This window comes from Peribacillus sp. NPDC097284, assembly GCF_044761765.1.
Taxonomy (GTDB): domain Bacteria; phylum Bacillota; class Bacilli; order Bacillales; family DSM-1321; genus Peribacillus.
In genome coordinates this window covers 1-57,671 of the sequence record NZ_JBIWCZ010000015.1, presented here as the reverse complement: position 1 = coordinate 57,671, position 57,671 = coordinate 1, and the positions used below count along the sequence as shown (strand labels likewise).

At 41.2% G+C, this 57,671-nt stretch carries 43 protein-coding genes, 2 tRNA genes, 2 rRNA genes, 1 pseudogene and 2 riboswitches; of the genes and pseudogenes, 17 read left to right on the top strand and 31 right to left on the bottom strand.

Features of this window, described 5'->3' with window-relative positions:
• Window positions 1–64: 64 nt before the first annotated feature.
• From guaA to ACIQXU_RS18665, 4 genes are all read right to left on the bottom strand, one after another.
• The gene (gene guaA, locus ACIQXU_RS18680; protein ID WP_402875551.1) at window positions 65–1,621 is read right to left on the bottom strand and encodes a glutamine-hydrolyzing GMP synthase; all 1,557 of its coding nucleotides are present in this window, start codon (window positions 1,619–1,621) and stop codon (window positions 65–67) included.
• A 140-nt stretch (window positions 1,622–1,761) separates the two neighbouring features.
• A riboswitch (purine riboswitch) is annotated at window positions 1,762–1,863 on the bottom strand.
• 27 nt (window positions 1,864–1,890) lie between these two features.
• Window positions 1,891–4,098, bottom strand: coding sequence for a transglutaminaseTgpA domain-containing protein (locus tag ACIQXU_RS18675; RefSeq protein WP_402991643.1), 2,208 nt, complete (start codon window positions 4,096–4,098; stop codon window positions 1,891–1,893).
• A complete protein-coding gene (locus ACIQXU_RS18670; RefSeq protein WP_402991639.1) occupies window positions 4,088–5,275 on the bottom strand; it encodes a DUF58 domain-containing protein in 1,188 nt (395 codons plus the stop codon). Before ACIQXU_RS18670 ends, ACIQXU_RS18675 begins: the two co-directional genes overlap by 11 nt.
• Window positions 5,275–6,231 carry an AAA family ATPase gene (locus ACIQXU_RS18665; RefSeq protein WP_402991636.1) on the bottom strand — a complete coding sequence of 319 codons (957 nt, stop codon included), beginning with the start codon at window positions 6,229–6,231 and terminating at the stop codon, window positions 5,275–5,277. Before ACIQXU_RS18665 ends, ACIQXU_RS18670 begins: the two co-directional genes overlap by 1 nt.
• Window positions 6,232–6,419: 188 nt before the next feature.
• Window positions 6,420–6,639: riboswitch (cobalamin riboswitch) on the top strand.
• Window positions 6,640–6,801: 162 nt separating this feature from the next.
• Here ACIQXU_RS18665 and ACIQXU_RS18660 point away from each other — a divergent pair.
• Together ACIQXU_RS18660 and ACIQXU_RS18655 are read left to right on the top strand one after the other, a co-directional pair.
• Window positions 6,802–7,347: a hypothetical protein gene (locus tag ACIQXU_RS18660; RefSeq protein ID WP_402991633.1), complete on the top strand. Its 546-nt coding sequence runs from the start codon at window positions 6,802–6,804 to the stop codon at window positions 7,345–7,347.
• Between the two features lie 3 nt (window positions 7,348–7,350).
• Entirely contained in the window at window positions 7,351–8,301 is a 951-nt protein-coding gene (locus ACIQXU_RS18655) for an ABC transporter substrate-binding protein (protein ID WP_402991630.1), read from the top strand.
• Window positions 8,302–8,587: 286 nt separating this feature from the next.
• Here the strand turns inward: ACIQXU_RS18655 and essA are convergent, their stop codons facing one another.
• The 6 genes from essA to ACIQXU_RS18625 form a co-directional block, all read right to left on the bottom strand.
• Window positions 8,588–9,070 carry a type VII secretion protein EssA gene (essA, locus tag ACIQXU_RS18650; protein WP_402875530.1) on the bottom strand — a complete coding sequence of 161 codons (483 nt, stop codon included), beginning with the start codon at window positions 9,068–9,070 and terminating at the stop codon, window positions 8,588–8,590.
• Window positions 9,057–11,987 (bottom strand): type VII secretion protein EsaA, encoded by a 2,931-nt coding sequence (gene esaA, locus ACIQXU_RS18645; protein ID WP_402991627.1) that lies wholly within the window; start codon window positions 11,985–11,987, stop codon window positions 9,057–9,059. Before esaA ends, essA begins: the two co-directional genes overlap by 14 nt.
• Window positions 11,988–12,005: 18 nt before the next feature.
• On the bottom strand, window positions 12,006–16,454 hold the full coding sequence (gene essC, locus ACIQXU_RS18640; protein WP_402991624.1) for a type VII secretion protein EssC: 4,449 nt from the start codon (window positions 16,452–16,454) through the stop codon (window positions 12,006–12,008).
• 33 nt (window positions 16,455–16,487) lie between these two features.
• Window positions 16,488–17,858: a type VII secretion protein EssB gene (gene essB / locus ACIQXU_RS18635; RefSeq protein WP_402991621.1), complete on the bottom strand. Its 1,371-nt coding sequence runs from the start codon at window positions 17,856–17,858 to the stop codon at window positions 16,488–16,490.
• A gap of 70 nt (window positions 17,859–17,928) precedes the next feature.
• Window positions 17,929–18,168 (bottom strand): ESX secretion system protein YukD, encoded by a 240-nt coding sequence (yukD, locus tag ACIQXU_RS18630; protein ID WP_402875549.1) that lies wholly within the window; start codon window positions 18,166–18,168, stop codon window positions 17,929–17,931.
• Window positions 18,169–18,259: 91 nt separating this feature from the next.
• Window positions 18,260–18,550: a WXG100 family type VII secretion target gene (locus ACIQXU_RS18625; RefSeq protein ID WP_402875524.1), complete on the bottom strand. Its 291-nt coding sequence runs from the start codon at window positions 18,548–18,550 to the stop codon at window positions 18,260–18,262.
• 644 nt (window positions 18,551–19,194) lie between these two features.
• Here ACIQXU_RS18625 and ACIQXU_RS18620 point away from each other — a divergent pair.
• The 3 genes from ACIQXU_RS18620 to ACIQXU_RS18610 all read left to right on the top strand — a co-directional run bounded on the left by ACIQXU_RS18620 (window position 19,195) and on the right by ACIQXU_RS18610 (window position 22,630).
• Window positions 19,195–20,139 (top strand): DUF1672 family protein, encoded by a 945-nt coding sequence (locus ACIQXU_RS18620; RefSeq protein ID WP_402991618.1) that lies wholly within the window; start codon window positions 19,195–19,197, stop codon window positions 20,137–20,139.
• Between the two features lie 12 nt (window positions 20,140–20,151).
• Window positions 20,152–22,236, top strand: a complete 2,085-nt coding sequence (locus tag ACIQXU_RS18615; RefSeq protein ID WP_402991616.1) for an SA1320 family protein — start codon at window positions 20,152–20,154, stop codon at window positions 22,234–22,236.
• Window positions 22,237–22,435: 199 nt separating this feature from the next.
• Window positions 22,436–22,630, top strand: a complete 195-nt coding sequence (locus ACIQXU_RS18610) for a hypothetical protein (RefSeq protein WP_402875518.1) — start codon at window positions 22,436–22,438, stop codon at window positions 22,628–22,630.
• 52 nt (window positions 22,631–22,682) lie between these two features.
• On the opposite strand, the gene ACIQXU_RS18605 is transcribed toward ACIQXU_RS18610, so the two are convergent.
• On the bottom strand, window positions 22,683–24,410 hold the full coding sequence (locus ACIQXU_RS18605; RefSeq protein WP_402991613.1) for a glycine betaine ABC transporter substrate-binding protein: 1,728 nt from the start codon (window positions 24,408–24,410) through the stop codon (window positions 22,683–22,685).
• Complete coding sequence (locus ACIQXU_RS18600) at window positions 24,407–25,627, bottom strand: quaternary amine ABC transporter ATP-binding protein (RefSeq protein WP_402875515.1); 1,221 nt, start codon at window positions 25,625–25,627, stop codon at window positions 24,407–24,409. The genes ACIQXU_RS18605 and ACIQXU_RS18600 overlap by 4 nt, the downstream gene beginning before the upstream one ends.
• 1,041 nt (window positions 25,628–26,668) lie before the next feature.
• On the opposite strand from ACIQXU_RS18600, the gene ACIQXU_RS18595 reads away from it, so the two are divergent.
• The 7 genes from ACIQXU_RS18595 (at window position 26,669) to ACIQXU_RS18565 (ending at window position 36,009) form a co-directional block, all read left to right on the top strand.
• Window positions 26,669–27,430 (top strand): 2-keto-4-pentenoate hydratase, encoded by a 762-nt coding sequence (locus tag ACIQXU_RS18595; RefSeq protein WP_402959466.1) that lies wholly within the window; start codon window positions 26,669–26,671, stop codon window positions 27,428–27,430.
• A 303-nt stretch (window positions 27,431–27,733) separates the two neighbouring features.
• Entirely contained in the window at window positions 27,734–28,783 is a 1,050-nt protein-coding gene (locus ACIQXU_RS18590; protein WP_402991610.1) for a 2,3-butanediol dehydrogenase, read from the top strand.
• Between the two features lie 336 nt (window positions 28,784–29,119).
• A complete protein-coding gene (locus tag ACIQXU_RS18585) occupies window positions 29,120–31,087 on the top strand; it encodes a sigma-54-dependent Fis family transcriptional regulator (protein WP_402991607.1) in 1,968 nt (655 codons plus the stop codon).
• 271 nt (window positions 31,088–31,358) lie between these two features.
• Window positions 31,359–32,711, top strand: a complete 1,353-nt coding sequence (gene lpdA, locus ACIQXU_RS18580; RefSeq protein WP_402991604.1) for a dihydrolipoyl dehydrogenase — start codon at window positions 31,359–31,361, stop codon at window positions 32,709–32,711.
• 24 nt (window positions 32,712–32,735) lie between these two features.
• Window positions 32,736–33,683 (top strand): thiamine pyrophosphate-dependent dehydrogenase E1 component subunit alpha, encoded by a 948-nt coding sequence (locus tag ACIQXU_RS18575; protein ID WP_402875505.1) that lies wholly within the window; start codon window positions 32,736–32,738, stop codon window positions 33,681–33,683.
• A gap of 17 nt (window positions 33,684–33,700) precedes the next feature.
• Window positions 33,701–34,756 carry an alpha-ketoacid dehydrogenase subunit beta gene (locus tag ACIQXU_RS18570; protein WP_402875503.1) on the top strand — a complete coding sequence of 352 codons (1,056 nt, stop codon included), beginning with the start codon at window positions 33,701–33,703 and terminating at the stop codon, window positions 34,754–34,756.
• Window positions 34,757–34,770: 14 nt separating this feature from the next.
• A complete protein-coding gene (locus tag ACIQXU_RS18565) occupies window positions 34,771–36,009 on the top strand; it encodes a dihydrolipoamide acetyltransferase family protein (protein WP_402875501.1) in 1,239 nt (412 codons plus the stop codon).
• 118 nt (window positions 36,010–36,127) lie between these two features.
• On the opposite strand, the gene ACIQXU_RS18560 is transcribed toward ACIQXU_RS18565, so the two are convergent.
• From ACIQXU_RS18560 to ACIQXU_RS18550, 3 genes are all read right to left on the bottom strand, one after another.
• Window positions 36,128–36,760: a DUF305 domain-containing protein gene (locus tag ACIQXU_RS18560; RefSeq protein ID WP_402991601.1), complete on the bottom strand. Its 633-nt coding sequence runs from the start codon at window positions 36,758–36,760 to the stop codon at window positions 36,128–36,130.
• Between the two features lie 209 nt (window positions 36,761–36,969).
• The gene (locus ACIQXU_RS18555) at window positions 36,970–37,494 is read right to left on the bottom strand and encodes a hypothetical protein (protein WP_402991598.1); all 525 of its coding nucleotides are present in this window, start codon (window positions 37,492–37,494) and stop codon (window positions 36,970–36,972) included.
• Window positions 37,495–37,922: 428 nt separating this feature from the next.
• Window positions 37,923–38,327, bottom strand: coding sequence for a winged helix-turn-helix transcriptional regulator (locus tag ACIQXU_RS18550; protein ID WP_402991596.1), 405 nt, complete (start codon window positions 38,325–38,327; stop codon window positions 37,923–37,925).
• A 143-nt stretch (window positions 38,328–38,470) separates the two neighbouring features.
• Between ACIQXU_RS18550 and ACIQXU_RS18545 the strand changes: the two genes are divergently transcribed.
• Window positions 38,471–38,854: a DoxX family protein gene (locus ACIQXU_RS18545; protein WP_402991593.1), complete on the top strand. Its 384-nt coding sequence runs from the start codon at window positions 38,471–38,473 to the stop codon at window positions 38,852–38,854.
• A 244-nt stretch (window positions 38,855–39,098) separates the two neighbouring features.
• Here ACIQXU_RS18545 and ACIQXU_RS18540 read toward each other — a convergent pair whose 3' ends face one another.
• The 4 genes from ACIQXU_RS18540 to ACIQXU_RS18525 all read right to left on the bottom strand — a co-directional run bounded on the left by ACIQXU_RS18540 (window position 39,099) and on the right by ACIQXU_RS18525 (window position 46,662).
• Complete coding sequence (locus tag ACIQXU_RS18540; RefSeq protein WP_402991590.1) at window positions 39,099–40,295, bottom strand: M14 family zinc carboxypeptidase; 1,197 nt, start codon at window positions 40,293–40,295, stop codon at window positions 39,099–39,101.
• Window positions 40,296–40,649: 354 nt separating this feature from the next.
• Window positions 40,650–41,486, bottom strand: a complete 837-nt coding sequence (locus ACIQXU_RS18535) for an aminoglycoside 6-adenylyltransferase (RefSeq protein ID WP_402991587.1) — start codon at window positions 41,484–41,486, stop codon at window positions 40,650–40,652.
• A 365-nt stretch (window positions 41,487–41,851) separates the two neighbouring features.
• Window positions 41,852–44,794, bottom strand: a complete 2,943-nt coding sequence (locus ACIQXU_RS18530; protein WP_402991585.1) for an endo-1,4-beta-xylanase — start codon at window positions 44,792–44,794, stop codon at window positions 41,852–41,854.
• Between the two features lie 311 nt (window positions 44,795–45,105).
• Window positions 45,106–46,662: an ABC-F family ATP-binding cassette domain-containing protein gene (locus ACIQXU_RS18525; RefSeq protein WP_402991582.1), complete on the bottom strand. Its 1,557-nt coding sequence runs from the start codon at window positions 46,660–46,662 to the stop codon at window positions 45,106–45,108.
• 251 nt (window positions 46,663–46,913) lie between these two features.
• On the opposite strand from ACIQXU_RS18525, the pseudogene ACIQXU_RS18520 reads away from it, so the two are divergent.
• Window positions 46,914–47,220, top strand: a pseudogene (locus ACIQXU_RS18520) (hypothetical protein).
• Window positions 47,221–47,424: 204 nt separating this feature from the next.
• On the opposite strand, the gene groL reads toward ACIQXU_RS18520, so the two are convergent.
• Together groL and groES are read right to left on the bottom strand one after the other, a co-directional pair.
• Window positions 47,425–49,056, bottom strand: coding sequence for a chaperonin GroEL (gene groL / locus ACIQXU_RS18515; RefSeq protein WP_402875453.1), 1,632 nt, complete (start codon window positions 49,054–49,056; stop codon window positions 47,425–47,427).
• Between the two features lie 61 nt (window positions 49,057–49,117).
• A complete protein-coding gene (gene groES / locus ACIQXU_RS18510; protein WP_402875451.1) occupies window positions 49,118–49,402 on the bottom strand; it encodes a co-chaperone GroES in 285 nt (94 codons plus the stop codon).
• A 329-nt stretch (window positions 49,403–49,731) separates the two neighbouring features.
• Here groES and ACIQXU_RS18505 point away from each other — a divergent pair, with 329 nt between their 5' ends.
• Complete coding sequence (locus ACIQXU_RS18505) at window positions 49,732–50,454, top strand: CPBP family intramembrane glutamic endopeptidase (RefSeq protein ID WP_402991579.1); 723 nt, start codon at window positions 49,732–49,734, stop codon at window positions 50,452–50,454.
• Window positions 50,451–50,663 (top strand): YdiK family protein, encoded by a 213-nt coding sequence (locus ACIQXU_RS18500; protein WP_402875447.1) that lies wholly within the window; start codon window positions 50,451–50,453, stop codon window positions 50,661–50,663. Before ACIQXU_RS18505 ends, ACIQXU_RS18500 begins: the two co-directional genes overlap by 4 nt.
• 29 nt (window positions 50,664–50,692) lie before the next feature.
• Here the strand turns inward: ACIQXU_RS18500 and ACIQXU_RS18495 are convergent, their stop codons facing one another.
• On the bottom strand, window positions 50,693–51,352 hold the full coding sequence (locus tag ACIQXU_RS18495; protein ID WP_402875445.1) for a redox-sensing transcriptional repressor Rex: 660 nt from the start codon (window positions 51,350–51,352) through the stop codon (window positions 50,693–50,695).
• 36 nt (window positions 51,353–51,388) lie between these two features.
• Window positions 51,389–51,886, bottom strand: coding sequence for a cyclic pyranopterin monophosphate synthase MoaC (gene moaC / locus ACIQXU_RS18490; RefSeq protein WP_402875444.1), 498 nt, complete (start codon window positions 51,884–51,886; stop codon window positions 51,389–51,391).
• Window positions 51,887–52,020: 134 nt separating this feature from the next.
• On the opposite strand from moaC, the gene ACIQXU_RS18485 reads away from it, so the two are divergent.
• On the top strand, window positions 52,021–53,940 hold the full coding sequence (locus ACIQXU_RS18485) for an ABC-F family ATP-binding cassette domain-containing protein (protein ID WP_402991576.1): 1,920 nt from the start codon (window positions 52,021–52,023) through the stop codon (window positions 53,938–53,940).
• A 257-nt stretch (window positions 53,941–54,197) separates the two neighbouring features.
• On the opposite strand, the gene tsaD is transcribed toward ACIQXU_RS18485, so the two are convergent.
• The 8 genes from tsaD to rrf (ACIQXU_RS18445) form a co-directional block, all read right to left on the bottom strand.
• Complete coding sequence (tsaD, locus tag ACIQXU_RS18480) at window positions 54,198–55,214, bottom strand: tRNA (adenosine(37)-N6)-threonylcarbamoyltransferase complex transferase subunit TsaD (protein ID WP_402875442.1); 1,017 nt, start codon at window positions 55,212–55,214, stop codon at window positions 54,198–54,200.
• Window positions 55,211–55,663 (bottom strand): ribosomal protein S18-alanine N-acetyltransferase, encoded by a 453-nt coding sequence (gene rimI / locus ACIQXU_RS18475; protein ID WP_402959490.1) that lies wholly within the window; start codon window positions 55,661–55,663, stop codon window positions 55,211–55,213. Before rimI ends, tsaD begins: the two co-directional genes overlap by 4 nt.
• A 25-nt stretch (window positions 55,664–55,688) precedes the next feature.
• Entirely contained in the window at window positions 55,689–56,381 is a 693-nt protein-coding gene (gene tsaB, locus ACIQXU_RS18470) for a tRNA (adenosine(37)-N6)-threonylcarbamoyltransferase complex dimerization subunit type 1 TsaB (protein WP_402959443.1), read from the bottom strand.
• Window positions 56,378–56,833 carry a tRNA (adenosine(37)-N6)-threonylcarbamoyltransferase complex ATPase subunit type 1 TsaE gene (tsaE, locus tag ACIQXU_RS18465; RefSeq protein ID WP_402875439.1) on the bottom strand — a complete coding sequence of 152 codons (456 nt, stop codon included), beginning with the start codon at window positions 56,831–56,833 and terminating at the stop codon, window positions 56,378–56,380. The genes tsaB and tsaE overlap by 4 nt, the downstream gene beginning before the upstream one ends.
• 219 nt (window positions 56,834–57,052) lie before the next feature.
• A tRNA-Met gene (locus ACIQXU_RS18460) sits at window positions 57,053–57,126 on the bottom strand.
• A 34-nt stretch (window positions 57,127–57,160) separates the two neighbouring features.
• A 5S ribosomal RNA gene (gene rrf / locus ACIQXU_RS18455) occupies window positions 57,161–57,276 on the bottom strand.
• A 193-nt stretch (window positions 57,277–57,469) separates the two neighbouring features.
• Window positions 57,470–57,543: transfer RNA gene (locus tag ACIQXU_RS18450), tRNA-Met, on the bottom strand.
• 33 nt (window positions 57,544–57,576) lie between these two features.
• Window positions 57,577–57,671 (bottom strand): 5S ribosomal RNA (gene rrf, locus ACIQXU_RS18445); the annotation flags it as partial.

Sequence of the window (57,671 nt, the reverse complement as noted above, 5' to 3'; positions counted from 1 at the left end):
CCCAAAAAGATAAATACCAAAAAAAACCAGCGAAGGTAAAACCCTCACTGGTTCGATGTATATACTATTCCCACTCAATCGTTGCAGGTGGCTTGGACGTTATGTCATACACAACCCGGTTAACATGGTCCACTTCATTGACGATTCTTGTGGAGATGATTTCAAGTACTTCCCAAGGAATTCGAGCCCAGTCGGAAGTCATTCCATCAATTGATGTGACAGCACGGATACCGATTGTGTAATCATACGTACGGGCATCTCCCATTACCCCTACACTACGAATGTTAGGAAGGACTGTGAAGTATTGCCAAATTTCACGTTCTAAACCATTCTTCCTGATTTCCTCGCGTAAGATATAATCAGACTCACGGACGATTTCAAGCTTTTCATCTGAAATTTCTCCTAATACACGAATTCCCAAACCAGGACCTGGGAACGGCTGACGCCAAACGATTTCATCAGGAATGCCCATTTCGCTTCCTAATGCCCGTACTTCGTCCTTGAACAAAGTATTCAATGGTTCAATCAATTTGAATTGCATATCTTCCGGTAGACCGCCGACATTATGATGTGATTTAATCGTTTGTGCCGTTGCTGTACCGCTTTCAATGATATCTGTGTAAAGCGTACCTTGTGCAAGGAAATCGATGCCTTCTAGTTTCGTTGCTTCATCATCGAACACGTAGATGAACTCGTTACCGATGATTTTACGTTTCTGTTCAGGATCGGAAACGCCAGCAAGTTTCGATAAGAAACGTTCTTTTGCATCCACTTTAATGACGTTCATATTAAAGCCATCACTGAAAGTTTTCATAACACTTTCCGCTTCACCTTTACGAAGTAAGCCATGATCAACGAAGATACATGTCAGCTGATCGCCAATCGCTTTATGGATCAACACAGCCACTACGGATGAATCCACTCCACCGCTCAATGCGCAAAGTACTTTTTTATCCCCGACTGTTTGACGGATTTTTTCCATTTCAATTTCAACGAAATTTTCCATGGACCAGTCACCTTTACATCCACAAACTCCGAATACGAAGTTCTTCAAGATTTCATTGCCGTGTACGGAGTGACGTACTTCTGGATGGAATTGAACGGCATATAATTTACGTGACTCATCACTCATTGCCGAAATCGGACAAGACGGATTCGTTCCATCGACCGTGAAACCTTCAGGTGTTTCGACGACCAAGTCACCGTGGCTCATCCAGACGATTTGTTCTTTTGGAAGATCACTGAATAATTTAGATTCATTTTGAATCGTAAGAGTCGCTTTTCCATATTCACGGTTTTTGGCGCGTTCCACTTTTCCGCCAAAATGTTTCGTCATCAGCTGCATGCCATAACAAATTCCGAAAATTGGAAGACCTAAATCGAAAATACGTTCATCGCAGCCAAATGCACTTGCATCATATACACTGTTAGGGCCACCTGAAAAAATGATCCCTGTAGGATTCATTTCCTGTAGTTCCTCCACTGTAATGGTATGAGGATGAAGCTCACTGTACACACCGAATTCACGAATACGTCGCGTAATCAATTGATTATATTGGCTTCCGAAATCAAGTACTACAATCATTTCTTGGTTTTTCTGCAATTCTGTTTTCCCCGGCACAAACGTCACCTCTATCAATGTAATTCACCCAAAAACGAGTGATTTTTCATATAAAAAAATAGTATCATAAAAAAAGGAAAACTAAAAATCCACCCACAACGATATACGGAAAAAGTATATACGAAGGCAGATTTTCAGCTTTCCTGTAAATCTGCCTTCATAGTCAAATCATTTACGGTGATTCGGTAGAAACTTTCGATCCATATTATCGAGGATATATGAAGGACAGTATTAGTTTAAGTTATTGTATCAATATAATAAAAACATGGTCAAGAGCTAGTTTTTTTCATAAGCGTTTCCCAGTCACTGCGAAAACGCTCCCACTCCTCTTCTTCTGGATCACCACGGTAGGTCATTACTTCGTATCGAGCTGTCATTTCCTGCATTAAATTCGTCTCATAAACCGCATCTACATAGGCTGCATATTCCCGCAAGGTTTGTCCTTCAGGCCGCTCTAACCCTGCCCGGACCAACTGTTTCAATAATAATTGGTACGCCTGTACAAAGTATGGACCGGTTTTCTTTTTTAACCGCAGGATTTGTACAAAAGGGAGCCATTTCCTTCTATACAAATACCCTACGACAAGAAGTAAAGCTATGCATAAAATAATACCGGCACTCCACATTAATAAAGTATTTTGGCTTAAAAGGACACTTTTCTTAGTTGATCCAGGTTCATTTTCGGGTGTATCCGGGCGCTCTCTAGTCTGTGTCTCATCTTGCTCCACTAGTTTTTTGTCTTCCTGCTCGGTTTCCTCCGTATTTTCCGAATTCAAATCCGAATTGTAAAAATCCATTTGCCCATTGAATCCCTTCGTAGGCTCAAATGGTACCCATCCCAATCCTGAAAAATAAACCTCCACCCATGAATGGGCATTATTATTCGTCACTTTATAGGCGGATTCACCTTTATAAATTGATTTCTCCCCTTCCGTATATCCCTTTACCCATCTTGCCGGAATGTTGGCGGCACGTAATAAAATGACCATCGCCGTTGAATAATTATCGCAATACCCAATTTGGGTCTCGAACAAGAATTGATCCACATAATCCTGATTATCGCCTGGATACGGAATGTCTTCTTTAGAATAGCTGAATTCAGGACCGTCGAAGTGATTTTCTATCGCCTTTGCCTTATCGTACCAATTATCCTCATTCGCCGTAAGTTCGTTGGCCAGTTCATAGATACGGGTTGGCAATCCCTCCGGAAGCTGTGTATTGCTTTCCATGAGGACATCCATCGTTTCATCCTGTTCCGTAACTTTCCGTAAGTCAGCCAGATCATAGCTAGGCATTTCATAAACCAGTTCATATTCTTTCGTGGTAAGGGGCTTACTGCCTTCGTCTACCGAAATGTACTTGTCCATATTTGTATAATATTTAAACCAATCTCCGTTCTCAGCCTCTACCTTCTTCAGGTACCCTGATTGGGGATGAAGAAGGTGAGAGTAACTTTCCATCATGGTTACCCTTGTATTCATGTCTTCCGTTTTCAACACTTCAGGAATCTCAAATTCTTTTATATCCTTCAAATCCTGACCATTAGAGAAACTGATATAGTCTTCCATTCCCTCAACGGAAACCCATCCTTTTCCGGTATAGATATCTTTGTTCTCGACTTTCCAATAGTGTCCGGTATTGGCCGTATTATAAAAAATGACCGTATTGTCCGGCTCTATCGACCCACCAAGTGATGAATCATCTTCGTCATACCCCACCCGTTTTTCAACGGAGCTTTCATCACTTCCTGTCACCTTATCGGAATAAGAAACAATGAACGGTACAGGGTCCGGCCATTGTGACGCGAACTTCGGAGCAGTGAAACCAACGAGGACGCTTACTAACAGCATCCCCGCTAGCATGATGGCCCATTTACTGAATGGACGTCCTGAAAACACCAATCTCTCTTGTATGGACAAGCGTATCATGGCCAACACACCAAGCATCGAAAACCCGATGATGATGATCCTGATCATGGCCATATCCCCATCATAAGGTGTGAATGTATCGAGAATCGATAGGAAAATGATCGTTAATATATAAAGTAAAAATATGTTTCGTCTCACCGTCACCCAGTAATGAATCAAGTATGTCACAAGCCAAAGAAGCACGAAAAACAACAGCGTTCTAAAGGGGTTGGAAAGCAGCTCCCACTTCCCCTCATACATATTCGAAGCGTTAGCCGTTATATCCAGCAAATCACCAGTAAGCCATTTGAAGGTCAGGAAAGGATCTGATGAATACAAGAAATGGACCGCAATTAATATAAAGGCACTTACGAGGATGAAACGCACAAACCAGTGGATACCAAAATAGTGTAGGAGCAAGGAAAATAACACAAAGATAATGAAAATCAAGATATTTCCTGTATCCGTAAGCTTCTCTACGGGTCGTAACCATTCGGTAATCAATAGAAGACCAAATATATATAAGAGAACATGCATCCACCTTTCCGATTTGGTAGAATCAGCGTTCATTTGCCTTCACCTCGGTTCGTTCATTTTGAAGGTGACCCTGTTCAAAGAAGACCAACTTTATTCCACGAGCCAACGCCACCGACTTCGCACGTATTTCCTCACCCGTGAAGTCTCCCTGACTTTTCACGCAAAATACCGTCATCGCTTTATTTCCGGTAAATGCACTCCAACCTTCTATCTTTTCCATCGTTAATTCGGACACAATGAATATTACAGAAGCGTTTGATGGTACAACTCCCTTGTTCTTCTTTCCATTCCAGACGCTTGTATGTGTGGCCCTTGATTTTGCAAGACGGTAAAAGAGTCTTCTCCTCTGTTTACTGCCTCCTTTAGCCGGTACGACCTCCATTGATCCCGTACTGGTTAACCCAACATCCATACCCTTCTTTATCAAGGCATGCACCAAAGAGGCCGCAAGTACGATAGCTTCTTCGAAGAAGGGAGAGGCGTACTCATCAAGCATAATAAATACATCGCGGTTTTTCTGCACTTCAAATTCCTTCGTCATGATTTCACTTGTTCGGGCCGTTGCCTTCCAATTTATCCAGGATAATTGATCACCCGGCTGATACTCCCTGATTCCGGACACGACCGAATGTTCCCGCTGTATTTTTTTCGTCGTACCAACTTGTCCTTGATCGAAGACATGCTCCAACTGTTTATAATTCAACTCCTGATAAGCCGGGAAAACGGTGAGTTTCAAAGGGGCATGCACTGTCGCTTCTTTTTCATAGAGTCCAAAGAAGTCCCCTATTTTGAAGCGAACCGATTGGATGACATGTTCTCCTCTTGGCAGATTCTCCAGGGTATATGTCAATTGGAAGGATTGTTTAAATCCTGGAAAAACCAATGTTTTCTTTTCCAGTTCCATCGGCAAATCCTCTTCTACCACCATATATAAAAGAGGCAGTCTGTTTTTCCGGGAGAATACCAATGTCATATCTACCGACTCTCCGGCCTGGCATTCGTGTTTACTAATTCTTCTCTCCACTTCAAAAGCCTGAAGTGGATAAAACAGCAGAATCATAGAGTACGCACCGAACGGCAAAAAGGTATAGAAAATGAACCAACTGATAAACCCGCCTTGAAACATCGCAAAACAAAAGGAAATGAGCATAAGCACTATGATCCCACAGACATTCCTGTTTTTCTTCAGTATGGTAAGCACATTCCGCATTAGGTCACGGCCCTCTTCACGGGTACCTGCGTCGTAGCCACTATCTCATGTATCACCATGTCAGCATTCACCCCCGAGTAATTCGCTTCCGGATTAAGGATTAGCCGATGGGTAAAAACGAACGGAACCAAATGCTGCACATCATCAGGTAAAACGTAATCCCTTCCCTTTAGGAGCGCATAGGCTTGGGCTGCCTTCATTAGGGCAATCGATCCACGTGGGCTCACCCCAAGATATACACTTTCATGCTTACGTGATTGATTGGCTAACTCGACGATATACGTCTTTATCGTATCATCCACGATCACAGCCTTTGCCTCTTTCTGCAAATCTATCAGTTCCTCTAACGAAATCACGGATTCCAATTCTTCAATCGGAGCCGTATATTGGGCCCGATGCAACACTTCTATCTCTTCTGCCACTTCCGGATACCCCATCTTCATTTTCAATAAAAAACGATCTAGCTGTGCTTCTGGAAGTGGGTATGTGCCTTCGTAATCAATTGGATTTTGAGTGGCCATGACGAAAAACGGTTGTTCCAGTTTCCTTGTCACACCATCCACCGTCACGCTTGCCTCTTCCATTCCTTCAAGTAGGGCGGATTGCGTTTTCGGCGATGTCCGATTGATTTCATCGGCCAAAATAATATGGCCCATGATTGGCCCCGGTCTAAAGATGAACTCTTGTTCCTTCGGATTGAAAATCGATACCCCCGTTACATCGGACGGTAGCAAGTCAGGCGTGAATTGAATCCGTTTGAAATCCGCCCCGATGGACTTCGCTAGCGCCCTGACCAAGACGGTCTTCCCCACGCCCGGGACATCTTCCAATAAGACATGTCCACCAGAAAGGAGCGCCACAAGACTTAGTTCTGCTATATCTCTTTTTCCAATAATGACCTTTTCAATGTTTTCCAAAATCATATCCAGTTTCTGATTCACTTGTTTATAAACCATTCTCTACCTCCCATGATTATGTAAATCACTCATGCTTAACCCTTATTTATTCGACATCCATTTTACATTAACCTCCAATTTATCCTTACAAAGTGAGTTTACTAGAATAATACCCCTATAAAAGATATTTCTTGAAATCTTTTCACTATTTAAGTAATTAATTATGATAGACTGGTACTAAGTGAATATAAACCTTGCAGAAAATAGGTGCTGACTTGTCAGCTTAATAGGGAATTCGGTGTAAAACCGAAGCTGTTTCCGCAACTGTAAGTGCTAATGAAATAAGAAATATGCCACTGTTTGTGAATGAATCCGCACGCACGATACCATTCATTCAATCCAAATGGGAAGGTTCTTAGAGTAAAATGATGCACGAGCCAGGAGACCTGCCTTTTTTTTATCGTATTTTGCTCTTCGGAAGTTAGGAGGATTGTACGGCAATCTTCCATCTTTTTTTCCGTTCGAGATACATAGATGATTGTTTGCCGACCAATACCTTTGGTCGGCTTTTTCTTTTGCGCCGAAAAGCAATACGCAGGTCATTCACATTATTAAAAAGGAGGAAAAATTATGGCAAAGAAGGATGTCCGCTTTTTATGCTACCCATTCATGCGCGAATCAGTTTCAACCGTTGATTATGAAATTCGCACCGATTCATTGACGACTCAAATGGGACTGGCAGCGTCGTTCACGAAAGAGATTCCTGAAGTCTACAGGGATTTAATGGAACTGTTGCCGATGGCTTATCATTTAAATGGTTCTGCCCGGGGGAAATTGGCCATAACCGAAGACGGTCTAAACCGCCTAAGTGAAATCTATGACTATTATGTCGCTGAAGTGAAAGAACGCATCGAAACATTTGTGCTACCCCAAGGATCGACGGCAGCCTGTATTTTGCATACTTGCCGTAGTGAAGCCAAGAAATCCGTCCGTGCCTTGCATAAAGTCAGTACGGAAAAAGATGTGCCCGCGATTCTTTTTGATTATGCTCATTTGCTTGCCAATGTTCTATTCGTGATGGCTGTCTATGTCAATAAACAACTGGGTGTCGAAGAGATTCCCTTTATCAGCAAATCCTATCCAACCAAAACAATGAAAAAGAAAACGGAGGAATAAAACATGATAAGAACAGTAAGATCCAGTTGGATTGCCCTTCTGATGGTCGCCCTTTTCCTTACAGGATGTGCCTCGAATGATGATCAGAAATCGATAGAGAAAAAAGATCCTGCAACAACTGAAGAAGTCAAATCCTATACCGTCACCGATGATAGTGGAAAAGAAATCACATTTGATAAGGTTCCGGAAACGGTCGTTTCACTTCAACCCAGTAATACGGAGATTTTATATGCCCTTGGTGTAGGGAATAAGGTGATTGGAGCGACAGATTTCGATAACTATCCTGAGGAAGCTAAAGATGTCGAGCGTGTCTCTGATTCAATGACAATCAATTCCGAAAAAATCATCTCTTTGAAACCGGATGCCATCATTGCCTACACAATTGGCGATGAAGCAGCATTAAAGCCGCTTGAAGATGCGGGAATTCCCATTTTCATTATTAAATCAGCCGTGACCTTTGATGATGTATATAGCGATATTGATCAAATTGCCAAAGTCATGGGCGTAACGGACCAAGGGGAAGACCTAGTCAAAAACATAAAAAAACAAATCAAAGATGTTGAAGAAAAAGTGGCGAGTGTCGATTCTAAAGAAAAAACATATTTCGAAATCAGCCCTTCTCCGGAAATCTATACAGCGGGAGCTGAAACCTTCCAGCAAGAGATCTTGGCGTCTGCCGGTATCGAAAATATCTTTGCCGACCAAAAGGGCTGGGCGAAAATAGCAGATGAAGAAGTCGTCAAGCGCAACCCGGATGCCATCATCACAACCGTAGGCTATGTGGACAATGCTGTGGATGAAATCAAATCCCGTAAAGGTTGGAAAGATGTCAGCGCCGTGAAGGAAGACCAAGTATATCAGCTTAGCGAAGACGTCATGTCACGTCCCGGACCGCGTATCGGAGAAGCCGTAGAACTAACTGCAAAGACCATATATCCGCAATTATTCAAATAAAGACACACTCAAAGCCCGCATGAAATCAAGCATGCGGGTTTTGTATTCTAATTTTTATATTTCTCATTCACCTCTTCCTTCCATCCTTTTCATTCATCGTACATTTTGCTTATACCTTCTCATTTGCTAAAATGAATTATCACATTTTGACGATTCGAGGTAATGAATATGTATAAAAAATTCTTTACATGGGTCTTTACCATCGCCCTTCTTTTAGGTCTCCTGATCACCCTTTCAAAATAAGGAAAAAGAAAAACCCGACTCCTAAATCTGGAGTCGGGCTTCTTCATTTCTTATTTCCTTCTTGATTCAACTTACCCATTCTCGGGATAAGGATAACAAACAGACACACTACGGCAACTCCTAAAACAATCGCCAGTAACAATGATAGATCAAAGTTCAGAAAAGAGTTCTCTTCTTCCCTATCTCTCTTTCGAATGGGGACTTCTGAAGAAAACAACCCCATTTCTTCCGCTTTGGAAGCAATGATATTATTATCCTCCGTCATAGGAGAAAGAAAAAGGGATTCTTCTATCGAATCTATGACATCATACTTTCCTCTTTCAAAAGTAAGTCCTTTTACTTCTTCCGGAATTTTCTCCTTCTGTTTCAATAACACCTCATCATGAAAATATTCAGTTTGGATATTGATATCCTTTTCCTGATACACATTCGGCTCCACGATGGGTTCCTCCTCAGCTTGCCCATCAATAGGCTGGCTGAAGAGGATGAAGAAGAACACGAGAATTACCTGTTTACTCCGCTTCATGGGCCATCTCTCTTTTACCTGCAAGACGCTTCATAACATAAGGAAGGACCGCAGCAACCACCGTGAGTATAATCAAAATGGTAGTAGCCGGGATAAAGGCCAACTGATTCCCGAATTGAATGGACATGTAAACATTGGCTACCGGATGGTCGACATTGAAGTTAGGCATGATCAGGTCTAATAATGGAATCGTAAAGAAACTGATTAAACCAATGACCAGAATCGCCCCGACAAATGGTCCTATCGCAAAGGCAAGCTGTGTGAAAGCTGAGCAGAAGAATAGAAGCAGGACAGTGAAAACGGTCCATTTAATCGCCTGCATATCGCCAAGCGGATAAATCTTCAGCCCATACATGCTAATGATCAAGCCGACGATCAAGTTCAGTAATGCGAATAAGGCTGCATGCACCAGCATCGGAACGGATGCATAATGGTGCAGGAAGAAACCAATCAATAATCCTGAGATAAGGATGATCACTAACATCACGATTGGTGGGATATTAACCTTTTCTTGTTGCAATACTTCCCCGCTGATTTGAACGGGATTCGCCAAATACTCGTACACATACCCGTTCGACTGATCATCCACTAACGTATTATTCAAAACACTGTAGACATCGGTTTTGATTTTCTTCGTGGAATCCACGTTTTGAGCCCAATTTTCATTAAGCTGATCGGCTCTTTCCTGAACGGATCCCACTTTTGCTTGAAGGTCTGATGTATCTTTCGTAACGGTATCTTGACGCTCTGCGACAGAATGGACTAGCTCCGAAATATAACCGACAGTGGTTGCCGTAGAATCCTGAAGAGATACAAACATTTCTCCGTTAAGACTTCCAACAGGGGCCTCCTCCATCTCGGGAGTCTCCATATTACCGGTCAGATTTGCCGTTACTTCTTGAGCCCTCGCTGATATGGCTGCTAATTCCTCCAGCGTGGCTGCATGTTCCACTTCAACATTTTCGTCATATTCTGATATAAAGTCGAGCATCGAGCTAGATAAAGCCCCAAAGTCTTCTTCCACTCCCAAAAGGCTTGATTGGACAAGTTTCGCCTCTTCATCGACGATACCAGAAACGCCATTTTTCATATTTTCTAATTCGTTCATATTGGCGGTAAACACTTCGTCCAAACTTTCTTTCGTTTCATTGACTCGTTGAACAAGTTCCCCATAGGAAGAAAGCGAACCATAATAAGCTAGAAGTGCATTTGAGTCACGGCTCAGGATGGATCGATTAAAGACATCCACTAATGCCGCCCGTCTTTCTCCTCCCACTTTTTTAAGTAGCTCGTCTTCTGTTTTCTTGATTTCCGTAAGGGTCTCATTGATGGTCATACTTTGGATATCCTGTAATTTTTGAATATCCTCCTGTGATTGCTCCCATTGATTACCCAAATCCTTATAATCTTTTCCCAACTTTTCATATTCAGTTTGTAGTTTCTTATAATTTGTTAGTAACGTATTATATGAATCTATCAATGCATTGAATTGTACGACAACTTGATTATAGTTTTCCGTTCTTTTATTCAAGGTCCCGCTCAGACCATTGATTTCCTCTTGCAGACTGCCTGCAAGAGAGCTAATTTGATCTTTTGCCTCTTCACTGCCTTCTGCCGGCACCAAACTTTCAAGGGTCGTATTCATACCATTAATTTTATCCAGTAACACTTGAAGTGAGATATCATCGATTGCTTCCTTTTTTGAAGGCGCTGCCTCTGAATCCCCTTTTCCTCCTGTATCAACATCTTCTATCGGTGTATCGCCTCCACCGATTTCATCTTTATCCCCCGAGCTGTTGGCCAAACTTCCACGTTGCTCCAATAAAGTTGTCTGAAGCTTGTTTAGTCCGTCCTCTTCCGATTGTTTAAATTGATCAATCGAACTTTGTTGTTCATCCTTTATTTTCGAGATTTGTTCCACCTGTTTTTCTTTCATGGTGGTGGAGAAATCCTCCAGGTTACTAGTGCTGCTCTCGATCTTTTCTTGCATCATCACCACGTTCTCATTCATGCCTTGTTCATTAAGACTAAATCCCGGTTTAGTATCCTTTTGGATATTCGGTATCGTCTGGACTCCCTCATTCAGCACCCCATCATACGCTTGGATGCTATCCATGATCAGCTGTTGATTTTGGGTGGATGTCAAAGCAAAAAGAGCACTTTGCGCTTTCTGGTATTCCTCAAACGTCACAACTTCCTCCACGAAAGAGGCCATTTGTGCTTTTGTTTTCCCCATTTCACCTAATGTTTCATTGGTGGTTTCCCCTGCACTCTTCGTGGAAGCGAAAACCCCTTTGAGCATATCTTTATGTTGCTTGATTTCCCCAGCCAGGCTTTCTGAGCTTGGGGTATAAAATTCATACATCGTGTTTTGGAAAGCGATTTCCTTCGTCAAAACTTTATCGAATTTTTTGCGGATATCTTCTACCGATTGAGATACATAGCTCCAGTATTGCGTGGAAATATGCTTATTCATTTTATTCTTGGTCTTCTCTAACTCTTTTTGGACCTTTTCCATATTTTCCGCATTTAAGCTTGTCTGGACCTTGTATTTAACCCCCGCTTTGACTGGTTGTTCTTCATTAAAGGTATAAATGTTCTTGGAAAAGTCCGATGGGAAATAAATGATCGCATCATACTTTTTATTAGCCAATCCACTTTCCGCGGCACTTCTGTTGACGACGACCCAATCATATTCAGAATCCTTGTCCAAAGTCGTGACAAGTTCTGATCCGACTTGAATCTGGTTCTTATCATATTCCGCCCCATTATCTTCATTGACAATAGCAATCTCACGAGAAGCCGTTTCTGTTTTCTTCATTGGGTTTTGACCGATATAAGAAAAAAACAAGATGGGCAGAGCAATGATCACAAGTATCTTCCCAATTAATAACAACGGCTTTATTGTCTTATTCAACGTCTTTCTCCCTCCTTCTTATTCACTTAGTGGAATCTGGATTTTACTTTCCCTGCCATTTAGAACAAAATAACCGTACCCTGGCTGAATTTCTTCTTCTTTTCTTGAATACGAGAGCGTATATAAACTCTGATCCGATTTTTTCAGAAGCAAGATTGCCTGCCTGATCTGTTTCAATTCCATTGTCAGGGAATCATACCCCTTCGTGAAGTCATTCGCATTTCCAGCCACGAGCATGGAAAAACCTAAGTGGCTGTATTGTTTCATTAAACCGCTTATCTTGTCCTGAATTCCTCCATCAATCGCTTGCTGGAATCTTGAAATGCTGTCGATAACAAAGATGACGGATGAAAAATCAATCTGTTTCATCGGCTTCTGTTCCAAGGCCTCTAAATACTGGCGTTCACGAGCCTCAAATATTTCCGTGATGTGATCGAGCCATTCTGTAATTTGGTCTTTCGTTTCTACGTAACGTACTGTCTCCCTGCTTGCATAAGGTGATAGACCGCGATCCACTCCATCAAATACGCCAACTTCCCCGACCGTCTGGGTAAGAAGCGTTTCTAAGACCACTTTAAGCATGTTCGTTTTCCCTTTACGTGACTGACCGACAATAAGTAAGAATGGGTTGGCATGCAAATCTACCCATACAGGAGATACGCTCTCTTCTGAAAGGCCGATTGGTATGAGCCCTTTCTTGGTAGATGGTGAATAGTACGTCTTGAATGACGCCAAGTCTAGGCGATTTGGCAACATTGGAATGGCTGGCGGCTTAGCCAAATCCTTGTATCGAGTCTTGTTTTCAGCCACGACCTGTTTCATTTCTTCCAAAACGGCTACATCGTCTTCTCCATCTGCTGGCAGATACACCTGCATCAGATAGGTCTGGTCTGTCTTCACCAATGCCCGCCCAGGTACTGGTTCATTTTCATAAGGCGTCCTGCCTAAAACGGAATATTGTTCCGAACTGTCCATTAGGTAATGAACGACCTTCGTTTTTAAACTATTCATCAATGGCTGACGGATGGCATTGATTCTTGTAGCGGTCAAGATCATAAAGATTCCAAGTGATTGTCCATCACGGGCAAACTGGATGAATTGCGCTTCCTGGTCTGGCATTTCATCCTTCACCAAGTCAAAGTTGTCAATGACGATGTAAATAATCGGCAACTTATCTTCTACTAGGGCGTTATAGAGCTTGATATTGCTAAGTTCCCGTTCAGAGAAAAGCTGTTTCCGCCTTTCCATCTCCGTCCTCATGAACAACATGAATTTCTCGATTTTCCTCATCTCATCCAATCTGAAATAATCTCCTGTGTGTGGCAGCTGTCGAAGTGGCAGCAGTGCACTATTTCCAAAATCAAAAATGTAATAATGCAGTTCTTCAGGTGAAAATTGATCGATGAAATTGAATAGAAGCGTTAATACCGTCGTTGACTTGCCATAGCCGGAAGATCCGAAAATCCCGATGTTTCCATCTTCTATCCAGTTGTAAACATAATCCGTCTGGCTCTGCAATTCGGGCTCGTCTTTCATTCCTAGATAGAACTGGTTTTCCGTTTGGCTTCTTTGATCAATTCGTGATAGTCGATTTGAAAGAGGAGGCAGCCAAGGACTAGCCAGTTTGGGAATTTTCATTTCTTTCTGCGTCGCTACAATATGATCTGCCACAGCTTCAATTTCACTGATTTTCTCTTTACGTGTGCGAGAGACTTGCTCCGTTACATTGGATATCTGGACAAGCCCTAGATCCGTGACGAGTGCTACTTCATCCTCGGATCCCACTGTATCCTCCATATAAGGGGCGCCGCTCCATGCCGACTGAAACAGTTCGTACACCTCATTATTGCCTACTTGTAAATAACCACGCCCGGTGACGGTAATGTTCGCAGCATCGCTATTTTTCAAGATCTCCTTACTATCATTGGCATCCTGCACCTTTAAGGAAATCTTAAAACGGGCATTACTCCAAATCTGGTTATCAATCACACCACCTGGCTTTTGCGTGGCCAGAATCAAGTGAACACCCAAGCTCCGGCCGATCCGTGCCGTACTGACCAATTCCCGAATGAAATCAGGTTCTTCATTCTTAAGCTCGGCAAACTCATCCGAAATCAGGAATAAGTGTGGCAATGGCTTGTCGGCTTTTCCTTCTTTATATAAATCCGTGTAATCATTGATATGATTGACCTCATAGCGATCAAACAGGCGCTGGCGTTTCTTCAGCTCGCTATTGATCGAGGCAAGTGCCCGGGCACTGAAGTTCTTGCTTCCCTCAATATTCGTAATGACTCCAAGTAAATGGGGAATCTGCTTGAAAGGCTGTGCCATTCCTCCCCCTTTATAGTCAATGAGCAGAAAGGCAACTTCATGGGGATGATAGTGAACAGCCAATGAAAGAATATAGGTCTGCAACAATTCACTCTTCCCTGAACCCGTCGTACCGGCAACCAGACCGTGGGGACCATGTGCCTTTTCATGTAAGTTCAGCTCCACCCTATCTGTCTTTCCTTTCAATCCAATCGGCACCGCTAACGACTTGGAAGACTGATTCGTCAGCCAATTCTGGCTGATTGGCAGCTCCTCCACTTCACGGGCTTTTAAAAGTTCCAGGAACGAAACGGTTTCAGGGATGGAATTATTCATCCCTTTTTGATGGTCAAGCGACCGTAATAACCGGGCGTACCGCTCATTTCCTTCCTTACCGTGCTCATCTAGCCGGAAAGGCGTATGAACGGCTTTTGTTTGCTGAATCAAGATTTCTCCCTCATGATCATTGATATACTTCACTAATGTATGGACATTTTCCGATAAACTCTCCTTGGCATCGGCTGCAAAGATGGTTGATATGCCCAGCTCTTCGGTCTTCCCTTCCAAATACTCAAGAATGACATGTTCCGCAATCAATGTACGGTCGGTGACAATAAATACGAAATGAGGGGTGAATCTTACTTTTCCTTTATTCTCGTCAAGGTCCCTTTCTCTGAGTAACTGGTAAATGGAAGATAATAGTTGATCACGAGATTGTTCATTATAGATGAAGCCTTTCGCGTATGCATGTGGCAGCTGGAAATGAGGCAACCATTTCATCCATTCCCATTCCTCATAATCCTTTTCTGGGAAAATCGCCACAAACCGGACATCATGATAGCTATGGAAGAAAGACAACTGGCCAATCATCTGCTGCAGCTCGCGTTTGACGACTGTTTCCTTTCCGACTAGGCCCATGGAGCCGCTAGACAAATCAATCGTTAAGGGTAGATCGTCAAGGCTTTTGTAAACATCGACAAGTTCCTGGGACTGTTCAAGTAGATCATCAATATCCCGATTTGACATATCACTGCTGTTTACCTTGACCTCATAACTGGAGGGAATGGACGCCGTACCGACCCTGAAGTGGAGAAAGTCTTCACTTTCCATTGTGCGCTCCCATATTCGATCGCTAATCTGATTCGTCAGTTGCTTCATTTTCTCAAAAGAAGGGTAATGGTAGAGTAATACTTTCTTTTGCTGTGCCGATAACTCGCCCAACTCTTCTCGCTTTTGTTCTAGATACCTTGTATAGACGCGTAACCGTCTTTCAGCTCTTAGCTTCTGTTTCTTTTTATCTTTAAAGTACTGAACCGTGGAAGTCACCATGGTGGTGGTGAACATCACAATCGATATGAGGATGAATATTCCACGCGGCTGAACAATCATGACGACTCCCATGACGATCAACATCATTAATGGGGGCATTAGGATCAGCCATAGCCCACGATTCTGGTCTTCCGATTCCTGACTTGGGAATGAGATGGTCACTTTCTCATCCGGCAATTCATAGATCATCCGTGGAGTCCTGCGGTACTCGGGATAGCTTTTTTTCATTTCGGATATAGGCTGCATGATTTCGGATAAGGACGTTTCATAACGATCCGCACTTTTGATCATTAATATGTCGCCTTCTAGTAACCTCAGTACCATATATGGGCAACAGATCAAATCGCCATTTTCCAGTGCCGTCATTTCTTCCACCTTTTCACCATTTAAAAAAAGCCGGTCCGCTGTAGGTTCGAGCAACCATTGTCCCTGACGACGAACAAGGGAAAAGCCATTTCCACTTGGTTCCTGCTTGCATATCGTCGCTCCTGATTGGGCGGATATCGATATTTCTTTCAAACTATCTATATAATAAAGGCTTTCATTCAGTTCTCCGGGAGCATAAAAGATTTCCACAGCTTCCTGATTTTCGTGAAAAATATAGGACTGGAAAGGCTTTACCTCCCCAATCTTCTCTTCGCCCCTGAATACCATATATTCATCAAGCTCTTCATCTTTCCTCAACTCAATGTGTCCCTCGTTAAAGGGAAGCGAATAAATCGTGATTGTATCCTTTTGTGATGATCCAATCGTAATTGGGTCCAGTTGCTTCTCCCTAATCGTATAAGATTGGTATGTCTTCTTACAGAAAATCCATAGTGAACTCATTCTTTCTCACCTCCGCAAAGGGCACATACGTACTCAATCTTTGCTATTCTCTTTCTCTTTTTCTTCAGCTGATTTTCCCGAGGCTTCCTTGCTATCAGGTTCTTCTTTAGAAGCAGGTTCCTTTTTCTTTTCCTCTTCTTTTACAGCTGGTTTGGCTTCCGGTTCCACTACGCTTTCTCTATTTGGCTCTGTAGTAGGCTGCTCCTGTTCTTCCAATTGCGTGGCCTCTTCAAGCTGTTTTTGATATTCATCCATTTCCTTTTTATACTCCTTAAGCTCCGTATCCACTTCTTTCACTTGTGTCTCCTTTTCTTCACCGGACAAATCCTCATTAGATTTAATTTGTTCCTTTTGTGTCAAAAGTCCATACATAATCAATTCTCGATCTTCCATGATTCTCGCTAAGTTGATTGCATCCTCGCTTATGCCCCGGCCAATGTATATCCAATAGAGAAGATACTGACTATCGGTCTGTAGCGTAATGGCCTTTAAGATATTTTCCTTCTGAAAGTCCATCAATGACCCATGGGTAGTGACATAAGATTTAGAAAGCTCATACTGAACAACATATGGCATTTTCTCAGGATTGAAATGTTCCAATCGATCAATGACTTGGCTATATTCCTGTTTCAGGAAATTCTCCCCGCTTTCCACATAAGCCTCTTGCCTTGGTTGGGAAAAGAATAGTGTATAAATCGTAAAGAATAAGAGAGGGACTAAGATTATGCCTATTCCCCATAATGTGTAACGCTCCATTTTCCACTTTTTTTCTGGAATATGCACAAATGTTTTATGTTCTTTTTCCAGAAACTCTATTTGATTCTGGACATACAAGATCAGCCCTTCCCAAGTCTCTTCCGCTAAGATACTTTGGGTTTCTTTCGATAGTTTAAGAGTTTTATGGTAAAGAAGGTACTGATCAAATGTATACTGACTATCAACAAGAGCTGCAATCGTCGCCTTGGTTTCCTGAAACAGCTGGTTGGCGTTCTCCTCATACGGCGGCAGGCTTTCTTTTACGCCATAATGAAGAAAATAGGGAGTAAAACTTCGATCGAAAACCAGATTCTCCGGGCAGACGATTACCCGTAACCGAGTTAACTCATGTCTCCTGATCTTGTTAATCATTTGATGGGAAGCCATCCATCGATTCAAAGAACTTTTATTGCGTGCCTTGTTAAAAGCAAAAAAAGAGGTGGGCGGTACAATGCTGATCTGCACCTCATCCTCTGAAACCTCTATAGTTTTATGAAGAACCGAATCCACTTCCTGAATCAGCTGTAATTCCAAGGGATTTTGCATCAGCAATTTAGCACGTTGGAAAACGAATATATATCCATCATCATTCTTCTTCATTACCGCTTCCATTTGCTTTTCCAAATATGATGATTTTTTCTCACCCATTCTATGTACTCCTTTACCCCTGCTAAAGGGCTTTAGACTTTTTTCCTATATGTAGGACATGCCTCTTCCATTAAAGAATCTCGAGCCGATCCCCCGTCGTGATGCCACTATCCACTAATGTGTCATAACCGGAACAAACAAACTCCTTATTTTGAACCCGCACCCAATACCCTTCCCGTGGCACTTGTGCAATCCCCTTTACCTCCCAGACAATTTCCACAACCTTTTTGACGGAGCGGTAATTGGACACTTGGAGATCAAAGACCTCGCCCGTATATCTTTTTAAATCAATGGTTAATTGAATATAAATGCCAATCACCTCATTAAAAGAAAAAAACGCCACGATCTACAATCAGATTCACGGCGCTTTTCCCTAAAGCTTCTATCTCGTTTTTATCTAATTATCCGCGAATTTGGCTAGCAATTTGATTATCTGTATCTTCAAGGATTTGAGCAGATTTCGTCAATTGTTGAGATACTTCATTTAATAAACGAGCCATATCATTAAATGAAGGTTTTAATTCTTCATATTGTCCAACGAAGGCTTGACTAGAAGAACCTTCCCAAATTCCTGTTAAGTGATCCCTCATTTTATCCAAACGGCCAATAATATCAACGACCTGCTGGCTTTCATTATCATATTGTCTAGCTACATCCTTAAGTTCCGATGGGGTTACGCGAATTTGTGACATAACAATTCCTCCTTTAATGTGTTTAGTTACATTTTAATAGAACTATACAAATTCTGCCATAAAAATTAACAAACGGGTCATAAAATGGTAAATTATGATTATATAAATAATCCTAAATCTACCATCATAGAAGTCTAAGTACCTGTTTCCATACATTTCTAAACCACTTTGGGCGAAATATATATCATTTTTTTCCATATTTTTAAACAAACCGCTCTATATACCTACTATTTTTTCCTTTAATAGGATTAATTCGTCCTTTCCATTATAAAAGGTGACTTTTGCACCCCCATCATTGTTTTAATCAATCGTTTGATTAAAGACTTTAGGTCCGGCCCACACTAACTTGGGAGGAAATGTAATATACTTCTTTGAACGATGTTCACTATAAACAACCCGGATATCATGATCATGGTTGTAAGCTTCTGCTCACAAATAGACCAAAGGACTTCAAACTTACGAATATCCCATTCCTTTCTACCTATTTTTTTGAAAACATTTGATGATATCAGAAGTAACATTTCCCATTATGATAGAATTATTTACATTAGTTGGGTAATGTGTAAAAAACGAGTATAGGTGGAACGCAAAATAGATGATTGGATATTCAAATCGTACAGCATCTTTGAAGGGGGGATATTTAAATGAAGGGCAAAAAAGTCATGGCGCTAGGAATAGGTGTAACCGTATTGCTGGGAGGATGCTTAAATATGAATCTTTCAAAAGATAAAGAAGTAGAAAAGGAAATAGTCGCCACGAGTGGTGAAAGAAATGCTTATGAAAAAGATCACTTTGTACGAATTCAAGACTATCATGGGGCTGGGTACACCCTACGCAATAGTGGAAAGGAAATCCGTCACCTCGCTGCAAGTCACCGGGAAGAGATTCAAAAGGCAGTAAAGGCATTCTTCCTCGATACATATAAGACGGAAGTTATGGTCCATAACATAATCGGTGCGGTTGATGGGGCATCTGTTTTTGTTGAGTCAATCGGCGAACCTCATTTTTATACCTTTGCCATCGTCCCCATTGATCTCGATAGGAAAAAAGTAAAAACAGATGAAGTTTGGTCTCAAGAGGGACAAGTGGAAAACGCCCTTTCTGGTGCACTATACGCCATGGCTTTTGATGAGGATTTCACAAACTTAGATCGCTACTTAAAAGAAACCACAGCCAGTTACCCTATAGTGGGAACACCAATAAAGGCCATTGAAAAAGTAGGCGCTAAAGGATACGCAACCTCTCACTACTATGTAAATCCAGTAGGAGATACATTTGATTCCCTCTATAAAATGTATCTAAAAAACCCGGATATCAGTAAGGATGAATTGAGGGATTTTCTTCAGAAAGACGCATTTGGACCAGAGGATATCATTTTCACCATTTATTTATACATGAAAGACAAAGATAAGGCCCCTGATGAAGCCATTTTCAATAAAATCGTCTCTGATATCGAAAAGATGGAAGGCATCCCACGTGGTTCATATTCCATCATATTGAATGATAACTTAATCGACCGAAGACGAGCAATTGGGACGAAGGAAAACTCGTTAAAAAGAACAGCACCAAATGAAATCATGAAAGATTAGGGAGGATCTTCTATGGCTGTTGTTAATACCCTATCAAGCCACGCCACCGATGATAATGATTTAGTCGAGCTTGCCGGATACCATTCTTATGTTCACTATGATATAGATGAAGTGTTCAAGGTGAATGAAAAGAAATTCAGGGTGATAGATACCATCTATAACACGGATACCGGTCTTGATGCACTTACTGTTCAAAATGTTAAAACAAGAGAGCTGACCGTGGTATTCGTTGGCAGTGAGCAAATGGATACGGATTGGATTGGAACGAATACAAAACTGCTTAGCGATGCCCCCCCTGCCCAGGTCCGAGAAGCCGTAGCCTATTTTGAGCATATAAATGATGAAGTGGGTGAGGTATCTTCCGTCTCTGGAAATTCCCTTGCTGGTGCTTTAACCAATGCGGTCGGAATCGATAATCCAGGAGTAAAAGCCGTTACCCTAAATCCAGCGATCCTTCCTGCTGGTATGGTTGATCCGGATAAAGAATATGCTAATATTACAAATTACTATAGTAAGTTTGACTTTCTGACGGGGACGGAAGAGACCATTAAGATGGGCGACCGCATTCCTGGTAAGAAGTACGGAATAAATAACGGCGTCCCCTCCTTTTCCATGCTTGGCTCCAACCATACTGGATATATCAAGCAAGATGCAAATGGAGAATTTACATTAGAGATAGGAATAGAAGGAGAACCAGGTCACGGCTTTGTCCATATTGGAGCTGACGATCATATCGTCACAAGTCTCTGGACAGGCGCCCCTTTGTATGGGGGCCAGAGTGAGCGAATCGAAATGAACCAAGAAAACATGATGCTACTGTCCCATGGAATACGTGATAATGTGAAAGGCCGTCTTGGCAAGGTCAGGGAATATGTCGGTAACTCAGTCCGTATCGTCCATACCGAAAATGAAAAATTCAATCAACGGGTAACAGCACTTCAGGATGCCTTTCAACAAAAGTTCGAGGAAACTGCCGGGGAACCTGTCTTTATGGGTATCACCACAACGGGGTTTGTCATGAAGGCATGCATAGACGAACTAATTAGGCTCCTCGATAAGGCAGAAGACAAATGCAGGATTCTAAATAATGTCCTGAACTCTAAGCCTGTTGAGATAGTCGAATATATCACATCCGTGAATCTAAGCGTCGAGACTCTTTTCTATGCTCCAAAAGAGTACTTGAAGCAATTGAAAGCGGATATCGATGACTTAGTGGCAAGTGCCGGGACTATTATTTCGAATGAAATCCCGGAGTTATTTAAAGGCGGAAAAGACCTTTTTGTAGATGCAGTTGTAGGAGAACTTGACGCGCACTATGACATACTCGAAAGAAATAAGGAAAGCGTCTATAAACAATTACAGGATTACGAGCGCCAAGTTCAGGACATTGCCGATACGTTTCACGATAAGGACGCCAGTATAGCAGGAGCCATACAAACCAGCGCATCCCCGACAGATGGAATAGGCTCTGTCCAGAAAACAGCTCTTATCACTTTAGAGCCCTCCCCCTACCTAAAGGTCGGCATGAAAATCAAAGAGATTCAAGTCCAAATGGCACATAATCAAATCAACACTTTAGGGATGACGGTATTAATGCCGATCCTCATAAGCGTAAAAACAGTACTGACACTGATCGAGGCAGCATTAGACGCCATCATTCTAGCTGTTAATGCCGTTTTGGCAGTAGGAATTTACGGTAATCCTGTGAGCTTGCTTATAAGTTTATTTACGGATTATGAACAGAAAATAAAGAACGCCGTCCAAGAAGTATTGGAGCCTATCATAGAAATGGAAACATCCATAGAAGGCATTCGTCTAGGAATGGACCGTATGATCATCAATCTTCCTGAAATGCTTAGTAATTTTAAACCATATATCGATACAGCGATTTTCGAACCTGGAAAATTTAGTGATGTTCGTCTATACAATGTTTCTGCTCTAGCCGTTCTGGATGACATGGAAGTTTTATTCGAGGATATTACCTTTCAACTATCAGGTCAAAAAGCAATGGCAATTGAAGCCACCTTGGAAATATCGAAGAACGTATTAGGAAACATCCAGCTCTTAAAAGAACAAGTCAATCGGGGAACACTATAATCCATGAGATTGACAAGGATACAATCCCACTGCCTCTACTACTCTATCATTCAACCGTTGGGATTGCTTACTCCTCATTCGAGTTTTATCCACGTTTTGCATTTCCCCCTATTTTAAAGAAGGAAATCTCTTTATAATGAAAGCATCCTGTTCTCCATCCTAATAATGACCATTCAACAACAGCCAAGGTGGAAAAAAGATGAAAATGTATAAGTTAACGGAAGACTTTTCCTCACTTTATAAAAAAGGAGCAAGATTCTTCGTCGTTTCTGACTCGGAGTTTATCGGTGTCAAAAGCTATGTATTGCTATCCGAAGACTTGAGGGGCAAAATTGAAGTAACGGACGATGAGTTGAAGAATAAATTTGTTTCCATTAAAGGGAAGCCTCACTAGTTTATAAAACAAAAAAAAGAGGGATTTTCATCAATGAAAATCCCTCTTTCCTTTATTTCAAGTCTTCAACAGAATCAATATCGACGTAATCTGGCACAACCAATCCATTCTTCGTTCCTTTAAGGTTTGGTCCTAAATCGATGATATCTTCTTTATATTTATTGTAATATTCAAGATGCGTTCCTGGAAGCCATGCCGCAACAAATGCATCCGCACTTCCATTTGCAACGCCAGCAAACATTGGTCCCACTTCAACTTGGCTTAGTGTTACATCATAGCCATTCTTTTCGAGAACCTTGCCAATCACATTTGTACTGGCTATTTCCGTATCCCAGGCCACATACACAAGATTGATACTTTCACCATTTCCTTCTTTTGCACCTTTTGTCCATTCAGACACTTTATCAGGATTTGCACTGATCCATTTTTCCGCTGCTTCAGATGGAGACTTGCCCCCAGCAACTTCGACCATCACATCTTCCATATCACCCGTTTCCCAGAAGAATTGATCTAGGATTTTATACGCCCCAGGCGCATCCTTTTCGAGTCCTTGTCGAGCAATGGTATTAATGTTTTCAGCACCGCCAAAGGATTCATTCGGATCGTCAAGATACTTCAAATCGTATGTTGAGAACATCCAATGCGGTGACCAACCCGTAACGATAATCGGTTCTTTCTTATCAATCGCTTTCTTCAATTCCGCAACCATCGCGGCTGAAGAACCTTCGACAAGATTCCAGTTGTCCAAATCGTAATCTTCGATAGCCGTTTTAGTTAATTTCATCAAACCGGCTCCCGGCTCGATACCGATGATTTCATAATTGGTCTGTTCACCAAAGTTATTTGTACCGCCTTGCATGACTTCTTCTTTTTTCAAGATTGTAAATAACGCCGTACCGACCACAAGGATCGCTAGAACTGAGAAAAATACTTTCTTGCTAAGAAGCTTGCCATACGCTGGTTTACGCAGGTTTTGCGTGATGCGATCGAGAATGATGGCAATGATAACAATCGACAAGCCCGCTTCAAAGCCTTGTCCGACGTTAATTTGGCTTACTGCCCGGTAAACATCTGCCCCAAGGCCAGGTGCACCGACCAAGGAAGCCGTAACGACCATAGAAAGGGCAAGCATGATGCTTTGGTTAACTCCCGCCATAATCGTTGGCATCGCCAATGGCAATTGTACCTTGAATAGCTTTTGGCTACTCGTTGAACCGAAAGCATCCGTTGCTTCAATCAAATCATTGGGCACTTCCTGAATGCCAAGACTCGTCATTCGAATCGTTGGTGCGATGGCAAAAATGAACGACGCGATGATCCCTGGCACGACCCCTATTCCAAAAAACAGGATGGCCGGAATCAAGTAAACGAATGCAGGCATCGTTTGCATGAAATCCAGAACGGGTGTCACGATTCTTCTTACCGTCTTACTCTGTGCACTCCAGATACCGACTGGGATCCCTATCAGAATGGTGAGGAACCCTGATAATAAAACGATAGCAATCGTTTGTATGCTTGAGTCCCAATATCCTAGATTATCAATTAATAATAAGCTAACGAACGTAAATATTCCTAACGGCCATTTGCTTGTATAGGCAACTAAAAGAGTTAAAACAATAATCAATACGATGGAAGGTCCAACACTCATCACATCTACTAAGAGGTTCAATAACCCTTCGATCGCATTCGTTATAAGAGTAAATAATCCGGCAAATGCAATCGTTATCCAGTCCACTAAAGAGTCGACCCAAGCGCCTAATGGGATTTTTGGTATATTCATTGAACTTCACTCTCCATTTCTATCAGTTCATTCAATGAATCTTTATTACCTGCCAATGCCCCAATGACGGCACCACGGACAATGATTCCTTTTATTCTTCTCTTATCATCAATGACCGAAATCGGCAGACTGGAAGTTGCCATCACGTCCATAAGGTTTACAAGTAATTCTTCCTCAGGAACCGTCGGGATATCCGTTGACATCACCTCAGAAATAGATTGGTCATTTCTCAATGCCTGGCGTGCTTGCTCTGCCGACAAAGCCCCTAATAAGACTTGCTTACGATCTACGACGAATATGCTGGAATAACCTTGTTTGCGCATGATCTCAAGGGCAACCCTTGGACCACGGTCCACTGCGATTTTCTCAGGCCGCTTCATCACGTGAGATGCGGTAAGCACCTTGGATAAGTCCACATCTTCAACAAACTTCTCGACAAACTCATTAGCCGGGTTCATCATGATTTGTTCTGGTGTTCCCAGTTGGATGACGCTTCCGTCTTTCATAAGCGCAATCCTATCCCCGATTCTTAATGCCTCATCAAGATCATGGGTAATGAAAATGATCGTCTTTTTGTATTGCTCTTGAATTTCTAGCAATTCATCCTGCATGTCTTTACGGATCAACGGATCAAGCGCACTAAAGGCCTCATCCATCAACAAGACATCCGTATCGCTTGCAAGCGCACGTGCAAGACCGACCCTTTGTTGCATCCCGCCGCTAAGTTGTGAAGGCATCTGTTCTTCATATCCCTTTAACCCAACCGCTTCAAGCGCACTCATGGCTTTTTCACGTCGGATTTTCACATCCACCTTTTGAATTTCCAGCCCGTACTCGGCATTTTCCAGTATCGTTTTATGAGGGAATAAAGCAAAGTTTTGAAAAACCATGCTAATTTTCTGTTGCCTTACTTTTCTTAAGCGGGCCGCATTCATCTTTACTATATCTTCATTTTCGATTAGGATTTCGCCTAAAGTTGGATCAATCAATCGATTGAACATACGGATCAAAGTCGATTTTCCGCTTCCGGATAACCCCATGATCACGAAAATTTCACCGGGATAAATTTCAAAATTGACGTTATTCACGCCAACCGTTTGACCCGTTTCTTTCAAAATTTCCTTCTTTGACTTGCCTTGCTTCAATAAATCCGTAGCTGCTTTTGGGGATTTCCCAAAAATTTTCGAAACATTTCTGACCTCTACATATGGCTTCATTCAGTCACCTCGTTAGTTTGTTGACCATATGATGTTCAGTTCTGCTGTTTTCCTCATCTTGTGATGAGTCATCATGATTGTATAATTCTACTCTCTTAAGCTAGTCCAACCTGCACTTTCACACGAACGTCAAAAGGGGGAATGACGTAACATAATGGGTAAAACGTTACACTGTATACCAAAACGAACGCACTGAAAAATACTTAACATTCACATAATTAGTCCTGGTCATATGTGTAAAATAATTGAGTTTTTTTAGTAGAAAAAAGAGGTGCGATAGTAGAATACATGGATATCATTTAGAGTTTTCCTTAGACCACAATCAAGTATGTGTCCCTAATAAAGACAGAAGTGGCCAAATTAAGCGGTGGTTGTCCTAAACCACAACACATTAAGAAAAACACGTTTACAATGACCATGATTCATCGCTTGATCATTTACGTGTGATTATTTGAGCATTTCAAGTAGAAAAAAAAGGAGTAATCACAACTGAGGATAGTTGCAGAAACGGTGTATACCGACTGACATTTAAATGGTTTTTTACTTGGATTTTTTTGTTCGTCCCATCCCTAGGACTAAACGTTTATCCCTAAAGTACTTAATAACCTTAACAAAGATTGAAATAAGATTCAAATGAAGCAGAGTGTAAACCGTGATGATACCTGGCTTAATTGCATGATAAGATCCCACTATTCTCACGCGGATAATTTGCTTCGATTACCCTCGGTTAACTTTGACGTACCAACGGTGTAAGCCCTTACCGAAAAACCGCGTAATTGGTTCCGTACCGAAGACGTAAAAAGTTTTTTTAAAAAAATGAAATTGTTTCACATTTTTGGGTAAATCCTACGGGTTGATTTGGATAAAATTAGTAGGCAATTAGATGGATTCTACAACCCATCTAACCAGGTTTTTCAAACAAAAACGTTTAAGGCATTCCATGATTTCTATTTCACTGGTTTTCTGGCAGAAAGAATAAACTCTTCCTTTTAAAAAAATGTTAGAATAGTATTAATATTCAATTAGAAGGGATGGGATAGAATGATTAAGGAAGTCTTTTTGAACAAATTGTCTGACTCCTACATACACGTAAAGGCATTGAAAAAGGACGTTTTTTCATCACATATCAGTTTGGAAGAAGCCTATCGAATTCAACATGCTTTCACTGCCGCAAAAAGAGCAAATGATGAATGCCTGAAAGGGTATAAAATCAGTATGACTAGTCCCGAAACACAAGCCTTGTTTAACGCCAAGGAACCGTTGTATGGACAGTTAACCGATAAACAAATAACCAATAAGATTTCTTTAAGTAAGCAAATGCTAAGTCCGCTGATCGAACTGGAGTTAGTCTTTATTGTCAAAGAGCCCTTGACTGCCGCTTCTACTGAAGAAGAAATAATCAACAAAACACAAATTGCTCCAGGATTAGAAGTTCCTGATTCCCGCTTTGAGGATTGGTTTCCTAAAATGCCAAAAGAACAGGTTTGCGCAGATGGGGCAGTTGGCGGAAAAGTAACCATCGGGGAAGCAAAAGACTACACCTACACTGATATAGACAATATCAATGGCAAGTTGCTCTTCAATGGACAAACCATTGATGAAGGTACATCTTCGGTTGTAATGGGGCATCCGCTCAAGGCCATCATGTGGCTACTTGAAAAACTCGGGCAACATAATTTAACACTCGAACCAGGCATGTTCGTATCATCTGGCACATTCATCCTACCAAAAACACTAGAAATCGGGATGTATACTGGTCAATTCGAAGGAATCGGCTCCGTTACGTTATCGGTTACGGAATAAATAAGGACCGCAATGTCTCAGTGAAAAAGGGAAAGGCCTCAAAAGCCTCTCCCCTCTCCATGCATCTCATTCGAAAACGCCTCTCCCATATTTTTTCTCAACATACCCCTATCCAGCAATTTGATTGAACCCGTTCAATAACTCTCGTAAGATCACTTTCGAAGTGCTTAAGACTACTACCCTATCATCCAAAACTTCTCGTTTACTAGACTCTACTGAAAATTGAAAGAAAATTACGATAATAGTATACTGATTTTGAGATTCAGTGGTAATAAAATCCATACTACAAAAGGAAGTGTCAATATGAAAGCGCTCAGATGGCATAATACTAAAGATTTAAGATTAGACAATATCGAAGAGCCACATGCAAAAAAAGGCGAAGTTAAACTTAAAGTCGAGTGGTGTGGAATTTGTGGGAGTGACTTGCATGAGTATACGGCAGGACCCATATTCATCCCAGCGGAAGAACCACATCCTTTAAGCGGGGATAAAGCTCCGATTGTTATGGGGCATGAGTTCTCTGGAAAAGTCATTGAAATTGGTGAAGGTGTCACTAAAGTAAAAGCAGGGGATCGCGTTGTTGTGGAACCCATCTATTCATGCGGTGAATGTGATGCATGCAAACAAGGGAAATACAACCTTTGCAACAAAATGGGGTTCTACGGACTTGCTGGAGGCGGAGGCGGATTTTCCGAATACACTTCTGTTCCAGAACATATGTTACATAAACTTCCTGAAACTGTTTCATATGAGCAAGGAGCACTTGTCGAGCCCTCAGCTGTGGCTCTTCATGCTGTAAAACAAAGCAAACTACAGGTTGGCGATAAAGCTGCCGTCTTTGGAACTGGCCCAATCGGTTTATTGGTTATTGAAGCCCTTAAAGCAGCCGGAGCGGCGGAAATCTATGCGGTTGAGTTATCGGAACAACGTAGACAGAAAGCAGAAGAACTTGGAGCCATCGCAATTGACCCAAATAACGGAGATGTTGTAGAACAAATTCAAAACCTTTCAAATGGTGGAGTGGATGTTTCTTATGAAGTCACAGGAATCCCACCAGTCTTAACACAAGCCATCAACTCCACTACATTCAATGGTGAGACGATGATTGTAAGTATTTTTGAAAAAGAGGCCCCCATTCATCCGCAAAATATCGTTCTGAAAGAACGTACAGTAACGGGTATCATTGGCTATCGTGATGTATTTCCAGCTGTCATAAGCTTAATGGCACAAGGATACTTCCCGGCCGACAAACTAGTAACTAAGCGTATCACGCTTGATAATGTAATCGAAGATGGCTTCGAAGGTCTATTAAAAGAAAGAAATCAAATAAAAATATTAGTACAAGCTAAATGAGATGAAAATCCGTTAAAGAATGTTCGGATAGATGAACTGGATAGTCTAACGACTATCCAGCAACATGATCTTTATTCATTCCTTCCTGTTTTATCTATATGTAATTGCTTGCCTTCTTCGTTATTGAACACTTCACCAAGTTTACGATGGACCAAAAGAAGCTAAACGCTTGTCTACTTCATTCAATACCAATTCTTCATCTTCTATAGATCTAAACCCGCTTTAGTTTGGTCCTTTTTGATAATATCTTCTAGCTATCGTTAATTTAAATGGCTGGAATAAGTTGTTTTAAATTAACGAGATACACCTAAGTAACTATATGATGGAGGACATTCAATGAATCAGACACTTAGAAGAGCTATTGTTGAATCCCAAGAATACAACCTTTCCACGAAAAGCGCTTGGAACCTTTACCAAGAAAAAGGACAGTATCCTGATAAAAGCATCCGGGCTGAGATTTTCGATTCATGGGAAAATTCCAAGAAACTAGGCATCAGCCCATTCCAGAATAAAATTAATGAGATCATTAGCCCAAACACTTTGAAGACTCGGCTCGATAAAAACGAGCAATTGCTTTCATTCGCTACCCCGAAAATAAACAGTTTGTCAGATATCCTACATGACTCTAAAACAATGCTTTCCATTACGGATAAACATGGTACTATTCTGCACTCCTCCGGTGAAAAGGGTGTATTGGAAAATGCTGAGCGGATAAGTATTTTCACGGGGGGCACATGGAGTGAAACATCTGCAGGAACAAACGCGGTAGGAATGGTGTTGAAGACGAAACAACCTTCTCGAGTTTTGTTTTCTGAACACTTCTGTGAAAAAAATCATGATTGGTATTGTGTCGCCTCCCCCATTTTGGATCCTTTTACAAACGAGCTAATAGGAATCATCAATATTGCAGGTTGCTCTAATCAAGTGCACCAACACACGATTGGGCTCGTCATTTCAGAAGTGAACAATATATCGAAATCTATTGATCGGCAATATCATGAGTATATTCTGCGTAATAATTTATTTTTGAATACAGCACTAGAAGGTGTGGAAGATGCCGTATTTGTAGTGAATACCGGAAAAAGCATTATAGAAAAAAATAGAGTGGCCAAATCGCATTCCATCCTAAAAGATGTTCAATCAATCAAGCATCTCCCTGAATTAGATAGACTTGTTGATTCTGTCTTACTCTACGGACTGAGAATAAGAGAAGAAAAAGTAAGTCATGATGAAAACAAGCAAAAATTCATTTGCTCCATCTATCCCGTTACTTTCCAAGACGAACGGCTAGGTGCAGTCATATTTCTAAGAGAGAATTCAGCCTATCCATCTTCCATCGGACATACGCCTTCATCAGGCCGTTCCTTACATACTAAATCTACACGCTATAGCTTTGATGATATGGTCGGTTCCTCCAACGATTTTGTAGAAGTCGTGAAAAAGGCGCGAAAGGCATCGTTAATCGATGCTACACTTTTCCTAACAGGAGAAACCGGGACGGGAAAAGAAGTTTTCGCGCAGGCAATCCATCAGGCAAGCAACCGCCGTGATCAGCCTTTCGTAGCGATAAACTGTGGTGCCATCCCTCATGGATTATTTGAAAGTGAACTATTCGGTTATGAATCTGGGGCCTTTACCGGAGCTAAGGCGAAAGGCAATCCCGGGAAGTTCGAGCTGGCCCAAAAAGGCACAATCTTTCTTGATGAAATTGGAGATATGCCGCTTGATTTACAAGTTCATTTACTTCGAATACTCGAAGAGAGAGTCGTCACAAGAATTGGCGGAGATAAACCAATACCTCTCGATGTTCGTGTCATCGCTGCTACTCATAAAAATTTAGCGGAAGCGGTCAAAAAAGGCGAGTTTCGTGAGGACTTATATTATCGACTTTGCGTGATCCAAATGAGAATTCCTTCTTTGCGGGAAAGAATCGACGATGTTCCTGAGTTAGTCACCCAATTCATGGAGACCATGGGTGGTCAATTCGGAAAACCAGACATTCTGGTACACCCCGATACCATGGACTGCCTGACACAATACACATGGCCAGGAAACATAAGAGAATTAAAAAATGTTATCCAGCAAGCCCTATTCAATACGGAAGGAAATATAGTATTCCCATTCGACCTTCCTCCTGAATTGGTTAAAAATATAGGGGAAAACGAGAAAGAAGCGCTTATTGAAGCCATGATCAGAGAAAACGGAAACATTACCAACGTTGCAAAGACCCTTTGCATTTCCCGCTCTACCATCTATCGAAAAATCAAGCAGTATCAACTGAAACCAGAAGATTGGCTTGGATAATTAAATAACATGCAACGACAAAAGCCCAAACTTATCCACTCACTGATAGAGTGATACAGTTTGGGCTTTTTCTGTGAGACATTGATACATTTACTTGTTTCATTGGAACAGTTCTATATAGGAGATGATGATCAAAATAATGGGTGATAACCATTGATATTCATGGAGATGAACGAAATTCCACCCCCCTGCTCTATGTTGGCACGCCACTTGCATAATGTATTAGTGTAGGAAAAATTCCACTTCAAGATGAAAGCCAGGTGATGTAAAGATGAAGGAATTTGACGTGATTATAATTGGCGCAGGTCCTGGAGGATATGTTTCTGCCATTCGGGCTGCACAGTTAGGAAAAAAAGTCGCCATCGTCGAAAAAAAGAAAATTGGCGGGGCCTGTCTTAATGTTGGCTGTATCCCTTCCAAGACACTTTTAAAGCATGGAGAAATGATTGAAGAAATAAAAAAGGCAAACAGCTGGGGAATTGAAACGGGTGAATTATTCATTAATTTCTCAAAACTGATGAAGCGTAAAGATCAAGTAGTGCAATCATTGACGAGTGGTGTGGAACATTTGTTAAAGACAAACAAAATCACTTTACTTCAAGGAGAAGCATCCATAACGGAAAACTTAATCGTTTCAATCGGTGATGACAAAATAAAAGGCCAAAATATTTTATTGGCAACCGGAAGCAAGCCCTTCATCCCTCCAATCAAAGGGCTGGATCAAGTGGATTACCTTACTACCGATTCATTTTTTGACCTGAAGGAATTGCCGAAAGCCATGGTGATCATTGGTGGTGGAGTCATTTCGGTAGAACTGGCTTTTGCCATGGCGCCATTGGGAACGAAAGTGACAATTGTCGAAGTTGCTCCTGACATTCTATTAACCGAAGATGTGGACGCACGAAAAATCATCAAAAAGGAATTGAAAAGGAAAAACATCCAAACCATCGTTAAGGCCGATATCCGGGAAGTGAAAAAAGATCAGGTTATATTAGCAGACCAAGAAATCTCCTATGATACCCTGCTAGTCGCAACCGGTAGAACCCCTAATATTGAGTTGGTACAAGACCTAAAAATAAAAATGGATGATACCAACAAGTTTGTGGCAGTCAATGAATACTATGAAACTAGTAAGAAACATGTTTATGCAGTAGGAGATTTAATCGGAGGCTATCAGTTGGCTCATGCGGCGAGTGCAGAAGGTCTAGTTGCAGTACATGCAATGAATGGCGAAGCTCCCCAACCCATAGATCAGACTGAAATCCCTAGATGCGTATATACTCATCCCGAAATTGCTTCATTTGGGCTAAGTGAAGAGCAAGCCAAGAATGCCAATTATGATGTAAGCGTCACCACCTCTCCCCTTTCTGGAAATGGAAAAGCCATTGCCATGGGAGAAACAGAAGGTTTTGTTAAAATCATCTCCGATCGTACATATCAGGAAATTTTGGGGGCGGTTATTGTCGGTGCCCACGCAACCGAGTTAATCGGGGAAATTTTGGCTGTGAAACACTCAGAAGGAACGATGAATGAGCTTGCAAGCCTTATACATGCACATCCTGCAGTGGCTGAAGCAATTGGAGAAAGCGCAAATGCATTATTCAAACAAGCGATTCATATGTAAACACCAAACAAGGAGGAATTACGAATGGAAAAGAATGAAGCACTTTGGATTTATCAAAAGATGAATGAAATTAGATTTTTTGAAGATGATGTACACCGCACCTTTGGAAAAGGTTTAATACCAGGATTTGTCCATTTATACGCGGGTGAAGAAGCCGTTGCAACCGGAGTGATGAGTTTATTGGATGACGAGGATTATATTACAAGTACTCACCGTGGACATGGACATGCCATTGCAAAAGGTTGCGATATCAATGGCATGATGGCTGAAATCATGGGGAAAAAAGATGGCCTGGGTGGAGGAAAAGGCGGCTCCATGCATGTTGCCGACGTTGATAAAGGAATGCTAGGCGCCAACGGGATTGTTGGTGGTGGGTTTGGACTAGCTGCCGGTGCAGCTCTTAGCATTAAGACATTAGGTCGGGACAATGTAGCTGTTTGCTTCTTCGGCGATGGTGCTTCAAATGAGGGTACGTTCCACGAAGGGCTAAATCTTGCTTCCATCTTAGATCTACCTGTTATCTTTGTGTGTGAAAATAACCAATTCGGCGAAGGCACACCTTTCCGATATGCAAGTGCCTCTAAAACAGTGGTCGAAAGGGCTCCAGCTTATAATATGCCAGGTGTACGTGTGGATGGCATGGATGTCGAAGCCGTATACAACGCAACAAAAGAAGCGATTGAACGGGCCAAATCCGGTAAAGGTCCTACATTAATTGAATGCGACACATACCGGCAATATGGTCACTTTGAAGGGGACGAACAAAAATACAAGACGGATGAAGATCCCAATAAAGACCGTGATCCCATTCCTGAATTCCGTGAAAAAGCGATTAAAAATGGTTGGATGACTGCAGAAGAAGCGGATTCCATTGAAGCAGCGGCAGAAAAAACAATCAAAGAGGCAGCTGCTTTTGCGGAAGCGAGTCCATTACCGGATGAATCCACTCTATATACGGATATATTTGCATAAGAATAGGAGGAATTATAATGACGAATAGACAAATTACTTTTATGTCCGCTATTACAGAAGCGATGGCACAAGCGATGCGAAAAGATGAAACGGTTATATTAATCGGTACTGACGTTGCCGGGGGTGCTAAAGTAGACCACTTAGTTCAAGATGATGGTCGTCATGATGATGCATTTGGCGGTGTTTTCGGTTTATCTAAAGGACTGGTTTCAGAGTTCGGCCGTGGACGTATCATTGACACGCCTATTGCGGAACATGGTTATTTTAGTGCAGCGGTCGGTGCTGCCGCTACAGGTTTGCGCCCTATTTCTGAATTGATGTTTAACGACTTTATCGGGTTTGCTTTGGATCCCATTTTAAACCAGGGGGCCAAGATGCGGTATATGTTTGGCGGAAAGGCAAAAATCCCGCTTACTGTCCGGACCGTACACGGTGCGGGAGCAGGTGCTGCGGCTCAACACTCCCAAACATTATATGGAATGTTCGGTTCTATTCCAGGCGTTAAAGTGGTCGTTCCTTCCAATCCCTATGATGCCAAGGGTTTGATGTTAGCAGCAATTGAAGAAGATAATTTAGTCATTTTCTCAGAAGATAAATTGCTATATGGCATGAAAGGCGATGTGCCTGAAGAATACTACACGATTGAAATTGGTAAAGCGAATGTGACTAGAGAAGGAACGGACCTTACCATTGTAGCCATCGGCAAAATGGTTCAGGTAGCTCTTGAAGTTGCAGAAACATTAAATAAAGACAGAATCTCAGTTGAAGTAATTGATTTAAGAACGGTGGCACCATGGGATCAGGAGACCGTTTTGAAGTCTGTCAAAAAAACGGGACGGCTCATTGTCATTGATGAATCCAACCCACATAACAACACGGCTACGGATATTGCCTCGGTAGTTGCAGATAAAGCTTTCGATTATCTTGATGGCCCAATCAAAACCGTTTGTGCACCAAATACACCAGTTCCATTTGCTTCTAACCTAGAGAAAGCCTACATTCCAGATGCAAAAAAAGTGTTAACAGTTGCCGAAGAATTAATAGCTGATTTGAAAAAATACGTAACGAACTAGGAGGTGAACCTACTATGAGTGAAGCGATCGTAATGCCTAAATTAGGAATGACCATGACAGAAGGCACAATTGTGGAATGGTATAAAGAAGTGGGAGACTCAGTTAATAAAGGCGAACCCATTTTAATGATCAGTTCGGAAAAATTAAACCAAGACGTTGAAGCCCCGATAACGGGCGTTTTGTTAACTAAGAATGGTGAAGTGGAAGATGAACTGGAAGTCGGTGCCACGATCGCCGTGATCGGAGACGAGGGAGAAACGATTGTAACGGATGATTTACAGGCCGTTCAATCGGATTCCCCTGCTACCCCTGAAAGTTCGGAGGCTAGTGGTAATACAGCCGTATTAGTGAAAAACGAAGAAAAGACAAGTAAAGGCGACCGGACTTTCATTACTCCACTAGCTAAAAAGATGGCCAACGCTGAGAATTTGGATATTGATTTAATTAAAGGTACCGGTGGCAATGGTAGAATTACCAAACGGGATATTCAGCATGCATTAGCAAGCCGAGTGGACGATACTCCCCCTGCCCCACCTTCACCTACACCGGCAATTGCGGAAAATGTAGGGGAAGGACTTCCTCCAATGCGAAAAGCAATTGCTCGGAATATGCGGAGAAGTTTGGCACAGACGGCACAATTGACTTTACATCGTAAAGCCAATGCAGATCACTTGATCGATTTCCAGAAAGTGTTGAGGAAAGAAATTGAGTCAAGTGAATTAGATGTCAAACTCACTTTAACCGTGTTAATTGCAAGAGCAACTGTACTTGCTTTACAAGAGTTGAAGAAAATGAACTCTCTCTATCATGATGGTCAATTGACAGAGTTCGATGAGGTTCACCTAGGAATCGCCACTTCGCTAAAAGATGGCTTGTTAGTCCCTGTTATTAAGGATGCCCATCAAAAAACAATCGGCAGCCTAGCGAAAGAAATAAAGGAATTATCGGAAAAAGCCAAAAATGGAGAAGCGGGCGGAGACTTGCTTTCCGGCTCTACATTCACCATTACCAACTTAGGAGCCAGTGGAATCGAATACTTTACACCAATTTTGAATTCGCCAGAAACAGGCATTCTAGGGGTAGGAGCTTTTCAGGATGAACTGACCCTAACAGAAAATGGCACAGTCAAATCGGTTAAGAAAATTCCATTCAGTATAACCTTTGACCATCAAATTCTAGACGGTGCAAGCGCCGCAGAATTCTTAACAATTTTGATTAAATATATTGAATCTCCTTATCTATTAGTTCTTTAAGTTTTAAAAACATATAAAAATGTTTTCCAATTTCATCTTATCCCCTTCCATTTACCATATGGACCGGTGATAAAGCATAAAAGAGAAGCTGACCAAAAAAGGTCAGCTTCTTGTACTTTTAGTGAATCGTCTTTAATAGATCTTTCATTACTAAAAGTTGTTTTTGTTGAGTCGTGATAATGTTTTGGAGAAGGGTTTTGAGTTCGGCATTTTGCGTATATTTCAAGATATTTTGGGACATTTTGATGGCACCTTCATGATGCGGAATCATTTCCTCCAGGAAATCTTGATCGATATTACCCGTTGGTTTGGCATCTTCCATTGAGGCAATCATCGTTTTATAGATTGTTTGATAAGCTTTTAAGTAGGATGCTTCTGCCTTCTGGTTTACTTGCGGATTCATTTTCATTTTATTTCTAAGAGCTTCCATCTTTCCTATACCGGCAAGCTGGTCTCTTATAATGTTTGAAGCTATCAGCTTGACCTGTTCATCATGGCCATATTTCAAGACATTTTCAGCCATCGATATCGCCGCTTCGTGATGGGGAATCATTTCATATAAAAAATCAAGACTAGGGTCACCTGTCTTAGGTGCTTCCTCCATTCCTTTTTTCATGACTTGCAGGATCCGTTGATAATTATCATAATACGCTTTTTCCTCTAAACCTACCTCTGCATGTGCCTGAATACTAAACATGCAGAGTATCAGTGTAAGAAAACCTATAGTGGCTGTTCGAGTACATACCCTCATGATTGTCCCCTCCTATATGTATGCATATTTTATTTTGCAAAATGGAGGCTTATTTTATTCAAGGTAGAATGGCTTCTTCCATTCAGTCGGGGTCGGTTAACCGCTGCTCTAGACCATTGATCCATTATCGGGATTTAAAAAAGGCAAGCGAATCAAGATTCACTTGCCTTTTGATAGTATGATTTATGTAATCGGTGACTTTTAAAATCTTATTTTAAGCGAGTAACAATTAATAAATCTTCAACCGGCATTTCATAGGCACGATTACCAAGTTCATGCTTTAAACGTTCATTATCTTCATACTCTTCGGGTGAAAAGTCATCTTCACGACCTTTTTTCAAGTAATCATAGAAAATTGGTGGCAAGAAGTCTTCTTTCAATAATACTTCTACCGCTTCGCCATTTTCTTTTTTGAATACATATGCATATCCCGTTGGACGGTATGGATCATATTGTGCTTTTGGATAGTTGACATCAACAGTATACACCCCGCGGGTCTTTGCACGTGTGACAAATTCAAATACATCACGGAATCCCGGGCCACCATGACCGGAAAGAACCGAAAGATCTTTGCGGTTTGGAATTTCGTCTCCGTATAATGCTTCAAATGCCGCTTCTACCACACGGAATCCTACACCAAGTGCCATATAGGCTGCGTAGCCATGGTACTTTTTGATGTCGTCGAAAGAAATCTCGATCAAATCATCTCGATCATAAATTTTAATTGTTCTCATAAATGTTGTCTCCTAATAGTGTTATTGATCCTGTTGCATTATAAAAAAATCTCATTACCTTCTTATTAATGCTCCAGACTTTCTATCTTGTTATTAATCCTACCATCTAAAAATCGTTCTGTCGCGGCATGAATTAAAGGGGTTATCTGCATCACCTGATGGTCCCTAGTTGTGGAGAGTATTTTAAATATGTAGTCTAAACTGGATACAAGAAAAATAAAGAGGTAGCAAGCCAATTACAAAGAGTGAAATGAAGCCATTTAGTCAATATTTAAATGTTGTTGCTTCTGGATTCGCTCGATACGTTATGATTACAAAAATCAAAATAGAAGGGATGATGACAGTAGCTAAAAGTACTGGAACAAAAACACTTTTTGACCTAAAAAAACCTTCATCCAGTGTGAAACGTGGGGACGGTTCTCAGTGTTTCATTTTTTTTGCTTCTCGAATAAATAACCACTCGCAATAGATGATTCATCTTCTTGTTTTCGTATTTGGGCCTTATGTAAAGTATGTTTTGTTCCCCATTCATGCATGTCATTTAATATTTTTTCTAGACTTCTCCCATAGGCCGTAATGGAATATTCTACTTTTGGCGGTACAACTGGGTACACGACACGCTGAATAATATCTTCAGCTTCTAATTCTCTCAATTGGTTTGTCAGCATCTTTTGGGTTATTCCTGGTATTTTTTGCTTTAGCTCACTAAAACGTAGCGGACTCTCAGTTAATAGATGTAACAAAATGATTGGTTTCCACTTCCCAACTAATGTTTCTAAAGCATCCCCAACCTTACATAAATCTGGAATTATTTTAGTATTTCTTTCAGTCAATTATCTTTCCTCCAATCCAATAGTATCCTTTTGGATACTATAGCACTTTAAAGTGCCTACTTCACTAAAAATGGTTTATAGGTAATAATAATAACTATCATAGAATAGTATTTATAAAATAAAAGAAGGAGTTGTTGTTACTTATGGTAGATGTAGGGATTTTACTTATTAGGGTTATGATTGGAATTATTTTTGTATTTTATGGAACACAAAAACTATTTGGATGGTTCGGAGGGCACGGAATAAAAGGGACAGCAGGCTGGTTTGAGTCAATTGGAATTAAACCAGGAACATTAATTGCAACATTCAGTGGCATATTTGAGTTAGTTGCGGGAGTTTTGTTCATACTTGGTCTTTTCTTACCACTTGGAGCAGCACTAATTACAATTATTATGATTGGCTCAATTGCCACAGTACACGGAAAAAATGGATTTTCAAACACAACTGGAGGATTTGAGTACAATATCGTACTCATTGTCATGGCAATCGGATTAGCCTTAATTGGTCCTGGTGGATATTCACTATAAAAGAAGGGGCTGTCTTATAAGTCCCTAAAATAAAAACAGGTGAAGAAAAACGATTTGTTTTTCTTCACCTGTTTTTTTCCATTTTTATAATAATCTACTCAAAGTAGCTGACGCAAGCCAGCTATCTTCAGTAAATTATGTGCCATAGCTACGATGCCAAACTCCGTTTGGACTTTCACTAAGCCCCGAAGCAAAAAGCGACGGAACTACTTATTTCTGAACGATAGGGTTGTCTACCATATAATTAGATTCCCGGTTTAGACGAACTTTTAGGGATTTTTTCATAGTCTGTTGGATTAAGAGTATGAACCGATCCATCCGTTACACCAGAGATTATTCCCATCAGACCTGTTTCAACCGTTTTCACTAACTGACCTTTCTGTTTTTGCCCAAAGTTTTGTGTTTGTCCACTCACTTCAAATAGAACCGTTCCACTTCCATTTAACGCAAATGCCCCTAAAGCAGTTCCTGGCAGATCAACGGTTTGATCGTACAGTGAAATATTCGTAAACACAGAATTCCCTTTTGCTTGTAATGCATTATAGGCAGTAAGAGTTAACTGACGGGAGAAATCATATTTAAAGTTATCTGCATACTCTTTATACTTAGCCCCTGCAGGTGTGCTAGGATCGTTGACGAATTTTCCTGATATAGACATCGTCACGCGGTCATCAGTTCCTTCAATATAGGGGAACCCTTGGTGATGAAGATCGATGAAAACATCCACTTTACCGAATTTCGATTTTAACCCTTTATATATGTCACGTACCGTTTGTGATTCAGGTGTAATGAACCAGCCTGGCTTTTCCGATGCCCCTGGGAAGTCTTGAGGCTGTGGCACATAGTTTAGGTTTGGATTAAAGTCACGGTTCACATCAAATCCCGGTTTGCTAGCATAGTCGTCTCCCGATCTTGGAGTCGTGTAATAATTCCAAGTTGGTTTAGCATTCGAAAGTTGTGGGAATTTCCCTACCACCTCTGACCATGTCATCTCATTTCCACGACGATCAAGCTCTGATCCATCTACGTTCATCATAGGTATAGCAACGATTGTTAGTTCATCAAGCATTTTTTTCACATCAGGTGAATTACTTTTACCTAGGTTTTCAAGAATGTTTAATAACGCAACCGTTCCTGTTTTTTCATTCCCATGAATTTCACTTTGGATAAGAACAACTTTTTTACCATGCCCTACCGTCACTTTGTGAATGGAACGACCTTGATTGGTTTGTCCAGCCACTTCCACTTTCACTTTCCCCTTACTCACTTGCTCAAGCTGATTTAACTTTTTTACAAGCTCATCATAATTAAGGAATGCTTCGATAGAAAGGTTCGTTCCACCAGTCGGATTTGGTCCTCGTTCAGCGAAGCCGACATTCGGGCCAAGTAATGCTGCAGCTACTATGGTTGAACTTAAAACTTTTAAAAATTTCTTTTTCACTTCCATTCCCCTATTCTGAATATTATTTATTAGTTAGTATATTCTATTAATCCCTCATTTTTCCTTTTGAACTATAGTAAACACCTAGAAAGGCCTACTTCTTACAACGTCACCCATGTCCTTTTTCACAGAAACCAACACTAGTAACATCTCCCTTTCTAATAAAGAGATGGAGCTGTTCGCCGATATTTTACGATACAATAATAAAGAATCCATTTTGAGCAAAGATTGATCAAAATGGATTCTTATCTATTCATGTTGCGCTTATTTAAAGTTCGATCCCTACCTGTTTGCTTTTCAATCGTGCATATATGACGAAAAAATCCCATCTGTTAGTTTATGTGATACCTTAGTTTAGCTTTTAGTAAGGTATTGTTTTACCTTATTCGCATCTTTAGAAGGATATTGATATTCAAGATTACTAGCTACTTCAATCGCTACTTGCTCAAACAAGTCAATGGTTTCAAACAAGGCATGCCACACCTGTTCATAATCCCCGGTAGGATAGGTTTTCATCAATCTTTCCCACATCTCGTTATTGAGATAACGCTTCAAATACTTACTGTTTTTCCCTACACTCAAAGAAAAATTTGTTTCTATACCAACTTTCCACTCAAGCATGGTTAGTAACATTTCTCTTACACCGTTTAAGTGGGCATAAGCGTAGAGTATCTCTTGTCTCCATAACCCTTTTGCTACATAAGTGGAAACCCACCAAAATTCATTACAACAATCTGCAAAAAATTCAGCCGAAGGCTTTTTTACCCAGTACTCTTTATCCGTTGGTTCAGAGAGCTTAGGCATATTCCCATCTTTATCTAATAAAATAACGGTTAATCCATCTTCTAAACAATATTTCTCTTTTTCCTCAATCGGAACCAGCATTAAATCAAGTCGATTACCATCCTCGAATAACATTAAGTAGGTGAATCTCCCATCCAATTCAGGTGGAAACATCACCATATCCTCTGGTGTTTGCATGATAATTCTTTTCCCAAACACATTTACCCAATCAGGATTAAAAAGAAACGATTGTACGTCAGATACAAGATAGACCATATCATAATCTCTTAAAGTATCTTTCGGTACATTAGAATTTGTCCGAGAACCATTCATAGCAACAGCTCTTACTCTCTCATCTCTCTCAGCAACTCGTAATATCAATTCCATCATTTCTTTTTCTGAACGCATTTATTCTCCTCCGACTATTTTATTCTTTATACGCATTCCTTATAGATGGGCCTCACTATTAAAGTACAGGTTAGCAGATTCTAGCCCCCATAACAAAAAAGGCCATCGTCAATCAGAGAGATCTTTCTCTTTTATTAACACGCAAAAGGGCGCGCAAATGATATTAAGGGAGATAGCGAGACTCCAAAAAGTTTAGGACATTCCATTATAAATAAAATGATGAATATTTACGTTCATATACAAAGAAACCTCCTATCAGTTCATTAAACTGATAGGAGACCTTCCACTTAAAAAGCTATTTGGGTAAGCATCATTTCTCATTACCCATTGCTTTATCAAGAAATACAATTTTCCCTGATTGCTGATTAATCCTTCACAATATAACATTTTCGAATCTTGTCGTTGCCTTTAGTCTCCACGTAAACCTTATAAGGTCCCACTTGATATACGTCTGTGGCATTGTTCTTGATTAGTATCTCCTCAGTGAAGTTCTCCGTCGAACCATCGGAATATGACTCTTTAACGCTGATTTTCAGCCTGTTCTGCTTACCATTCAGTTTCCCTACCGTAGCCAATGGCGTCGCCTTGTCGACAGTGACTACCGGCAGCATTGCCGCACCAAGTATTTTGGTGCCATCATAGATAACGACTGCATAATTATCGCCGGGGTCAACATCGCTGCCTTTAACGCTGATTGTCGCTTTGCCTTTTGCGAATTTCGCAGTAGCTACTGAAACACCGTCCTTTACCAATACTGCTTTGGAACCGTCAGGGACATCCGCTGTGACGGGGATTTTGGTGTCACGATCTCTCACGATACGCTCCACCGGTGCTAGGCTAATTTCCACGCCCAGATTGGTTGAGTCTTCGTATAAATAGTTGGACACGTACTCATACAGCTTCACACGACTATTGTCTGCATAATTTTCCAATGGCTCCGTTCCTCCTTGGCCAATGAAACCGTTTTCATTACCATGCAGTGCATAGGTGTAATGGTTGGAACCCGTATGGGAAAATAGTGTCGTCTCACCTGTATCGGGATCTATGCTGGTATTAAACCATACCGCCCGATCTAGTGCACGATCACCAATAGTTGTGTCTGTCCGTAAAGGAGCCGTATCGTCATTGCTCAAATCCCGCCACAAAATAGTGGGGGCGACAAGTCCGCCGTGAACTAGACTCAACATTGTGTATCCCGTGTATCCCTTCGCTTTTGTGTATGGTCCCGGGTCGGGGCTGGCACTCTCTTTAAAGATAAATCTCATATTATCCTGAATCTGCTTCGGCTCTTTAATAATGTCGTCCTCTATCGTGACAGGAGTACCCGCAATACCTCGTTTGGCGTTGGTCACACCGCCAGTGGCCGGGATAGATGGTACATTCCTATTGGTCAGGGCCATACCTGAGTTGGATGAGACAACGATATATGTCTTACCGGATTCGATTGTTTTGGCCAATCTCCAAAAGTTTTCCGGAGTATTGAAGTCAGTAACACGCGCTGGAATAATTGGCATCCAGTTTTGATCCCAAAGAGATTTCTTCAAGGTCAAATTTTTCAAATCATCAGCGTCTATACTCTTATCTGTTTGAATAGTTAGCGTGCCACCTGTATGTTTTGGTAAGGGCTTAAATTCCTTACTGTTGAGCATGGCTTGCTTACCGTTGTCCTTATTATAGAACGCCTGAAATAATTTGAGTTTACTTTTACCATCACTAAAGCGGGTATTGACGGAGGAGCGGAAGCCCGTATCCGTATAGTTTTGGTCCTTCTCCCATTCAGCGGTCATATGCCCGAAGTTTATCGTATACTTCGTTGATCTATTCGGGTTTTCCTTCCTGGCTATCTCTACCGTCGCCACGGCTGGCTTCCCGCCGCTCACCGCTCCACTTGCAGGGTCGAGCTTAACGCCGACGTCAACTTCATCGTTGTCGTATTGATGTGCGACATTGGAAGCGGAGAAGTCAATGTTTGACACGTCCTTTGGGACATTGACATCAAATTCGGTTTTGCCCTCGACATTGAAAACATCCTCCCCGAATTTAAATGAGGTGAGTTTTGGTGGCAACTCATCGAGTCCTAGATAGGCCTCCGGATTTATTATGGCCCAATACGCTTCTTTAGGGGCACGCTTGGAGTCGAATGGCAGCGGGTAACCCGTGCTGCGCCAGCTGTTATTATCGGCCACACCCCAGAAAGTAACGCGTTCTATATTATCGGAATACTTCTTATATAACATGAACAGCTTGGCGTACAATACCGCTTGCTCCTTCAATTGCTCCTTGGTAGGCGGAACCTCGGATGAAGTACCGTTAAATTGTACGTCGAGTTCAGTTATACTAATCTCCAACCCGGTTTCACTATATATCTTTAAAACTCCCTCTAAATTATCCACATTGAGTCTGAGGTTGTAATGCCCTTGTATCCCGATGCCCTCAATCAGTTTCCTGCCATTTGCCTCAGGGTGTTCATTCGCATATTTTTGGTTGAGTTCCTTGGCCATTGAGGCAATAGCGATTGCTTTGTTGGGGATTTCTTCGTCGTTAAAATCATTGTAGTAGAGAATGGCGTCCGGATCAGCCTCACGCGCTAACAAGAAGGAATCATAGATATAATCCCAACCATTTCCGCCGTTAGAGTAAGCATCAAACCATCTTGATGGACGTTCTATTGGATTAATGTCAGAGCGAAGCGCCTTCCGCCAGTCGGTCGGGTTTTCTGGATTATCCCTCATTGCTTCGTTAACAACGTCCCAGGTGTCGAGCTTATAAGGGCCCTGACTATAGTGCCCGGCGATTGTCGATATATACTTTTGTAAGCTCGCCCGGGCCTCGGTATAATTCAGACCAGCCGGCGGCCAGCCAGCCGACTGATTATGCCAGGCCAACGCGTGTCCAATCGTATAGAAACCGTCAGCTTTGACTTGGGTTAACAATTTGTCGGCTGATGTGAATGACGGATTGCTAGTTGCATTGGGCCAAATGGAGTCCGGTTTCGTAGCATTTTCGGGCGTCAGCGCATTATAGTGGAATTTCATAAAATCATACTTCGCTGAATCCGTTAAGTCGCCCGGGCTAACAGTATTCCCAATAAGGAAATAGTCTTTGTAGACATCTTTCAGTGACACGACCTCTGCCTTTGAAGCATCCTTAACCTCAGCCGCTGAAGCATGGTTTACCTGCATTGCGGTATCGATAAAAAAAATTATGGTAAAAGCCAGCGTTAAAAAATACGTCAGAAGCTTTCTAGCTTTTCTCTTCAAAAAATCATTCCTTTCATAATTTAAATTTCTCTTTTTTTTATTCTCCATTACCCCAAGTAGCCAAATAGTCGATACATGACATGTCCTTTGCCTCTTTGTGGTCCCCTATTTTGCTCTGCATCATAGACAGTTCCATGACAGGTTCTACATTTAATTAACGGACTAGCTTCATCTCCTCTACTGTTATTTCTAGTTTATCTTGTAAATCGCATAAAAATGGTAGTATTTGACATAATAAAGCTAATCCCTTTCTTTTACCAAAAATAATAAATAAAAAAAGAAAGGCCTCCCATCAGTTTAGTAAACTGATGGGAGGCCTTCCTTTTTAAAATGGCGACTCCTACTCGGATCGTTCAAGTTTAGATGGTTTTCGTTGTCCATGATTCTACGTCCCAAATATCTGTTACTACGTCTTGGTAAAAATCAGGTTCATGAGAGATAAGGACTACGCTTCCCTTATACGATTTCAAAGCTCGTTTTAGCTCAGCTTTTGCATCTTTATCCAAATGGTTGGTTGGCTCATCAAAAACAAGGATATTGCTTTCTTGGTTAAGGAGTTTGCATAACCGGACTTTCGATTGCTCTCCACCACTTAATACGGATATTTTACTTTCAATATGTTTTCTAGTTAACCCACATCTCGCAAGAGCAGCGCGTACCTGTCCTTGGCTTAACTGAGGAAACGTATTCGATATTTCTTCGATGCACGTGTTTTGATTTTTCGTTTTCACTTCTTGTTCAAAATATCCAATATACTGATGTTCACCGCGTTCAAGTGAACCAGAAAGAGATCTTATTTCTCCGAGCATGCTACGAAGGAGTGTAGTCTTACCAATCCCATTTGCTCCAACTAAAGCTACTTTTTGTCCACGCTCTATATAAAGATTTAACGGCTTTGAAAGTGGCTCATCGTATCCAATGACAAATTCTTTCGTCTCAACAATTAATTTACCTGAGGTCCTTGCTTCTTTAAAGTTGAAATCAGGTTTTGGTCGTTCCTGTGCTATTTCAATAACATCCATTTTATCGAGTTTTTTCTGTCTCGACATGGCAAGGCTGCTGGTAGATGCCCTTGCCTTATTACGAGCTACAAAATCTTTTAAACTAGCAATTTCTGATTGTTGTCTCTTAAAGGCAGCTTCAACTTGTATTTTTTTAGCTTCATAGGCAATAAGGAAATGGTTGTAATCACCCACGTAGCGATTTAATTTCTGATTTTCTAAATGGTAGATCACATTTGCAACGCTATTAAGAAATGGAATATCATGAGAAATTAATAAAAAAGCGTTATCGTATTCTTGCAGGTAACGTCTTAACCACTCAATGTGTTGTTCGTCTAAATAGTTTGTAGGCTCATCTAAAAGAAGAATATCTGGTTTCTCAAGTAAAAGCTTAGCTAATAAAACCTTCGTTCGTTGCCCACCGCTTAAATCATTAACATCTTTTTCTAATCCTATACCATCAAGTCCAAGGCCACGTGCCACTTCGTCTACCTTAGAATCAATAATATAGAAATCATTATTTGTTAATATGTCCTGTAATGTCCCAACTTCCTCTAACAACTTTTCCATTTCTTCAGGTGTAACATCTGAAATCTTTTCATAAATGGTATTAATATTCGTTTCAACGTCAAAGAGATATTGAAAAGCCGTTTTTAATACGTCACGGATTGATATTCCCTTTTGTAAAACCGTATGTTGATCAAGATAACCGACTCGTTGGTGCTTTGACCACTCTATTTTTCCATCGTCAGGCTGAAGTTGCCCTGTAATGATATTCATAAACGTCGATTTACCTTCGCCATTTGCCCCAATTAAAGCTATATGTTCACCTTTTAACAAGCGGAAGGAAACATTATCAAAAATCGTACGATCGCCAAAACCATGGTTTAGGTCTGTAACCGTTAATACACTCATATATTTAACCTCATTTAAATTGCATTTTATTTTGTTTCGTTTAGTTTAGGAAATAATTATAAAATCTTTCATCTGATTTTTATAGTTCAATATTGAACTATAACATAGAAAATGGAATAGTCGTATGGAACAAATTTGGAAACAAAGGGACGGTTGTATAATAATCTTGTTAAATCCTTCAAAGGAGAATTTATATGAATCAGAAATAATTGGAAGAAAAAATCATCGAAAACTACCAAGGTCAAGAAAAGATGATGATCCTCGTCTTTTCGCAGTGGTGCACAATCATGATCTCGAACCTGAAGCAATCTATCTACGTGCCTATCCCAACCAAAGCGCGAACCTGGCATTGAGAGAAGCCATCAAATTAACCGTACCAAAAGATGAAGCCGGTGAAGTATCGGATGAAACCATTATGGGGGTATAATCCTTATTCGGAATGATGATCTTGCTTTTGTCGTGACAGAGGAAATACAAAAGAGGAAATATAAAAGAGGAAAAAATAAAGATAAAGACGAAATACGTTGTTTCAATATTGTTTTCGCATATACGGCTTGATGCCCTCTCTTAGCTGAGGCAGGGGTAAGTCTTTCACAAATAATGAAACGATTCTGGCACAAGGATGAAGACATGTTTATCTTCATGTGAAAAAAGAGATGAAAAAAGAGGCTTCCCAAAAGTTCAAAGAACTCATGGAAAACCTCTTTTTTAGACCTTATTCAGGAAAACATTACCATTTTTACTGAATTTCAAGGGGCGTTATTACATCATGCCGCCCATTCCGCCCATGTCAGGCATTCCCATTCCGCCAGCAGCGCCAGCAGGTTCTGGTTTGTCAGCAACAACTGCTTCAGTTGTTAAGAACATAGCAGCCACGGATCCAGCGTTTTGTAGAGCTGAACGAGTTACTTTAGTAGGATCGACGATACCCGCTTCGATCATGTTCACCCATTCTCCAGTAGCGGCATTGAAGCCAGTACCGATTGCTTCGCCTTTAAGGCGTTCTACGATTACAGATCCTTCAAGTCCAGCATTGTGAGCGATTTGGCGAATCGGCTCTTCGATTGCACGAAGAACGATTTTCACGCCTGTTGCTACGTCGCCTTCTGCTTCGATTTCTGCCACTTTATTGTATACGTTTAGAAGAGCTGTACCACCACCGGCTACGATTCCTTCTTCAACAGCAGCACGAGTAGAGTTCAATGCATCTTCAATACGAAGTTTACGTTCTTTAAGTTCTGTTTCAGTAGCTGCTCCGACTTTGATTACGGCTACTCCACCAGCTAATTTAGCAAGGCGTTCTTGTAGTTTTTCGCGGTCGAATTCAGAAGTTGTTTCTTCTAATTGAACACGGATTTGGTTTACACGAGCTTGAATTTGAGCTGTGTCTCCAGCACCTTCAACGATTGTTGTGTTCTCTTTTGTAACAACGACTTTAGAAGCGCGTCCTAAAGAATCGATTGTTGCAGATTTAAGGTCAAGGCCGATTTCTTCCGTGATCAATTCGCCGCCTGTTAGAGCTGCGATATCTTCAAGCATAGCTTTACGACGGTCACCGAATCCAGGAGCTTTGACTGCCACTGCATTGAATGTTCCACGAAGTTTGTTCACAACTAGAGTTGCAAGTGCTTCGCCTTCCACGTCTTCAGAAATCAACAATAGTGGTTTTCCTTGTTGTACAACTTGCTCAAGTACAGGAAGGATTTCTTGAAGGTTCGTGATTTTTTTATCGGTAATTAAGATGTATGGATTTTCAAGAATCGCTTCCATTTTATCTGAATCAGTTACCATGTAAGGAGACGCATATCCACGATCGAACTGCATACCTTCTACAACGTCCAATTCAGTTGTGAAACCTTTAGATTCTTCAATTGTGATAACGCCGTCGTTACCTACACGTTCCATAGCTTCTGCAATCAATTGTCCTACTTCTTCATCAGCTGAAGAGATAGCAGCAACTTGTGCAATCGATTCTTTGTTTTCAACAGGTTGAGAAATGGCTTTTAATTCTGCAATCGCAGTATTAACCGCTTTTTCCATCCCTTTACGGATACCCATTGGGTTAGCACCAGCTGTTACGTTCTTAAGACCTTCACGGATCATTGCTTGCGCAAGAACCGTTGCAGTAGTCGTTCCGTCACCAGCTACGTCATTTGTTTTGCTTGCTACTTCAGCAACCAATTTCGCACCCATGTTTTCGAAAGCATCTTCTAATTCGATTTCTTTAGCGATTGTTACACCGTCATTGGTAATAAGCGGTGAACCGAATTTTTTCTCCAGAACCACGTTACGTCCTTTTGGTCCAAGCGTTACTTTTACTGCATCTGCAAGAGCGTCAACGCCACGAAGCATTGAACGGCGAGCTTCTTCACTAAATTTAATTTCTTTAGCCATGTATAAGTACCTCCCTAATCATTTTAAGAAAAATTTTCGTTCAGTTAAGTATGATGTATAATTAGCCAATAATAGCTAAGATATCGCTTTCACGTAAGATTAAGTATTCATTATTTTCGTATTTAACTTCAGTACCAGCATATTTTGAGAAGATAATTAGATCGCCTTGGGCAACCTCTAAAGCAACACGTTCGCCATTTTCAAGGACACGGCCTGTACCAACCGCTACGACTTTACCTTCTTGTGGCTTTTCTTTTGCAGTATCAGGAAGAACAATACCGCTTGCCGTTTTTTCTTCAGATTGAACTAATTCAATAATAACGCGATCACCTAATGGTTTTAACAAGTGAAACAACCTCCTCATTTTCTCTTAAATCAATTGCCTGATTTATTAGCACTCATCAACACCGAGTGCTAACACATTTATAATATTAAATAAATTGAGCCCTTTTTGCAAGTATCTTGTTGAATTTTTTTTATTAATTTCTGATAAATTTCGGGTATACTACTCTAGGATAATGATTCCTAAAATGTTTTTTTGAAATGTACTCTTTTTATATACCTATAAGTGGTGTTATGGGCTGTTTTTTGATACCCTTTTTATATACGTTTATAGATTGTCCCCATGTCAGGACTCTAAAAAAATGGCGGACTTAATTAAAGGAGTTTTCATTTTTGAAAAAAGAATATTGGTTCGTCATCATTACTTACATTGCCATGCAATTATCGGGTATTGTCGGAATGCCGATTTTCACGGTGATCGGTTCTGCACTGGGCATACCAAGTGATGAGCTCGAAGTTAAATCGGCCGCTTACTGGATCGTCTTCAGTTTTCTTGCAGCACTAATAGTGATTCTATTCTTGTTGCGAAAAGATATGAAGGAAAATACTGAGCTTACACAGACTTCGGTTCCCGTGTCCTTCCTATGGGCAATAGCGGGTGTCTTCCTAGCCTTTTTCGCTCAAAATATAGCTGGGAACATCGAACAGATGCTTGGGGTGGAGACTGAATCTGAAAATACTCAAAATCTGGTTTCACTCATTTATAAAGTTCCGATGGTCATATTCGTTACCTCTGTGATCGGTCCTATTTTGGAAGAAATCATTTTCAGGAAAATTATTTTCGGATCGCTTTATAAACGCTTTAATTTCTTCATTTCGGCTTTACTCAGCTCGGTTATTTTCGGCTTGGCACACGGTGAACTCGAACATCTTCTTTTATATGCAGCAATGGGCTTCACTTTTGCCTTCCTATATGCCAAAACGGGCCGTATTCTCGTATCCATAGCCGCACATGTCGCTATGAATACCCTTGTTGTCATTATTCAGGTGGTATATAGAGAAGATATCGAGAAATTGTCAGATACTGCACAAGCCTTTATCGGAGGTTTATTATGAAACGTCAGTCACCTTTATTCATCGGAATCGTATACGCAGGCTTGGGCATTCTCTTTACAACGATTGCCGTCCAGACAGTCAATTCTTCCGGATGGGGATTTTTCGCCTATATCCTTGTATTGATTGCGACTCTTGACCTGGGATCTGGGATCCGTATGATTCTCATCCACTTTAAAATTAAGTCCATACAAAAGAATAACAAAAAATAAAAAACACGCTGCATAATCGCAGCGTGTTTTTATTCTTCTAGAACAGCTTCTTCTACTACAGGATAGTGCTTTAAAAAGTAGATCAGCGATTGAAGCTCAACCGCCAGATCAATATGATGAACCCTTATGGATGGGGGTACAGTCAGCCTGGCTGGAGTGAAATTCAGTATCCCTTTTATATCGGCCTGAACCAAACGATCGGTTATCGTCTGGGCCTCTTGGGCAGGGACCGTCAAAATCGCTACCGTAATATTGTTTTCCTGCAAAAGTGTGTCTATTTCGTTCATATGATAGATCGGCACATCAGCGATGGTCTTTCCGACCTTGTCTTCAGAAACTTCAAATGCCATTTCAATTTTTGTATTATTGTTTTTCATGAAATTGTAATTTAAAAAGGCAGTCCCTAAATTCCCCACTCCAATTAAGGCTACTTTCGTCAGTTCATCTTGATCCAATGTTTTTCTGAAGAAAGACAATAAATAATTGACATTATAGCCGTAGCCCTTCTTTCCAAGTGCTCCAAAGTAGGAAAAATCGCGGCGGATCGTTGCTGAATCTACCTTTACAGCTTCACTCAGCTCAGCTGAGGAAACTCTTTGTTTACCTGAGGAATGTAAGTTTTTTAAAAATCGATAATACAAGGGCAACCTTTTAGCCGTTGCTTGCGGTATCTTTGGGTCATGGTTCATTGTTCTTCCCCGCCTTTATACATGCTTTTAAAACGATTACATTTGATTTAGCTGCCTTTTGTAATCACTGCTGGACACGCCACCTGTTTTCTCCACTAAAAATGTAGGCCCGATAATCATTCCTTTATCCAGTGCCTTACACATGTCGTAAACCGTTAATGCGGTTGCAGATGCTGCTGTTAACGCTTCCATTTCAACACCTGTACTACCCTTTGTCTTAACCTGTGTTTCAATTTTAAGCCGGTACCCTTTTTCTTCTTTTTCCCAATCAAAAGCTATATTGACCCCTTGTAGGGAAATGGGGTGACACATCGGAATGATATTGGATGTATTTTTGCTGGCCATGATGCCTGCAACCTGTGCTACCGCCAATACATCACCTTTTTTCATTTGTTGATTCGTGATTTTTTCATATATTTCTTCGTTCAATAAGATGCTGGATTGAGCTGTTGCCGTCCGGATTGTCTCTGGCTTCGTGCTCACATCAACCATTTTGGCTCTGCCTTGTTCATTAAAATGCGTTAAATCGCTCATAAAATTACCCCTCCTAAATCATACACTATTATCCTACATTATGTAACAGCTTGTTTTTCACCTTTAAAACCAAAGCTGTTGCCGTTAAATACTATAATACGTTACACTAACAATAATCAATTGAGGTGAAATCCATGATTCTATTACAAATCAATCAACTATCGAAATATTATGGTGCTGAGCTAATCTTATCAAATATGAAGCTTGAAGTTCAAAATAAAGACCGGATTGCCCTAGTCGGTCGAAATGGAGCAGGAAAGTCGACCTTGCTAAAAATTATAGCCGGTCAAATTTCTCATGATGGTGGCGAAATCATCAAGCCAAAAGACATTACAATCGGTTATATGGCCCAGGATACTGGATTGGAATCCGAACTATCCATTTGGGACGAAATGCTGACTGTATTCGAAAAACTGATTGGACAAGAAAAAGAACTACGGCGACTCGAGGCTGCCATGGCCGACCCCGCAACATTTGAAGATGAAATACGTTACCAAAAGGTGTTAAGTGAATATGATGCCCTCCAGGTTACATTCAAAGAACAGGGCGGGTATCAATATGAAGCGGATATCCGCTCTGTCTTACATGGTCTCCAATTTGGAGATTTTGATCATTCCACTTTAATTTCCACATTGAGCGGTGGTCAAAAGACACGCCTTGCCTTGGGGAAATTACTTTTAAAGAAACCTGATATTTTAATACTGGATGAGCCTACAAACCATCTGGATATCGAGACACTCTCTTGGCTTGAACAATATTTGCAAAGCTATCAGGGTGCAGTACTTATTGTGTCCCATGATCGCTATTTTCTTGATAAAGTTGTCAATCAGGTCTATGAAATTTCAAGGAATAACATGAAAAAGTACTATGGAAATTACAGCTCCTACTTGGAAAGAAGAGCAGAAGACTATGAACGTGAAATGAAACAATTCGAGAAACAGCAAGGGGAAATAGAAAAACTGCGAGATTTTGTCCAACGTAATATAACGAGGGCATCGACGACCAAAAGAGCCCAAAGCCGTCGTAAACAGCTGGAAAAGATGGACGTATTGGACAAGCCTCAGGGTGATGAGAAATCCGCCAATTTTTCCTTTCAAATAGAAAAACAAAGTGGCAATGAAGTGCTTCATCTTCAAAACTTGGCCATCGGCTATGCGGGGGAAGCAGTGTCTCAAAACATTAACTCCCGGATGACAAAAGGCGAAAGCATTGCCCTCGTCGGACCGAATGGTGTCGGTAAATCTACATTATTGAAAACCGTCATTTCAAAGCTCCCTCCGATTTCCGGGGAATTTCGCTTTGGAACCAATGTCGAGGTCAGTTATTACGATCAAGAACAAGCCAATCTCATTTCTAATAAACGCGTCCTGAATGAACTATGGGATGATTACCCGACTAAACCGGAGAAAGATATCCGGACAGTGCTCGGCAATTTCCTTTTTAGCGGGGACGATGTGTTGAAAACCGTTTCAACTTTGAGCGGTGGGGAAAAGGCTCGCCTTGCTTTAGCGAAAATGATGATGGAAAAGGGAAACTTTTTGATTCTGGATGAACCGACTAACCATTTGGACCTGGAGAGTAAGTTAGTCCTTGAAAATGCTTTGATCGATTATCCTGGAACCATTCTTGTTGTCTCGCATGACCGTTACTTCATTAATCGAATCGCTACAAAAATCATAGAGCTATCCAAGGACGGCAATGAAGAATTCCTTGGGGATTATGATTACTATGTTGAGAAAAAACAAGAGCAAGCTGAAATTGAAGCCCTTGAACAACAGGGTAAGGCAAATACAGTAGAAATAAAGGTCGAAAAAACAAATTATAAACTGGATAAAGAAACGAAAAAAGCAGAACGGCAACGCAAACGTCGAATCGAAGAGATTGAATCGGCTATGGAATTGCTGGAAACAGAAATTACCGAGTATAATGAGCTTCTATGTGACCCAGCGGTTTTCCAAGACCATGAAAAAGTGATGGACATACAGACGAAACTGGACAAGGCACAAGAAACATTAGATCAGTATCTGGAAGAATGGGCCGAATTAGAAGAGTAAGATGAAGGCTGGGTCATGTGACTCAGTCTTTTTCTTATGAAGCAATAAGTTATCCACAGTCTTATGCACATAACAAGCACGACTGAATCAACATTATTTTAGTTTACCCACACTATCCACAAAAATTTATCCACTTATCCACAAAATTACTATTTATACACAGGTGTTTTGAATAGTGAAAAAATTTTATCCACAAAATAAGCATGATTTGTAAAAAACAGAAAAACAAGATACCAAAGTTCGGTATCCTGCCTTCATTAGAAAACTTCTATATCCAACCCAGGATTTCCGTTCAAATCTAGTCCTGAGCGTTTTCCCTTTTCAAACATGATGCTGCCTGCAGCACCGATCATCGCCGCGTTATCCGTACAAAGATGTAAGGGAGGAATGACCAGGTCCATTGACAAACCTGAAAAAGCATCCGTAAGAGCATTTCTGAGCCCTTTATTGGCAGCAACTCCTCCAGCAAGTAATACCTGTTTCACTTCATATTCCTTGGCAGCCTTGACGGCCTTCTTCACAAGAACCTCAATAACACTCGCCTGGAAGCTTGCCGCTAAGTCCTGCGGCTCAATATTTTCGCCACGTTGTTCTGCATTATGCAAGGTATTAATGACAGCTGATTTCAAGCCGCTGAAAGAAAAGTCATAGCTTCCTTCTTCTAACCAAGCCCTTGGCAGTTTCAAAGATGGTGTCCCCTCATGAGCAAGTCTATCGATATGTGGACCCCCAGGATACGGAAGCCCCAGTGTTCTTGCGACTTTATCGTAAGCCTCGCCTGCCGCGTCATCTCTTGTTTCCCCAATTACTTTAAAGGAACCAGGCTCAGTCAATAACACCAATTCGGTATGTCCACCTGATACGACTAAAGAAAGGGCAGGATACTGTATTTCTTGTACCAGTCTATTCGCATATATATGTCCTGCAATATGGTGCGTTCCCACAAGAGGGATTCCATGCGCGAAAGCAATGGCTTTGGCTGCATTAACACCTATTAACAAGGCTCCTACTAACCCTGGGCCTTCAGTGACAGCTATGGCATCCAAATCCTCATATGTCACACCAGCTTGAAGCAGGGCCTCCTCCAATACGATGGTGATCTGCTCAACATGATGACGAGACGCTATTTCCGGAACGACACCACCAAACCGTTTATGGCTTTCTATTTGTGAAGCCACAACATTGCTTACTATCTCTGTTCCATTCTTAATGACGGCTGCAGCTGTCTCATCGCAGCTCGTTTCAATACCCAATATCAATTGATCTTTTTTCATCTAAAATTCACCCACATAACATAAGCATCTTCTTGATTATCTGTATAATATCTTTTCCTTATTCCGCCCTTTTGAAAGCCCAGTTTTTCATAGAGGGAAATGGCTACAGCATTGCTGACCCGAACTTCTAGCGTCATCCGGACCACCCCCATGCTGATCGAGATTTCTATCATTTTTCTTAGCAGGGCTTCACCAAGCTTTTGCCCTCGATACTCGGGTAAAATGGCGATATTGGTAATATGCGATTCATCAATGACAATCCAGGCCCCGCAATAACCGGCAATTTTCCCCTCATCTTCAATAACCATATAAACAGCATATTCATTATGATTCAGTTCATTAAAGAAAGCTTCCCGGCTCCAAGGCAAAGTGAAGGACTGTTTTTCCACGTTCAAAACTTGCTCGATATCTTCCGTTTTCATCTTACGAAACGTCATTGTTTTGCTCATCATAATCGGTCGCTTTCCTTTTATTTTATTTACCCTGCTGTTCAAGCCACTTTGCTTCGGCTTCAGCCATACGAATATAGTTGGGAACGAAGTGGTGTATATCGACTTCATCCTTATTCAAACCAATAAAAGCAAGTTCGCTTGGTCTCGCATTATACAACTGTACAGGAGCAAAGACAGCTAAATCCCCCAGTACTTCTGTAATGGCCTCACGATGAATCTCCACGTCCTGGCCAACAAACAATACTGGTCGATTGTATTCCTTTACCTTCATCGCCCATTCAGAGCTTAGAATATTACAATCTTCCGTGACCGTTTTTAACGTGCCATGATCAAATTCATATAAACCTGTATATACCTGGCCACGTCTAGCATCGAACAATGGGGAAACCAAACCATCAAAATAACGGCCATTCGCTGCTAGCACTTCTAAACTAGAAACAGCGGATAATGGAACATTCAGTGTCCAGGCCAATGTTTTTGCTATCGTTACGCCAATTCTAACTCCTGTATAAGATCCAGGACCCTGAGCGACAACGATTTTCGTCAGCTCTTTAGGAGACGTATCACAGTCCTTCAATAAAGACTCGATTGCAGGCATCACCCGAACGGAATGGTTCTTCTTTAAATTCGTCGTGTACTCTCCGATCACTTGGGTACCATTTATTAAAGCAACCCCTAAAGTAAAGTTCGATGTATCTATCGCTAAAACCTTCATGAAATTATCTCCTTACATAACATAACATACCGTTCGCCATGAGCTTCCAAAACAAATCGGCGACTCGTATCACCAAGACGATAAATATTAATGGTCAGAATGTCCTCGGGGAGTTGGTCTTTTATTAAATGGGCCCATTCCACGACTGTCACACCATCGCCATCAAAATATTCATCAAAACCTAAATCCTCTTCTGACTCTCCTACCCGATATACATCCATATGATATAAGGGTAAGCGACCGTTGTATTCCTTTATAATCGTAAAGGTAGGGCTATTCACCGTACGTGAGACCCCTAATCCCTTAGCAAGACCTTTAGTAAATGCAGTTTTCCCTGCCCCTAAATCTCCCTCTAAAGCCAGTACATCGCCACTGCGAAGCCTCTTAGCCAATTCCTGCGCAAACTGTGCCGTCTCTTCCTCATTTTCAGAAATCCATTCGAAATGTTGCATATATCCGTCACCTTTATCATTCAATTAAGTAATTGATCCCCAGTTAAAAAAGGGCTAAATTCTACCTATAAAAAACGCATTCATTCACCATTGATTCAAAAAAGATTCTATATGTAGTGTACCTTGTTTCAAAAGAAGAAACAAATAAGTTATGGATATTATAAGATGAAAATCCGGTAAAACAAAAAAAACGAAACAAAGGTTTCGTTTTTTTCATGATTGCGGGGACAGGATTTGAACCTGCGACCTCCGGGTTATGAGCCCGACGAGCTACCGGACTGCTCTACCCCGCGACGGTATGAATGATACATTTATATAAAAAGTACAGCTTGGCGACGTCCTACTCTCACAGGGGGAAACCCCCAACTACCATTGGCGCTGAAGAGCTTAACTGCCGTGTTCGGAATGGGAACGGGTGTGACCTCTTCGCTATCGCCACCAAACATTATACTTTTTCTTTAAGACTTATATTATTATAATACAAATCGTTCTGATAAGCAAGGAATTTCTTTTCCTTTTTTAAAGAGATGGATTAATAAAACATAACATTAATTATAGTATGGCTTATTTCACAAAAAAATATTCAATTGATTCGTAAAAATAAAAAAACGAAACATCGTTTCGTTTTTTTCATGATTGCGGGGACAGGATTTGAACCTGCGACCTCCGGGTTATGAGCCCGACGAGCTACCGGACTGCTCTACCCCGCGACGGTATGAATGGTACATTTATTATAAAGTATAGCTTGGCGGCGTCCTACTCTCACAGGGGGAAACCCCCAACTACCATCGGCGCTGAAGAGCTTAACTGCCGTGTTCGGAATGGGAACGGGTGTGAC

Bases quoted from the DNA above. Each gene is read 5' to 3' on its own strand.
- ACIQXU_RS18675 (WP_402991643.1), bottom strand. From the start codon at position 4,098: ATGAACGCTGATTCTACCAAATCGGAAAGGTGGATGCATGTTCTCTTA.
- ACIQXU_RS18670 (WP_402991639.1), bottom strand. From the start codon at position 5,275: ATGCGGAATGTGCTTACCATACTGAAGAAAAACAGGAATGTCTGTGGG.
- ACIQXU_RS18665 (WP_402991636.1), bottom strand. From the start codon at position 6,231: ATGGTTTATAAACAAGTGAATCAGAAACTGGATATGATTTTGGAAAAC.
- ACIQXU_RS18660 (WP_402991633.1), top strand. From the start codon at position 6,802: ATGGCAAAGAAGGATGTCCGCTTTTTATGCTACCCATTCATGCGCGAA.
- ACIQXU_RS18655 (WP_402991630.1), top strand. From the start codon at position 7,351: ATGATAAGAACAGTAAGATCCAGTTGGATTGCCCTTCTGATGGTCGCC.
- essA (WP_402875530.1), bottom strand. From the start codon at position 9,070: ATGAAGCGGAGTAAACAGGTAATTCTCGTGTTCTTCTTCATCCTCTTC.
- essC (WP_402991624.1), bottom strand. From the start codon at position 16,454: ATGAGTTCACTATGGATTTTCTGTAAGAAGACATACCAATCTTATACG.
- essB (WP_402991621.1), bottom strand. From the start codon at position 17,858: ATGGGTGAGAAAAAATCATCATATTTGGAAAAGCAAATGGAAGCGGTA.
- ACIQXU_RS18625 (WP_402875524.1), bottom strand. From the start codon at position 18,550: ATGTCACAAATTCGCGTAACCCCATCGGAACTTAAGGATGTAGCTAGA.
- ACIQXU_RS18620 (WP_402991618.1), top strand. From the start codon at position 19,195: ATGAAGGGCAAAAAAGTCATGGCGCTAGGAATAGGTGTAACCGTATTG.
- ACIQXU_RS18615 (WP_402991616.1), top strand. From the start codon at position 20,152: ATGGCTGTTGTTAATACCCTATCAAGCCACGCCACCGATGATAATGAT.
- ACIQXU_RS18610 (WP_402875518.1), top strand. From the start codon at position 22,436: ATGAAAATGTATAAGTTAACGGAAGACTTTTCCTCACTTTATAAAAAA.
- ACIQXU_RS18605 (WP_402991613.1), bottom strand. From the start codon at position 24,410: ATGAATATACCAAAAATCCCATTAGGCGCTTGGGTCGACTCTTTAGTG.
- ACIQXU_RS18600 (WP_402875515.1), bottom strand. From the start codon at position 25,627: ATGAAGCCATATGTAGAGGTCAGAAATGTTTCGAAAATTTTTGGGAAA.
- ACIQXU_RS18595 (WP_402959466.1), top strand. From the start codon at position 26,669: ATGATTAAGGAAGTCTTTTTGAACAAATTGTCTGACTCCTACATACAC.
- ACIQXU_RS18590 (WP_402991610.1), top strand. From the start codon at position 27,734: ATGAAAGCGCTCAGATGGCATAATACTAAAGATTTAAGATTAGACAAT.
- ACIQXU_RS18585 (WP_402991607.1), top strand. From the start codon at position 29,120: ATGAATCAGACACTTAGAAGAGCTATTGTTGAATCCCAAGAATACAAC.
- lpdA (WP_402991604.1), top strand. From the start codon at position 31,359: ATGAAGGAATTTGACGTGATTATAATTGGCGCAGGTCCTGGAGGATAT.
- ACIQXU_RS18575 (WP_402875505.1), top strand. From the start codon at position 32,736: ATGGAAAAGAATGAAGCACTTTGGATTTATCAAAAGATGAATGAAATT.
- ACIQXU_RS18570 (WP_402875503.1), top strand. From the start codon at position 33,701: ATGACGAATAGACAAATTACTTTTATGTCCGCTATTACAGAAGCGATG.
- ACIQXU_RS18565 (WP_402875501.1), top strand. From the start codon at position 34,771: ATGAGTGAAGCGATCGTAATGCCTAAATTAGGAATGACCATGACAGAA.
- ACIQXU_RS18560 (WP_402991601.1), bottom strand. From the start codon at position 36,760: ATGAGGGTATGTACTCGAACAGCCACTATAGGTTTTCTTACACTGATA.
- ACIQXU_RS18555 (WP_402991598.1), bottom strand. From the start codon at position 37,494: ATGAGAACAATTAAAATTTATGATCGAGATGATTTGATCGAGATTTCT.
- ACIQXU_RS18545 (WP_402991593.1), top strand. From the start codon at position 38,471: ATGGTAGATGTAGGGATTTTACTTATTAGGGTTATGATTGGAATTATT.
- ACIQXU_RS18535 (WP_402991587.1), bottom strand. From the start codon at position 41,486: ATGCGTTCAGAAAAAGAAATGATGGAATTGATATTACGAGTTGCTGAG.
- ACIQXU_RS18530 (WP_402991585.1), bottom strand. From the start codon at position 44,794: ATGGAGAATAAAAAAAAGAGAAATTTAAATTATGAAAGGAATGATTTT.
- ACIQXU_RS18525 (WP_402991582.1), bottom strand. From the start codon at position 46,662: ATGAGTGTATTAACGGTTACAGACCTAAACCATGGTTTTGGCGATCGT.
- groL (WP_402875453.1), bottom strand. From the start codon at position 49,056: ATGGCTAAAGAAATTAAATTTAGTGAAGAAGCTCGCCGTTCAATGCTT.
- ACIQXU_RS18500 (WP_402875447.1), top strand. From the start codon at position 50,451: ATGAAACGTCAGTCACCTTTATTCATCGGAATCGTATACGCAGGCTTG.
- ACIQXU_RS18495 (WP_402875445.1), bottom strand. From the start codon at position 51,352: ATGAACCATGACCCAAAGATACCGCAAGCAACGGCTAAAAGGTTGCCC.
- moaC (WP_402875444.1), bottom strand. From the start codon at position 51,886: ATGAGCGATTTAACGCATTTTAATGAACAAGGCAGAGCCAAAATGGTT.
- ACIQXU_RS18485 (WP_402991576.1), top strand. From the start codon at position 52,021: ATGATTCTATTACAAATCAATCAACTATCGAAATATTATGGTGCTGAG.
- tsaD (WP_402875442.1), bottom strand. From the start codon at position 55,214: ATGAAAAAAGATCAATTGATATTGGGTATTGAAACGAGCTGCGATGAG.
- rimI (WP_402959490.1), bottom strand. From the start codon at position 55,663: ATGAGCAAAACAATGACGTTTCGTAAGATGAAAACGGAAGATATCGAG.
- tsaB (WP_402959443.1), bottom strand. From the start codon at position 56,381: ATGAAGGTTTTAGCGATAGATACATCGAACTTTACTTTAGGGGTTGCT.
- tsaE (WP_402875439.1), bottom strand. From the start codon at position 56,833: ATGCAACATTTCGAATGGATTTCTGAAAATGAGGAAGAGACGGCACAG.